The organism is Natronococcus amylolyticus DSM 10524, assembly GCF_000337675.1.
GTDB classification, from domain to species: Archaea; Halobacteriota; Halobacteria; order Halobacteriales; family Natrialbaceae; genus Natronococcus; species Natronococcus amylolyticus.
On the sequence record NZ_AOIB01000037.1, the window covers coordinates 101,319 to 149,656 of the forward strand.

Sequence of the window (48,338 nt, forward strand, 5' to 3'; positions counted from 1 at the left end):
GCCAGCCCGCTCAGAGATGTGTATAAGAGACAGGTCGTGCCCCGGCAGGACCACGCCGAGGACGCGACCGTGACCGTCGGCGTCACCGAGGACGCCGACATCCCCGGCGAGCTGACCGAGATCCCGCAGGCTTCGGAGACAAACAAGTACGTCGCCTCGATGTACTCGGAGTGGGCGGGGTTCCCGCCGCCGCTGACCAACGGCGGGCTCAACGAACACGGCGTCGCCGCCCGCGATATCTGGTCGCCCTCGCGGGCCGAACTCGTCGAGCTAGCCGAGGAGGAGGCACCTCAGACTGGCCCCCAGTACTCCGACCTCGCGAAGGCGGCGATGGAGCGGGCCTCGAGCGCCCGGGAGGCCGTCGAGGTCGTCGGCGGGCTGATGGACGAGCACGGCTACTCGACCTACGGCGGAAACTCTCACCTGTTCGCCGACGAGGACGAGGGGTGGGTGTTCATCAACTTCGCCCACCCAGACGGCGATCTCTGGGCGGCCGAACGGCTCGGCGCCGACGAGGTCCGGGTGTCGTACTTCGGGTATATCCGCGAGTTCCCCGTCGACCACGAGGACGACCCCGACTTCGTGGGTTCGGATCGGCTGGTCGAGTTCGCGGAGGAACAGGGGTGGTGGGACGGCGAGGGCGACACCCTCGATCTGTTCGAAGTCTACGGCCTCGGGGAGTTCCCCGCCGAGGCCGACGAGTACGACGCGCCGGAGTTCTACCAGGACGCGCGCTATCCGCCCGCCCGCGAGGAGGAACTCCGGGAGCTGGCCCCGGTCAGCCTCGAGGACATGCTCGCGCTGGTGCGGGACCCCCGCTGGGCGACCGACCACGCGGGCTACGGTCAGGTCGCCCACCTGCGGCCCGACACTCGAGAGGAACTCCAGACGCTGTGGACCGCCGTTACGAGCGCCGCGACGACGCCGTACGTCCCGATTCCCGTCGGCGTCGAGGAGGTCCCCCCGGAGTTCCGCCAACACCGGTATCTCACCACGAACTCGGCCGCGAACTTCCTCGACGAGGAGTGGAAGCTCCAGGAGGCCACCCGGTACGCGACCCGGGAGTTCAAACGCCTGCTGTACTTCACCTCGGCCGACCCCGAGGCGTTCTACGCCGACGTTGTGGGCGCCATCGAGGGCTTCGAGCAAGAGGTGCTCGAGGAGCGCGACGACGTCGAGGCCAACGCTCGTGAGCTGTTCGAGGCCGGCGAGGAGCGGGCGGCCTGCGAGTACCTCACGGAGGACACCTCGAGACGACTGCTCGAGAGCCTGCGACTCGGAACGACGCTGGCGATGGACGTCGAGGCCGACCTCCGCGAGCGCATCGAGATCCCGAAACCCGAGGGCCGACCCGAGCCGGGCGAGACGACGCCGCCGACCAGCCAGTCGATGGACGAGGGGCCCGACACCGAGAAGGTCCACGTCTACAGCGCGGATCTCCACGCCGATTACCCGCGGGAACACGGCGTCTACACCAACGAGGCCGACGGCGTTCGGGACGGGCGCTCGAAGCCGGCGCCAACACTCGAGGACGAGTAGCTCGGCGCTTCGGACGAGATTTTCGAACACCACCTCGAGCAGCGGTGCAGGTTCCGCCTCTCGATCGGCGATCGAACGACCTGCAGTGGCCGGAGTTCCGTACGATCACGCCTACGAGTTCCAGCCTCAGACCGGAGACGTTCGCTCGAGGTCCTGTTCGAGGACCGCATTGACGACCGCTCCGAGGAGAAGAAGAGTACTGGCGAAGTACAACCACGTGAGAAACAGCAAGACGCCGCCGATGACACCGTACGCCTCGAACCCGGCAGCATAGCTGCTGTACAGCTGGAATCCGGCCTGGAGAAACAGCCACCCGACGGAAACGACGAGCGTTCCCGGCAGCGCTGCGGCGAGACTCATCTGCTGGGGTGGCATGACGTAATACACCGGGAGAAACACGATCGTGAGTCCAACCACCAGAACGGTCCAGCCGACGAGATCGACGTACGGAAGCTCGACGATGGTCGGACGACTGATGAACGTTCCAGCGCCGACCATGAGACTCACGCCGACGCCGACCAGCCCCAGCACTACGATTCCGTCGAGAATTTGGCGCGTGAACGGCGTTTCCACGTCCGCCGCGTAGACCTCGTCGAACGCCATATCGATCGCTCGAACGACTTTGACCGCCGACCACGCTAAGCCGAGCACGCCGACGATCGACGCGCCGACTTGCCCCGACTGGTTCTCGAGCGTCTGATTTACGATCTCGCGGCCGGACGCCGAGAGATGCTCTTCGACCGCAGCGATGATTCGCTCGGCGAACGCTTCCTCGCCGACGAACGATCCGATCGCCAGCGTTAGCAGTAGCAACGGGATGATCGAAAAGAACGCGTAGTACGCGATGCTGGAAGCGTAGAAGGTGATGTGTTCGTCGCTCGCTCGCGACGCGATCGTTCGGATACTGTCAAGACGGCTCATAGAGGGCGTACAGGGGGGTCGAAAAAGTCGCTGAGCGTGGACGTTGCAAGGCAGCGCACCGAAGGGGGACGGAGGTGGCCTCTTCGGCCTCCCAGGACCCGCGTTCCCAGCTACTACTCTCTCAAAACTACCGACGCGATCCGCAGCTATCGGAATGGACCGTTACGGCGCTACTCCTTCCGGCGGGCCTCGAGCACCAGTTCGGCGATTCGTTCGGGCTCCTCGGTCGCCAGCCGGAGCACCGCGTCGTGGATCTCGCGGGTTTCCTCGTCGACGACGTCCTCGCGAGCCAGCGTCGGCGTGATCGTCGTCCGCAGCTTCTTCTCGAAGGCGTCCCAGGTCTCGCCGCGGGCGTACAGCGGGCGCTGGCGGACCGCGTCGTACTCGAAGGCGGGGCCACTCTCGGCGGGCGTCGACTCGACCGAACCCGCGTCCTTAGCATCCTCGGATTCGACCGACTCCTCGTCGACGAACGCGGTCTCGACTGTCTCCTCGTCGTCTTCGACGTTCGGCGACTCGGCGGTCTCGGCCTCGAGGTCGTCGAACGGGTTGCTCACCGTCGAACACCTCCCTGGGCGACGACCTCAGCGAGTTCCTCGTAGGCGGCGATCTGGTCGGAATCGGGCGCATAGTCCTGCAGGGGTTGTTCGTGGCTCAGCGATCGGGAGAGCGCCGCCCGGTGGCGAATGCCCGGCTTCGGGGCCTCGAGCTCGCCGGCGTCGATGCGCTCGAACTCGTCGGCGGTAATCCGGGCGAACTCGGGGACGACCTCCGGTAGCGGCTGACCGGGGTTGACCTCGTGTTCGGCCGTGTTCAGGCTCTCGAGCAGTTCTCGGGCCTCGGTGCGTTGATCGATACGGTCCTCGAGTTTGTTCGGGACGATCGCGAGGACCTCGACGTCGATGTACTCGCGGGCGGGCTCGATCAGCCGCTCCATCGTCCGCTTGTAGCCGCCGATGGCGCTCGAGCCGGGCTCGATCGGGATCACGACGTTGCCCGTCGCGACCAGGGCGTTGTTGTTGAGCATCCCGGGGTAGGCCGGACAGTCGAAGACGACGTAGTCGTAGGCCTCGCCCAGCAGGGGATCGACGATCTTGGACTTGACGCGGGCCGAGCCCTGCATCGCGCCCGCCAGTTCGGTCTCGACGTCCTCGAGGGAGTCCGAGGAGGGCAGCAGGTCGAACCCGTACCCCGTCTGCCGGATGATGTCGTGGGGCGTAGCGTCGCCCTCCAGAATGACGTTTCCGAGATCCGTCTCGCTGTGGTAGGCCTCCTCGAACCCGAGGCCGTTCGTCGCGTGTCCGTTCGGGTCCAGATCGACGAACAGCGTCGATCCGCGTTCCGCGAGCTGCCGTGCGAGGTTGATCGAGGTTGTCGACTTTCCGACACCGCCTTTCAAGATGACTACGCTTACCGCGCGTGGCTCGTCTGTCATGGTGTATTCCCATCCACTGAATGAGAGCTCCCTACTCGTCCGTGAACGTCACTCTCAGCGGATACTGGACACAGCTGATGAGAGGCACATAACCCTGCCGACTTCGCTACAATAGCTCACATAGCTTCAATAGGTGCAGTAGCTAAGCTACCTATTATACTGTGGAGCGCTGACTCGAGCCGTCTCCGACGTGTCGTTCGCGTGATCGCATCGGAGACCCGCAAACCCTTTTGGTAGCAGATGGCCTAGGTCCGATCATGTACGTCCGAGACGCCAAAAACAGGGAGGAGGTCTGGCTGCTCGACCACATCGAGTCGATGGGGCTCGACGATACGGCGTTTCGCTCCCGCGACTACGTGGTCGCCGTCGACGAGGTCTCCGGCCAGAAGGCGGGGTTCGGACGGATTCGGATCCACAGGACCGACCCCGAGGAGGAGGGACCGAACGAGGTCTGCGAGCTGACCAGCATCGGCGTCCTCGAGGGATGGCGCGACCAGGGCGTCGGCGCCCACGTCGTCGAACGGCTGCTCGAGTACGCCGGCGACGAGGGGTTCGACACCGTCTACGCGCTGACCGGCGAGAGCGCCTACCTTGCCCGGTTCGGCTTCCGCCGGATCGACGCCGAGCAGCTTCCGGCACCGCTCGAGAAGCGCCACGACGAAAAACGCGAGCGGATCGATCCCGAAGCGGTGCCGTTAGCGATCGAGGTCGAGCGGTTCCGGATGCCGGAGCGACTCCGAGAGGCGTTCAAGCAAGCGACGGAACAGCCCGAAGAGGAGGACGACGACGAGAGCGCCGAGGACTTCGGTATCGACCCGGAGACGGCGACGTACAAGTACGATACGGGTCGGTGAGGCTTAGGCTCGCGTGTCCTCGACCGCCGGCGTCCCGTCCTCGACGCCCTCGTACTTGTCCTCGAACTCCTGGATGAGCTGGCCCATCTTCGCGTACCAGTCGTTCAACATCCGCTGCATGTCGTTTGCAATCTGGGTCGGGTCGGTCGGGTAGTAGACGTGGTAGTAGCCGCCCTGGTCGTAGTTGACCTGTTCCTTCTGGATGAACCCGCTCTGGAGCAGCCGCTGGATCGCTCGGTACGCCGTCGAGCGCTCGCGGTCGACTCGCTCGGCGACTTCGTCGATCGTCAGCGGCTCCTCGCTCTCGACGAGCGCCCGGAAGCAGTCCTTGTCGAGCTGTTTGAGACCGTGGATGCACTCGAGCAGCCCCTCGCACTGCATGTCCTGCTGGAGTTGTTCCGCCATCGAGTTTGCCATTGTTGACTCGAGGTAGGATCCCCGTCGGTATAAGGGTTGTGCGAATATTGTACAAAGTCGAGGAACCACTTCGTGTGCCGTTGAGTTTGCCGTTTCGAGCGCTAGCGTCTTTGTCGAAACCGCTCGACGGCGTTCCGAAAGGTTACCCGTTAGAATTGTGGGACTCGATCAAGAGTTACCCTCCGACGCCCGGAATCCCACGGCTTTCAGCTCGTATCGGTCGTGGGTAAGGGCTGCGGTCGTAAGCGCTTCCCGAGCGTGATTCGCCGCAGAGTGGACTCGAGGGAACGCCAATCTCCCGGATCAGGAACCGGCTCACCGAGGCGATTGAACTGACGGCCGCGGGTGGCAACTCGCCGGCTACCGCGGCGAACCGCCCAGCGCGCGATCCGTCCTCCGGGAGTTCGAGGAGCGATCCGGGAGGAATGGGCTCGAGGCGATCGTTCGAACGGAGAGCCCGCTTCGAGGGGCTGCAACCGCCCGATAGAGAGCGATCGTAGCGCGCCGACAGCCCTCTCAGCCGTCGAACCGGAGCAGCCGCAACCCGATCAGGCTGACCAGCACGGTCGATCCCTCGTGGCCGACCACCGCGACCGGCAGCGGGATCCCCGCCGTGAGGATCGCCACGATCATGATCGCGATCGCGCCGAACGCGATGGCGAAGTTGATGTACAGCGTTCGCCGCGTCTCCTTGCTGAGCGCGAACGCGTACGGCAGCCGGTCGAGCCTGTCCGACATGAGCACGATGTCGGCCGTCTCGAGGGCGACGTCGGTTCCGGCCCCACCCATCCCGATGCTGATGTCCGCCGTCGCGAGCGCGGGGGCGTCGTTCACCCCATCGCCGACCATCGCGACGGCCTCGTGGCGCCCCTGGAGCGCCTCGATGTGGTCGACTTTTTCCTCGGGAAGGAGCTCCGCGTACACCTCGTCGATGCCGAGTTCCTCGGCGATATACTGGGCAACCCGTTCGTTGTCACCCGTGAGCATGACGATCTGTTCGACGCCGCGCTCGCGGAGCCGTTCGATGGTCTCGGCCGCGTCGGCCCGGATCGTATCGCTAAAGGCGAGCCAGCCGAGCACCCGCAGGCGATCGTCGGTTTCCTCGACGACGAGGACGCTCGTCTTTCCGCCGCGCTCGAGGTCGCGGACGGCATCGAGACCGGCCTCGAGCCCGTCGACCGATCGTCCCTCGAGTTCGGTCCGGACGTATCGGGGGTTGCCGATGTGAATTGTCCGCCCCTCGACGGTCGCGTGAACGCCCTTGCCGACGACCGCCTCGAACCCGGTCGCCGCGGGGATCTCGAGGCCGCGCTCTCGGGCGGCCTCGACGGTCGCTTCGGCGAGGTGGTGCTCGGACCGGGACTGCACCGCGGCCGCGATGGCGAGCAGCTGCTCGTCGGTTAGTGACTCCCCGGCGACCAGTTCGCCGCGGACCGATCCACCGTCGCCGGAGACGGCGCCTCGAGCGCTCACGTCGGTCAGCCGGGTGTTGCCCTCCGTCAGAGTCCCGGTCTTGTCGAAGGCGACGGCGTCGACGTTGCCCGCCGTCTCGATGTGTTCGCCGCCCTTGAACAGGACACCCTGTCGGCCGCCGGCCGAGATCGCCGAGAGCACCGCCGCCGGCGTCGAGATGATGACCGCACAGGGCGACGCCGCGACCATGAGCGTCATCGCGCGGTAGAACGTCGGTTCGAACGAGTGGTTCAGCACCGTTATCGGGAGCGCGACCGCAACCGCCGTCATCGCGAGGACGCTCATCACGTAGGGCTGCTCGAAGCGGTCGATGAGTTGCTGGGTCGGCGCCCGCTTCTCCTGGGCCCGCTCGACCATGTTGATGAGCCGGGAGATCGCCGACTCCTCCGCTTTGCGGGTGACCCGCACCTCGAGACTGCCCGTCTCGTTGATCGTCCCGCTGAACACCTCGTCGCCGGGTTCTTTCGTCACCGGCACCGACTCGCCGGTGAGCGAGGACTGGTCGACCGTGCTCTCGCCGGACTCGACGACGCCGTCCAGCGGCAGCCGATCGCCGGGACGAACGACGAACACGTCGCCGACCTCGACGTCGTCGATCGGCGTCGTCGTTTCCACCCCGTCGCGGAGGATTCGGGCCGACTCCGGGCGCATCTCGATGAGCGACCTGATCGCGGTTCTCGATCGGCCGATCGCATACTCCTCCAGGACGCCCGACAGCGAGAACAGAAACAGCAACATCGCGCCCTCGAACGGGGCGCCGATAAATAGCGCGCCGAGCGCCGCGAGGATCATCAGCAGGTCGATCTCCACTGCGGGCTCTCGGATGGCCCTGATGCTCTCTTTGAGTCCGTACCAGCCGCCGAAAACGTAGGCGACCGCGTAGCTGCCCCACACGACCGACTCCGGAGCGCCGAACCACCCGCCGAGCAGCCCGCCCACCATCCCGAGAAAGGTGAGCACGACGAACGCCGCCTGCCGCCGGACGATCGGTCGCTCCGTCGGTGTCGGCGACCGGTCGGACCCGATCGAAGCCGCGTTCGAGGACGTCTGCATACTACTACTCGTACCGTCGATCGAATAAGTATTCGTCAGCGGACGACGCACGGCGACGTCCTCGGGATGGGACGGCGGTGGCTTCGATCGTCGTCACTCCCCGTCCCTCCGGAGCGTCCGTTGCCGTCGCTCGAACTCCCCCTCGGCGATGTCTCCGCAAGCGTCGCGTTCGCGGAGTTCCTCGAGCGCCCGACTCGAGGTCCCGGTTCGGTCGCGTGCGGTCGAGCCCCCGTCGCGGCTCGCGGCCCAGGCGGCTGCGATCGCGAGCAGACCGATCGCCAGCAGCGGCCAGAACAGCCAGCCCCAGCTTCCCCAGCCCCCCATCGTTCCGCCGTGGCCCTGCGCGACGGCGGTTCCCGTCATGCCGACGAGGATGGCAACGGTCGCCACGAGCGCTGATACGTCCCGTCCGAACCGCTCGCGTGCGGTCGTCATGGCTTGATCACGTTCGAACATACGATATTGTGGTGTATAGGCATAGTCGTACGTTCCCAGCGAGCCGGAAGTATCGAAGAAACCTCTTGAGGAGTGCTGATTACGGTGGTTCGAGAAGTCATTGACAGCCGAAAGTCGGTTACGAACTCCATGTATTGCTCCACACATACAGATCTGTTATGTCCGACGAGCGCGTACCGTCGTTCGACGATGAGCGACACTGCCGACGACGAGCGAGCGCAGATCCGCGAACGGAAGAAACGGGAACTGCAGCGTCGCCTCGAGAACGGCGGCGACCCGAGCGAGGACGGAGCGGAGACGCCGGCCGAGCCGATCGCGATCGAGGGGCAGGGACACCTCCAGGACGTCGTCGACAGCCACGACGTCGTCCTCGTCGACTGCTACGCCGACTGGTGTGGTCCCTGCAAGATGCTCGAGCCGACGATCGAGTCGCTGGCTGCAGAGACGGACGCCGCCGTCGCGAAAGTCGACGTCGACGCCCACCAGCGGCTGGCCCAACAACTCGGCGCTCGGAGCATCCCGACCCTGGTGCTGTACGTCGACGGCGAACCGGTCGAGCGACTGCTCGGGGCGCAAGACCGGGCGACGCTCGAATCGCTGATCGAGCGACACGGTTAGCTATAGTAGGCACTGAACGTCAGTGCGCGCCCGATCGCACGATGGCTGTGTGGTCGGTGTGCAAACAGTTTCAGTTGCTACTATAGTACCGGAGCGAGCGACCGCGTGACAGCGTCGGCCGCGTGACGATACACCGAAAAGGCTCCGCTCGAAAGGACGGATAATGAAGGTCGGTATCGTCGGAGCTGGGATCTCGGGTCTCTCGCTCGTTCACGCGCTCGAGAAGCGAGACATCGACGTGACGGCGTTCGAGGCGCGCGAGGAGCCCGGCGGGGTCGTACGAAGCCGACGCGTGGGTGACCACGTCGTCGAGCTGGGGCCACAGCGGCTCCGGCTGACGCCGGGGCTCGAGTCGATGGTCGACGACCTCGGTCTCCGCGATCGCCTGGAGTTCGGCGACGACGACCAGCCGATCTACGTCTACCACGACGGCGAGCTGAAGGTGGCGCCGCTATCGGTCCGGGAGGCGCTGACGACCGACCTCCTCTCTCCCGCAGGAAAGCTCCGGATGCTTCTCGAGCCCCTGATGGGACCGCCGCGGCCGAACGATACCGTCGACGAGTATCTGGTTCGAGCGTTCGGGACGCAGGCGGCGCGACGGTACCTCGGACCGCTGTACAGCGGCCTCTACGGAACCGACCCCCGAGATATGCTCGTGGAGTACTCGCTCGGACGCGTCCTCGAGAAGGCCGGCATCGATCGAAGTGTCCTCCTGTGGGTCGCCGGGAAGCTGCTCGAGGATCGCGAGACGCCGCCGATGTGTACCTTCGAGGACGGGCTGGGCGAGCTGACGAACGGCCTGTACGAGGCCCACGCCGACTCGATCCACCTCGAGACGCCCGTCGACTCGATCCGCGAGCGAGCCGACGGGTACGAGCTCCACACCGCCGACGGAAGCGAGCGCGTCGACGAGGTCGTCCTGACGGCGCCCGCCGAGATCTGCGCCGAGTTGCTCGCGCCGGTCGATTCCCAACTGGAGGCGACGCTGCGCCGGTTCAACTACAACCCGATCGGGATGGTCTTTCTCGAGTCGCCGTTCGACGGCACCGGAATCGGGACGCTCGTCCCGCCGGGATCGGACGTCCGGATCAGCGGGCTGACCTGGAACTCGAGTTTCCTCGACCGTGACGGGCTCTTTACGTGCTACATCGATCCGCTGAGCTACCCGGCGCTCGCCGAGGCAGACGACGAGGAGCTGGGACGAGTCGGCGCCGCAGAGTTCGAGCGCATCACCGATGCTCCGGCGACACCGATCCACGTCCACCGCTGGGAGCCCGGAATGCCGGCGTACGACCGCTCGTGGACGGCGACGGACGATCTCGAGCTTCCCAAGGGTCTCCATCTCTGTACGAACTTCGTCGGCCGGCCCGGGATCCCGGGACGTATTCGAACCGCCACGGCGATCGCCGACGAGCTTGACGGCGAGGCGACACCCGCCAAATGAGGGGGCAAGCCGGTCGTGATGGGTGCCAGCGGGAACGGAGTCGGGTTCCGCCTTCGAAGTATCTATACCGGCACCGTCCTAACGGCCGGCTATGACAACCGGCGTCGTCCTGTTGAACTTCGGCGAACCGGCCGTACCGGACCGCGACACGGTGCTCGAGTACCTTTCCCGGATCTTCTTCGACAACGCCGATCTCGAGGAGGCCGACTCCGAGGAGGCCGCCTGGGAGCGCTCGCGGGAGCTGGCCGAGCGACGGCTGCCGAGCCTGATGGAGGAGTACGAGGAGATCGGCGGCTCGCCGCTCCAGGAGCAGGCGGGCGCCCAGGCCGACGCCCTCGAGGACGCCCTGACCGAGCGCGGCCACGAGGTCGAGCTCTACCACGCGATGCAGTTCATGGAGCCGCTGATCACCGACCTCCCGGCGACGCTGGCCGACGACGGGATCGACTCGGTCGTCGCCGTCCCGATCTACCCGCTGTGTGGCCCCTCGACGACGGTCTCCGCCATCGACTCGCTGGAGTCCTCGATCGAGAGCCACGAGGGGTACGAGCCCGAGTTTACGGCCATCACCGGCTGGCACCGGGTGCCCGCCTACAACCGACTCCGGGCTGAGGGGATCCGCGGATTCGTCGAGGAGGAGGGCGTCGACCTCCAGGACCCCGACACCGCGTTCGTCTTCTCCGCACACGGAACCCCGAAAAAGTACCTCGCGGAGGGCAGCCGGTACGACCAGTACGTCGAGGAACACGCGTCGGCGATCGCCAGCATCCTCGGGATCGAGGACTACGAGATCGGCTACCAGAACCACGCCAACCGCGGGATCGAGTGGACCGAGCCCGAGACCGAGGCCGTCGTCGAGGGCTTCGAGGGCGAGGCCGAACGCGTCGTCGTCGAGCCGATGAGCTTCATGCACGAACAGTCCGAGACGCTGGTCGAACTCGACGTCGACCTCCGCGAAGACGCCGCCGACGTCGGCCTCGAGCTCCACCGGGTCCCGGTCCCCCACGACGACCCGCGGTTCGCGACGCTGCTCGCCGACACCGTCGAGCCGTTCCTCTCGGGCTTCGAGCCGTCGTACTACCAGCTCCGCCAGTGCGAGTGTCGGCCCGAGCCGGGCACGTACTGCTACAACGCGGGGCTGCCGCCGCGGTAGCGCATAATTGATAGGCTCGTTTCGCTAGCATTTTTGAGCCCGTTATTTCGGAGTTCGGTACCAGTAGATAGTAACGCGGTTTGTTTATTCAGAACCTCATGTGAAAATGGTGTTGCGTACAGGGGAACGATGTATCAGTCCGGTCCGAACTATCTTTCTGCGGTGGCGCGCGCTGTCGACCGTTCGAACGCCAGTGAGGGCGGTCGACGACACGGTGCGAGGGATGAGCGAACGACCGTAGGGAGTGAGCGAATCGGCTGGGGAGGAGGTGGAGATCCACTGTTTTCGTGCGAGCAAGACCTGATTCCACCGGAATTACCTCGAAAGGGACTGGCTCGCTCGAGGGCTGCGGCTCGCTGCGCGCCTCCTTCGCTCCGCCCGGTGGTGCTTACTTCGCCTCGCTCCTCGAGCGAGCCAGCCCCTTTCAGTCCCACCCAGCGGTGTGTAAGTCGGCACTGCAGGCTCAGCGCTGGACGCTCCCCTCGCATCTGCACGTAATGAATCGGCCAGTTCAGGTTCACGATCTGAGCTGAGTAGATAAATTGTACTACTGACTGTTGGTAGATTAGCCAATGAATAGCGATTAGAGGCTTTTGTACACCGATGGCAGGTTAGATGTGTTGGTGTATAACTTGAGGCAGGTAGCCGAGTGATCGCCCCTTCTTATATTTATGACGGTTCAAAGAATAATAATATGTGGGAAATACATGACTATCGCCTCCTCGCAAAGATGATTTGTTCTAGAGGAAGTTGATATATTGAGTATGTCGGGGAACCTTAGAGATACTCCGCTTGACAGACCTCTGTCATCCTGAGGTGGAAGGTGGCAGGTGCTATTACTGAGAATGTCGGATACATATTAGCGATGATTTCCTTTCTGATATTAGGTGCCGGAACTTATCTTTTTGAGGAAAACGCTGGTCTGCCGGTTTTGCTATCTGGATTGTTGATCTCTTTCTTAGGTACGGCAGTCATGGCCATTCCATCAGTTTCATTTCTTCGTTCTTTTTCAGTCAGGCATAAATTCAACAGATGCATTGAACCAGCGCTTACAAAATTAAAGAACGGAGAGAGTATCGATGAGGGCACCACTGGCTTCCACTTGATTGTATATTATCTCGAGTCAGCATTAGAGAGTGAATTAGGGTGCCCTGATCAAATCAGCCCTACTGGCCGTTATCTGATTACGAATCTCTGGGTTGATGATAACAATGTACCGCCTGAGTCAGTCGACTTAATAGCCGGAGCCTGTGCTCAATCTAACAACAAAAAACTCCAGTACGGATATCGAACCCTCCTCAAAGGGTTTGATTTGGAAAAAGGCCAGCATGGGTTTTCGGAAATTGTTGGTATACTCGAAGAAGCATCTGGTAAGGAATTTGACAGTCCCGAAGTGATACGTGTACATGGGGAATGGCTCATCACTGGGTTGGCGATTGATGAAAGAGTGGTTACTGGTGATCTGGAGTCTGTTGATCTAACTATGGAAAATCTCACTGAGGAGTTAGAAGTCACGTGCCAAACGACAGGTTTGAAAATACTTTGTGCCGGTTTCTTTGTGCAAATTATGGGGACACTTATTATGAATGTGACTGTTACCAATGTGTTTTGAGATTCTGTAATGAAGAAAGTCGTGAGTAGTAGTTGTCCGAGTGAGGGTGGAACTTATTCGTCTCTCGAAACTGACTTCGCCGCCTCGAAGAACGCCTCGACGTTCTCGACGGGGACGTTACGGTCGACGCCGTGGCCCAGGTTCAGAATGTGTCCCGCATCGCCCGCGGCCGCGATAACGTCTCGAGTCCGCTCCCGAACGGTGTCGGGATCGCCGTACAACAGGGCGGGATCGAGGTTCCCCTGGATCGCCACGTCGCCGAGTTCCTCGCGGGCCTCCTCGAGTTCGACCGTCCAGTCGAGGCTAACCACGTCCGCGCCGGTGTCCTCGAGCAGGTCGAGGTTGCCGCTGACGTTGCGGACGAAGGCGATCGTGGGGACATCGACCGCGTCGACGATCTCCTGATGGAGGGGGAGGAGGAATCGACGGTAGTCCGCGGGCGAGAGCAGGCCGCCGTAGGTGTCGAACAGCTGGATCGCGTCGGCGCCCGCCTCGACCTGGAATTGGACGTAGTCGACGATGATGTCGGTAAACGCCCGGAGCAGGCGCTCGAACGCCTCCGGGTGCTCCGCGCGCAATCGGCGGACGTCCATGAACGACCGCGAGGGAGTTCCCTCGCAGACGTAGGCCGCGAGGGTGAACGGCCCTCCAGTAAAGCCCAGCACCGCCGCTTGCTCGCCGAGTTCGTCGCTCAGTCGCTCGAGGAGCTCGCCGACGTACCATAGTTCCTCCTCGACGTCGCCCCGCTCTCTGTGGGTGTCGTCCGGGGACTCGACGGGGTTCTCGACGACCGGGCCGACGCCGGACTCGAGGTGATACGAGAAACCCAGGGGCTCGAGCACGGTGAGAATGTCCGAGTACATGACGATGCCGTCGGGCCGAAACCGCTCCCAGGGCTGGAGGGTGATCTCGGTTGCGATCTCTGGCGTCGAGATCGCCTCGAGAAACGAGTAGTCCTCGCGTAGCTCGCGATACTCCGGGAGATACCGACCTGCCTGTCGCATCATCCACACCGGCGGGCGTTCGGTCCGCTCGCCACGTGCCGCCCGGAGGAATAGCTCTTCCATGACTGGAAGTTGGGTTCTCGAGCGCCTAATAGTTGCGAAACAGGGCGATGGCGCCCCTTCGAGACGCGTCGCTCGGCAGTCGCGTGTCGTCGAGCGAGGGGCGGTCAGTCGGCGCCCGCGGAGGTGGTTCCGGAGGCGGCACGCTGGCTGCGCCAGACACCCTGAACGTAGGCGCCGACGAACATTCCGGCGATCGCCCACAGAATCGTGACGTTGCCGACCCCGAGGCTGGCGTAGGCCGCACCGGGACAGATCCCCGAGAGGCCCCAGCCGACGCCGAAGATCCCACCACCGATCAGCACGTTGCGGTCGAACGACTTCAGCCGACGGCCGTAGGCGGCTCCGGTCAGCGGCGCCCGCTCGCGCAGTCGCGGCACGAGCGCGAACGCCAGGCCGGAGACGACCGCCGCGCCGCCCATCACGAACAGCAGCCCGAAGTCCTCGAACTGCAGGAAGTTCAGGACCACCTCGGGGCGGGCCATGTGGCTGAAGCCGAGCCCGAAGCCGAAGATCAGGCCGCCGAGGAAGATCAGCGGCATGAACAGGGGGTGTCTTTGCTGACTCATACTATGGTGTCACCCCCAGTGCCATCACGACCTGTGCCGTTCCGATCGCGACCGTCAGGAACGTGATCACGCCCACGATCGAGGTCTTCGAGGCCGAGCCGACGCCGCAGACGCCGTGGCCCGAGGTACAGCCCTTGCCGATCCGGGTGCCGATTCCGACGAGGATCCCGCCGAGGAACAGCCGCCAGGGCTGGACGTCGGTGAGCCAGATCGTGAATCCGCCGACCTCACGGAGCTCGCCGGTCGTCCCGGACTGGTAGAGCCCGCTCGAGACAAGCCCGGACTGGAACGTCAGCGCGTAGATCGCCGCGCCGACGACGATCCCCAGGGTGAAGACGACCCGCCAGTCCCGCGAAGCGCGATAGCGCTGGAACCGCGACTGGTCCGAGACGTACGACAGCGTCGACTCGAGGAACGTGCTCGCGCCGGCGGCGATGCCAGTGCCGAGGTAGATGACGACGGCGCCGAGGCCGACGAGCAGCCCGCCGACGGCGTAGCGACTGACTCCGGCGGGAAAGAGGGTCTCGTACAGCGCGGGTGCGATGAGTTCAGGAGCCATGCAGCCGGTCGAGTAAGTCAGTCATCCGCCAGCGAATCCCGGCTGGCGGCGCAGTTGTTCGGGCCGAGCTCGAGTTCGAACGCCTCGTCGTCGGGGGTCTCCTGCTGCCCGAGGTTCGTCGCGATGATCTCCTCGTGGTTCGCGGGACGGGGCGGCATGTCCGAGAGGATCAGCTCGACGAACTCGTCTTCGTTCATCGACAGCGCGGCCATCTTCTCTCGAAGCTCACCGATCGGCGCGGTGTAGGTGCCGTCCTCGGCGGGAAGTGCCGCGTCGCTGAAGTGGGCACCGCCGATCAGGGTTTCGTCGGGCAGCGAGAGGATACGCTCATGGAGCGTCTCGTGGAGCTGTCTCGCGGCGTCCTCGGCGCCCTCGTCCCCCTCCTCGAGGTCGGGGCGGGCGACGCTCTCGACGAACAGCGTGTCGCCCGTCGCGAGCAACTCGCCGTCGATCAGGTAGGCGGTCATCCCGGAGGTGTGGCCAGGCGTGTAGACCGCCTCGATCGTCACGTCACCGACCTGGAACTCGTCGCCGTCCTCGGCCAGCGTCATTTCGTCAGCGTAGGTGACGCCGCGCTCGGCCGACGCCGCAGGGATAACGCCCTCGACGCCCTTCTCGACGAGTTCACGGACGCCCGAGACGTGGTCTGCGTGGACGTGCGTGTCGATGGCATACTCGAGGTCGACGCCGAGTTCGGCCGCATCCTGTCGAGCCTGCGAGACAGGGCTCGCGGAACTCAGTTCCGCGGCGTCCTCGAGATAGCGGTCGGTGAACGCGCGCAGCGGGTCGATGACCGCGGCCTCGCCGTCGTCGTAGACGAGGTACCCGAGACAGCCCGTCGAGGGACGCTGATACTGCAGCAGCGTTCCGCTTCCCTCGTAGCGCTCGACCTCGACGGCCTCGTAGAGCCGCGCCCAGCCGTTCATCCCCTCCTCGAGGTGATTCACGTCGTAGCCGCGGTCCTTTAGCGCGCCCGCGACGAACTCGCTGGCGCCGCCTTTCGCACAGAGGACCGTCACCTCGCGGTCGTCGGGGATCTTCGCGAGGACGTCGTCGTCGATCTCCTCGTCGAGGAACTCGAAGTAGGGAACGTTGACCGACTCGACGGTGTCGCCGTCGATGTGCCACTCCTCGTACTCCGAGCGCATTCGCGAATCGAGAAGCGTCACCGCCCCGCCGGCGTCGACGCGAGCCTTCAGCTCGCTCGCCGTGACCGACTCGACTGACGAATCCGGCGTTGGAAAGTCCATGTCGTCCATACTCTACTCCGAAGTACCGGCCGAACCCATATAAGGTTTTGCGTAATATTTCCCATAATACACAATATAGCTGGCCCAGGGTACAAACGGTACATCTGTTTTCTACGCGTGTAGGCGACTGATGGGGCGACTGTGCGGTCAGTTTCGACCACAGAGATATTCGAGAGTTGTACAATTACCGGTACACTTTTATGCTCGTAGCAGGTATTGTGTGATAGCTCCAATATAGAGCACAAGGATTACTATGAGTTCTACACCCACCGCAACCGAGACCCTCGACGTGAAAGGACAGTCCTGTCCGATGCCCATCGTCAAGACCAAACAGGCGATCGACGACCTCGAGGCGGGCGACGTCCTCGAAGTCGTCGCGACCGACTCGGGCAGCATGAGCGACATCCAAGGCTGGGCCGAGGGGACCGACGGCGTCGAGCTCCTCGAGCAGGTCGAGGACGAGGACCTGTACATCCACTACGTGGAGAAGACGGCCTGAGATGAGCACGGAGACCCAAACACCGACCGGCGACGGCGAGTCGATGAGCGAGGCCGAGCTCGAGGCCCGGATCGCGGAGCTCGAGGAGAAGATCGCTGGCCTCGAGACCGAACTCGGTGACGATCGCAAGAAGATGACGATCGTCGCGACGAAGGGGTCACTCGATATGGCGTACCCGCCGCTGATCCTCGCGAGCACGGCGGCCGCCTTCGGCTGGGAGGTCATCGTCTTCCACACGTTCTGGGGACTCGACATCCTCCACGAGGAGAAATCGAAGAAGCTCAAGCTGAGCGCGCTCGGCAACCCCAACATGCCGATGCCGAACGCCCTCGCGGCGCTGCCGGGGATGGACTCGATGGCGACCCGGATGATGCGAAAGCGGATCGACGACAACGGAACGGCGACGATCGAGGAGCTGATCGACGTCTCCCTCGAGAGCGGCGTCGAACTGCAGGCCTGCCAGATGACCGTCGAGCTGATGGAGTACGACGAGGACGACTTCTACGAGGGCGTGACGACCGGCGTCGGCGCGGCGACGGCGCTGCAACACATGGCCGAGTCGGACGTCCAGCTGTTGATCTGACGTGTCCGGATCGACACACTCCTCGCCGGGAAGTTCCAGCCTGCGCGTCGTCAAGGCCGTCGCGAACGCGGAAGGGGTCGACCCCGTCGAGCTCGAGCCCCCGCTGTACGACGCCGTGGATCCGACCGCGATCGACGAACTCTTTGCCCCGACGACCCCGAACGCGTCGCGAAACGGCCGACTGTGCTTCCGGTACCGAGGCTACGACGTGACGGTTCAATCGGATAGGGCCGTCTTCCTCGAGTAGAACTCTCCTACGGCGGCGTCTCCTCCTTTCGTGCTCGCGAGCGACGACGGTCGTTCGTCCAGGTTCGACGACTGTTCAGCTACTCCTATATCCACGTCCTCTGTACCGTTCGGCATGGCTGTGATCGAACTCGAGGGGCTCACCAAGGACTACGGCGAGGTCGTCGCAAACGACTCGCTTGAGTTCACCGTCGAGCGCGGCGAGATATTCGGCTTTCTCGGACCGAACGGCGCGGGGAAGACGACGACGATCAGGATGCTTCTCGGATTCATCTCGCCGACGTCGGGAACGGCCCGCGTGCTCGGCGAGGACGTTCGCGAGGAGCGCTCGCTGCTCGAGGCCAAACGGCGGATCGGCTACCTCTCGGACGAACCCGGGTTCGACGAACAACAGACCGGTACCGACGTCCTCGACCTCCACGCCTCGATCAAGGGCGACAGCAGACGGGAGGAACTGCTCGAGCTGTTCGATCCGCCGGTCGAGCGCCGGATTCGGGAGTACTCGCAGGGAAACGCCCGGAAGCTCGGGATCGTGACGGCGTTTATGCACGACCCCGACCTGGTGATCCTGGACGAGCCGACCAACGGCCTGGATCCGCTGATGCGCCAGCGCTTCGCCGACTTCCTCCGGGCCGAACGTCAGCGGGGCGTAACGGTGTTTTTCTCCTCGCACAACCTGAGCGAGGTCCGGCGGCTCTGCGATCGGGTCGGGATCATCCGCGAGGGGAAACTCGTCACGATCGAACCCGTCGACGCGCTGTTGCGGCGCAGCGGGAAGGTGATCCGGATCCGCAGCGTCGATCCGATCCCGATCGACGCCCTCGACCTCGAGGGCGTTCACGACCTCGAGACGAGCGTCTCCGACGGCCACGAGGGGACCGATCCGTCGACAGCGTTCACCGAGTGCGTCTTCACCTTCACCGGCGACATCAACGCCCTGCTCCCCCGGCTCGCCGACGACGAGCTGATCGACCTCGCGATCGAGGAGGCGCCCCTCGAGGACGTCTTCATGCGGTTCTACGGGGGTGAGGACGATGTTTGAGATCACGCGTTACGAGGGGCGCAACCGGCTCAAAGGCAGCGTCTATCTCTCGATCGGGATGGCGCTGCTGGCGGCGCTGGTCATCTGGGTCTACCCCTCGTTCAGCGACGCTCTCGGCGGAGACGAACTCCTCGAGGCCTACCCCCAGGAGATGCTTCAGCTGTTCCGCATCGAGACGATGGCCTCCCTCGAGGGGTTTCTCGCCTTCGAACTCTACACGTTCGGCTGGATCATCCTGCTCGGACTGTACGTCGCCTACTCGGCCGCGGGCGTAATCGCCGACGACGTCGATCGGGGACGGATGGACACCCTGCTGGCGATGCCGATCTCCCGCGCCCGGCTCGTCGCCGAGAAGTTCGCCGCCCTCTCGGTTCCGATCCTCGTGGTCAACCTCCTCACGCCGCCCGCCATCCTCCTCGGCGCCTGGCTGATCGACGAGCCGCTATCGATCGCCGACGTCCTCGCGGCGCACCTGCTGTCGGTTCCGTACCTCTTCGCCTGCGCCGGGATCGGGCTGCTGTGCTCGGTCGTCTTCGACCGCGTCGGGATCGCCCAGCGGGTCGCCCTGGGCGTCACGTTCGCGCTGTTTCTCGTCGAGTCGCTGCTGGTCGGAACCGACTACGAGGAGCTCGGCGCGATCGCGCCGATGCGGTACTACGACCCCAACGAGATCCTGCTCGAGGGAAGCTACGACCTCGTCGGCGTCGCAGTCCTCGTCGCGATGACGGTCGTGTTGCTCGGCGTCAGCCAGCTGGTGTTTCGCCGCTCGGATCTGTAGGGCAGGCCAGCGAGGATCGGTTCGTCGCCGTCGGTGCGAGTTGTGGGGTTCCCCCTATCGCTCCCGCTCCTTGGCTCCGTTCCTTCTCGGGGTGCTCCCTCGAGTGAACGTTCTCGAGGTCGGACGCTGCCGGGGCTGGGTTCAGAGAGTCCGCCGCTGGCGGCCCCCTCGTGGAGCTTCGAACGAGTTGCCCCGTCGGTTGAGCTCACAGTTTCTATCGAGAGAACCCTTTTGCCAGTGGTTGACTAGACTACCCTATGTCCACGGCTCCACCAGCGCCCGAGGACGTGCTGGAAGCGGTCGACGCTCTCGGCCCACCCAGCACGCCGGTTACGACGCCGGAGGTCGCCGAGGGGTTCGACTGTACGCAGCGCACGATCTACAACAGACTCGATTCACTCGTCGACGCCGCCGTCTTGGAAACGAAGAAAGTCGGGGCCAACAGCCGCGTGTGGTGGCGCCCCATCGACGGTATCATCCAGCAGAACGGCGGTACTTTCGACCACCGTGCTCCAGCCCCGCTCCGAAATGGACGGACACTCCCGGACAGCGAGATGACTGAGCGCATCCTCGAGTTCGACTGGGCCGAGACGTCGCTCGGTCCGATCGAGGAGTGGCCCCCAGCGTTACGAACGGCAGTCGATGTCATGCTCGGTGCGAACGAAGCGATCGGCATCTACTGGGGAGACGACCTCCGGTTACTGTACAACGATCTCGCGCGGGACCTCATCGGCGAAAAACACCCGGAAGCCCTCGGCAAGCCCGGCCGGGACGTCTTCCCGGAGGCCTGGGACACGCTCGGTCCGCTCCACGAGCAGGTACTGGCGGGAGAGGGTGCGACCCGGCTCGACGAGTTCCTGCTCCCGATCGAACGGACCGGTGAGATCGAGGACGTCTGGTGGGATACGAGTTACAACCCGATTCCACTCGCGGACGGCTCGATCGGTGGCGTGTTCAACGTCACGGTCGACGTGACCGAGCGCGTCCAGGCCAAACGGGAGCTCTGCGAATTCAAACGGAAGAGCGAGGCGAGGTACCGAACGCTGTTCGAGTCGATCGACGAGGGCTTCTGTATCATCGAGATGCTGTTCGACGAGGACGAACAGCCGGTCGATTACCGGTTCCTCGAGACGAATCCGAGGTTCGAAGCGATAACCGATCTGGCGGACGCGGAGGGGAAACGAATGCGGGCTCTGGAGCCAGCCCACGAAAAACACTGGTTCGAGATCTACGGGACGGTCGCGAGGACGGGCGAACCCGTGCGATTCATGGAGCAAGCTGAGCACCTTGGCGGCCGGTGGTACGACGTCTACGCGTTCCGAATCGGCGACCCCGACGAGCGCCAGGTCGCCATCCTCTTCGAGGACATCACCGAGCGCAAGCAGACCGAGAAGGCACTGCGCGAGAACGAGGCACGGCTCGACGCGTTCGTGGCGGCGACCTCAGAGGTCGTCTATCGGATGAGTCCCGACTGGTCGGGGATGTACGAACTCGAGGGCAAGGGATTCATCCCCGATACCGAAGAACCCCAGCGCACGTGGCTCGACGAGTACATCCCCGACGAGCAAGAGCGCGTTGAGGCTGCGATAACCGAGGCCATCGAGACCAAGAGCACCTTCGAGCTAGAACACCAGGTCCTGCAGGTAGACGGAACGAGGGGCTGGACGCACTCACGAGCCGTCCCACTCCTGGATGAGGACGGCGACATCATCGAGTGGTTCGGGACGGCCACGGACATTACCGAGCGCAAACAACGCCAAAAAGCACTCCGAAAGAGCGAACAGCGCCTCACCGCTGCGACGAACGCCGCGGAGATCGGCATCTGGGAACTCGACCTTCAAACTGACGAGGGTCTCTACACGTCGCCACGCTACGCCGAAATCCTGGGATACGACGAGATGCCCGACGACTGGAATCTGGAACGCGCCCTCGAGCATTATCATCCGGACGATCGCGAGCGATTGGCAACGTATCTCGAGGAGGGACTCGGCAAGCGGACGTTCGAAGGTCGGATCGTTCGTCCCGATGGCGAACAGTGCTGGATCTCGGTCGAGAGCACGGTGTACGAAGACGGTGACGGAACGCCGGTACGCGCCGTCGGTACCATACTGGATATCACCGAACGAAAGAAGCGCGAGCGGAAACAAGCGTATCAGCTCAAAGTGAACGACGCGCTCCGCCCGCTCACCGATCCGGCCGCGATCCAGAAGGAAGCGTGTCGCGTCCTGGGCGAGCACCTGGACGTCAAACGGTCACAGTACGGCAAACTCGACCTCGATCGGGAGCTCATCGATATCACCCGGGACTACTACCGCGGCGAAAACGTCGACGAGCTGCCGAGCCTCGTGGGGGAATACAGCTTCGACGACTTCCCGGCCCACGCGGAGGCGTGGCTCGAACAACGCTCGCTCGTCGTGAACGACGCGGAACGCGATGCGGCGTTGAGCGAGGTTAAACGGGCAGGCATGAAGCAACGCGAGGTTCGAGCCACCCTGTCGACGCCACTGGTCAAGAATGGTGTGCCGGTGGTCGTCATGGCCGTGACCAGCTCCGTGCCCCGGCAGTGGACGGAGGAAGATATCGCGTTGCTCGAGGAAACGGCCGAGCGCACCTGGGACGCAGTCCAGCGGGCACAGGCAGAACAGGATCTGCGCGAGTCCGAGGCGCGATTCCGGAACGTGTTCGAGAACGACATGGTTCCGATGGCCCAGTGGATGCAGGATGGCCAAGTCACTGACGCGAACGAGGCGTTTCTCGATTTGCTCGGGTACACACACGAGGAACTCGAAGCCGGCGAACTCGACTGGGCGGACCGGACACCGGACGAATATCACGAGCGTGACCGGGCGGCGATCGCGGAAGTCGAGGAACTTGGATCGTGCGAACCGTACGAGAAGGAGTTCATACACAAGGACGGGCATCGAATACCCATCTTCATCGGCGGCGGGGAGTTCGACCAGCGTTCGGACGAAAATATCCTATTCGCCATCGACATCACCGAGCGCAAGGAGATCGAGGAGGCGCTTCGCGAGAGCGAGGCACGACTCACTGCCGAACTCGAGGCCATCGAGCGACTGCAGGACGTCAGCACACAGAGTATCGAGGAACACGAGGGTGACGTGCTGTACGGTTCAGTCCTCGAGACCGCCATGGACCTCCTGGATGCCGGCTTCGGGACGATACAACGACTCGACCCCCAGCCGTACGAACTCGATATGTTATCATACCGCGGATTCACGGCGGAGACAATTTCCCGATGGGATCGGGTCGACGTCGAGACGTCGAACAGCTGTGGGAAAGCCCTGCAGACGGAGGAGCGCGTCATTATTCCGGACGTCGAGACGTGCGAGTTCATCGAAGCGGGTGACGACCTCGAGGCGTTCACCCGGGTCGGGATCCGATCGATGCAGTCCACGCCGCTGGTCTCTCGAAGCGGAGAGCTACTCGGCATGCTATCGACGCACTGGACGGACCCGCACGAGCCATCCGAGCGTGACCTCCATCTGCTGGACGTGATTGCCCGGCAGGTTGCCGACCTCATGGAGCAGCGGGCGGCCTACGAGACCGTCTCCGAGAGCGAAGCGTCCCTCCAACGGCTCAACGCCGCGACCCAGGAGTTGATCGACGCCGAGCCGGCGACGATCGCCACCCGTGTCGCGCCGCTCGTGCGCGAGGTTCTCGATGTCGAGTACGCTGCCCTCTGGCAGTACAATACCCAGCGTGGCGACCTCGAAGCGCGCGCTGCCGACGTCTCTCCGGCTGTGGACGGTGACGCGCTCGAGTCCTCCACTGAGATCGCCGAACAAGCCTGGGAGACGTTCGTCGGGACCGACATCGTTGTGGCAAACGACCTCGACGCATCCCCGGACGCGACCTCGATATTGCGAAGCCGCGCGTTCGTCTCGCTGGGTCGCCATGGTGTCGTCTGTCTCGGTTCGGCGGGGGTCGACACCTTCGACGAGCGAACGATCGACCTCGTGGAAACGGTCGCCTCGACCGTCGAAACCGCGTGGGACCGTGCCGAGAGCGAGGCACAACTGGAGCAGCGAAACGAGGAGTTGACCCGACTCGACCGACTCAACTCGCTCATCCGGGAGATCGATACGAGTCTCGTCGAAGCCGAGACCGTCGACGCGATCGACGACGCGGTCTGTGAGCGCCTGGTTGCATCGCCGCGCTACGAGGTCGCCTGGGTCGGCGAGTTCGACGCCGAGGCAGACGCCGTCCAACCGCGGTCGTGGGCGGGTACCGAGGCCAGTACCATCGAGGAACTCGCCGCCGGGAGCGACGACCCAGCCATCGCTCCGGACCCCTTCGTGAGCGCGATACGGACCGGCGAGATGCAAGTCATCGAGGATATCGCCACTGACGCACGAAGCGGATCGTGGCGGGAAGTCGCACTCAAACGCGGGGCACGTTCGTGTTTCAGTATCCCGCTCACGTACGACAAGTCCGTCTACGGCGTGCTCGTCGTGTACGGCAACTCGCCCGCTCGGAACTTGGATCCCGACGTCCTCGTCGAATTCGGCCGGACGATCGCTCACACGATCAACGCCGTCGAAACGAGGGATACGTTCCAGGCCGACAGTATCGTCGAACTCACGCTTCGCTCGACGGAAGCGGACACGCCGCTGTGTCGCCTGGCACGGGGCATCGACCACGAACTCGAGTTCGAGGGGCTCGTTCCGGGAACCGACGACGCGGCAACGGTCTTCTTCAGCGTGCCGGACGTGGCGCCCGAGCGGGTGATGGCCGCCGGTGAGGACGTACTCGGAATCGAAGACGTAGTCTCTCTCGCAGAGCACGCCGACAGCTCCCTCTTCAAAGCGCGACTGAGCGAGTCGGGGCTTGCCGCGCTCGTCCTCGAGCAGAACGCCACGGTCCGGTCGCTTCGGATCGATGCAGGAACCGCCACCGTCGTGGTTGACCTTCCCGGATCGACGAGCGTCCGTACGTTCGTCGACGCTCTTACGCGGGAGGCACCGGATCTCGAGTTGCTCTCGCGGCGGACTCGAACGCGTGAACCAGGGACGACGCTTCAGACCGCCGTCCTCGAGCAGTTGACGCCACGTCAGCAGGAGGTCTTGCAGCTGGCCTATCGGAGCGGGTACTTCGAAATGCCGCGCGTTCGGACGGGCAAAGAGCTGGCCGACGCGTTGAATATCGTCCCATCGACGTTCGCCAGACACATTCGGAGCGCCGAACGGAACCTGCTCGACGTGCTCTTCGCCAACGGAAACGAGTCGTCGGAGGAAGGGGCGCAGTAGTTTCATCGTCCTGAAACGCGGCACAAACTCGTTTCCAGTTCAGGATGTCCCACCGTAGCGTCGAACGTAGCGTCTGGGTGTTCGTCGTGCTGCTCGAGCACAGTTCCCGGAACGATCGCGAGCCACAAATTCCGACGGATTCAACCTCGAATCGAATGAGGCCGAATCGAGTCTCGGCCGGGTATCGAGGGTCGGCGTGTCGTCCGGACGGTTGCTCGATGGCTCGCCGCGGTATCGGCGGACTCGATCTCCGGGCCGCTCTCGAGAGGACGCCCCTCGCCGCTGGCCGAAACGTTCGCTGTGGGAGGTGAGCTAAGGTCACCCGAGTCGTACCGTACCCATGTTCAGGAGCTTCAGGATCGGCTCGCTGCTGGGGATCCCGATCAAGCTGGACGTCACCTTCCTGTTGATCCTGCCGGCGTTCGCGTGGCTCATCGCGATCCAGGTCGGCGATCTCGTGCCCGTCCTCAACGGGCTACTCGGCACGGCGATCGACGGCGAGGCGGTCACGACGGGTGCGACGCCGTGGCTGCTCGGCGCGACCGCCGCGATCGGTCTCTTCGCCAGCGTCCTGTTGCACGAACTGGGTCACTCGGTCGTCGCGATCCGCTACGGGTTCCCGATCGACTCGATTACGCTCTGGCTGCTCGGCGGCGTCGCACAGCTCTCCGAGCAGCCGACGAACTGGCGCCAGGAGCTGGCGATCGCGATCGCCGGGCCGATCGTCAGCGTCGGCCTCGGGATCGGGTTCTACGCGCTCGTCCTCGTCGTTCCGGCGACCCTCGAGACCGCGCAGTTCGTCTTCGCGTATCTGGCGGTGATCAACGTCGTCCTCGCGGCGTTCAACATGCTGCCGGGGTTTCCGATGGACGGCGGACGGGTCCTCCGGGCGATCCTGGGACGGAATCGCCCGTTCGCCGTCGCGACGGCACAGGCCGCACAGGTCGGAAAGACGTTCGCCCTCCTGCTGGGGCTGTTCGGCCTGCTCGCGTTCAACATCTTCCTGATCGCGATCGCCTTCTTCATCTACATCGCGGCGACCGGAGAGGCCCGTCAGACCGCGATTCAGGCCGCCATCGAGGGGATCACTGTCGCGGACGTGATGACACCGGTCGACGAGCTCGACACCGTCTCCCCGGAGACGACGATCGCCGAACTGCTCGACGCGATGATGGAGCACCGTCACACGGGGTTTCCGGTCGTCGAGAACGACTCGATCGCCGGCGTCGTCACCCTCGAGGACGTCCGGGCGGTCCCGCCGAGCGAGCGCGACTCGCGGACGGTTCGAGCGGTGATGGCGACCGACCTCGAGACGCTCTCGCCGACCGAGGAGGCCTGGGAGGCGCTCGTCTCGCTGCAGCGAAACGACATCGGCCGTCTCGTCGTTCTCGACGACCGCGAGCGACTCGCGGGGCTGGTTACGCGAACCGACCTGATCACGGCGCTCAACGTCGGCGCGGTTCGCTCGGCTGGAGGGACGGTTGATCGGCCGTCGGCGGAACGTCCGGACGACGCGCCACAGCCGATCGAAAAACCCCGTTGGTAAGGGGTGCCGATTCATACCCTGTCCGCGCGTAGGATCGACTATGTCCCTCGATCGGATTGGGTACGTGTACACGTTCGGGATGGACGAGGCCGAACTCCTCGAGGCCCTCGAGACAACCGACACCGGCGTGCTCGCGCTGGCGAGCCAGGGATCGGCCTACGCGATCCCAGTCGGCTGTTACTACGACGACGGGGCGCTGTACGTCCGACTCACCGACGACGGCGCGAGTACGAAGCTGTCCTATCTCGAGGCGACGACCGAGGCCTGCCTCCTGCTGTACGCCGTCGAACCGCCCGACGGCTCCTGGAGCATCGTCGCACTCGGGCCGATACGGGAGCTGACCGACCGGGAGAGCGAGGCGTTCGACGAGGCGACGATGATCGAGCGGTTCGGAAAGCCACGGATCTTCGACGAGGATCTGGACGCCCTCGAGTGGTCGGTGTACGAACTCGAAATCGCGGAGCTCACCGGTCGCAAGACGGGCGGACGGACCCTTTCGTAGTTCGGTCCCGTCGGGAAACGCGCTGCTCGGCGACGACTCGCACGCGACAGGACCGGTGACTACCGATCGCTCGCGACTATCATCGCCGTCGTGAACGGAGTTTACTACACCCTTCGGTGTAGCGACGATCCGATGACTGAGACCGCACGGAGGGACCTGTTACGACTCGCGGGCGCGTCGACCGTCGCGTTCCTCGCGGGCTGTGGAAACGACGGCGAGGAGGAGCCGACCGATGATGAGAACGCAGAACCGGAGGAGGAGACGGCCGACGAGGACTGGGGGGACGTCGACGAGTTCGCCTTCGAGGGACGGGTCGAGGCCTGGACCGGGCTCGAGCCGGAGTTCATCGGCGGCGAGGACAACCCGACGATCACCCTCGTCGAGGGCCAGGAGTACGACTTCAGGTGGGTCAACGCCGACGGGATCCTCCACAACCTGGAGATTCGAGACGAGGACGGCGAGATCGTCGACGACTACCAGAGCGACGACGTCGAAGAGGAGGGCGAGGAGACGACACTCGAGGGCGTCACTGCAACCGAGGAGATGACGACGTACATCTGTGCGTACCACGAATCGACGCAGGTCGGCGACATCGAGATCGAAACGGAGTAGCCGACGTCGCCTCGAGCCGATCGACGGCGGTCTCGAGGGGGACCGAAACTTGACTTCCCGTTCCCGCCCGATGAGAACCTATAGTGACTGTTATCACCTAGCATCCCGTTTCCCTAGACGAGGTGAGCACCGATGGCCGACTATTACGACGAACTCCTCGGCAGCATCGTCGTCTGTCTGGTGGGCGGCGTACTGGTCGGTCTGCTCACCCCGATCGCGTTCCATTTTGGAGTGTTGTTCGGGGCGCTGACCGCGATGGCGTTCGTCTGCGACGCGCTCTTCGTCCACCCGCCGCTTTCCGAGACCGATCCGCGCCGACGACCAGCCGATCAGCCGATCGGTAGCCAACGGGACGATACCGTTCGGTTACCGGTTCGAGCAATCGATCCGGATATCCGTCGCTAACCGCGGCGACTAACCGGAATCCGATAGGCGATCCTTACACACATATGTATGTAACATATCCCATACTGAATTGACCGATTACCGACTGGTTGCGTCGGATTTCGTCGTACGTTCACCCTCACCGTTCGCGGTCCTCGATCTTTCGTTCCGTCTGCCGCCTGAGGCGCTCGAGCCCGTCGCTGATCCGGACCTCGTAGGCGTCGGGCTCGGAGACCCGACGGTGGCGCTCGGGGAGACGCTCGAGTTGACTCCGGGTTCGCTCGCGGACGTCGGAGAGGGTGGGCAGGTTGGCGACGAGCGAGCCGTCCTCGACGACCGTCTCGAGCAGCGGCCGACCGTCGATCGACTCCCCGCGTGTCGCGAGGACGTCCCGAACGAACGAGCCGTCTCGTTCGACGCGATAGGTCTGCTTCTGTCCCGGGTAGGTCACCTTCCCCGGCGAGAGCTTCATGCTCGGCTCGAGTTCGCCGTCCCGTTCGACCGCGGTGAGCTTGTAGACGACGCCGCTGCTGGGGGCGTCCCCGCTCGTCGTCAGCGCCGTCCCGGGACCGAACGCGGTCGCGACGCCGCCCGCGTCGAAAAACTCCCGGAGAAAGAACTCGTCGACGCTCGAGGAAACGACGATGCCGGCGTCGCCGACGACGTCGTCGACCGCCTTCGAGAGCGCGATCAGATTTCCCGAGTCGAGGCGGACGCCGCCCAGCCGGACGCCGCGCTCGTCGGCGACGGCGACCGCGCGTTCGGCTCCCCGGACCGTGTCGTAGGTGTCGACGAGGTAGATCGCGTCGTCGCCGTAGCTGTCGGCGAACGCCTCGAACGACGCCCGTTCGGTCTCGAAACTCTGGACCCACGAGTGGGCCATCGTTCCGTAGGTCGGCACCCCGAACCGTTCGCCGGCCAGCAGGTTCGAACTGCCGTCGAACCCGCCGACGTAGGCGGCCCTGGCGGCCTTGAGCCCCGCGTCGACGCCGTGGGCCCGCCGGGAGCCGAAGTCGACCAGCGTCTGGCCGTTGCCGTGGCGGGCGACGACGTCGGCCATCCGCGCGGCCTTCGTCGCCACGAGCGTCTGGTAGCCGACCTGATTGAGCACCAGCGTCTCGAGCAGTTGGGCCTCGAGGATCGGCGCCGTCACCTCGAGGAGGGATTCGTTCGGGAAGACGAGCGTCCCCTCCGGAACCGCGCGGAGCTCGCCGCTGAACGAGAACGACTCCAGTTCGGCGAGGAACGCGTCGTCGAACCCCTGATCGGCGAGAAACGCCAGCGCGTCGGCGTCGAACTCGAGCGACTCGAGGGCCGCCAGCACCTGCTCGAGTCCCGCGGCGACGGCGTAGCCGCGATCCGGCGGCAGCGATCGGAAGTACACCGAGAACGTCGCGAGCCGGTCGTGGTTCGCATCGTGGTACCCCTGCATCATGGTCAGCTCGTACCGATCGGTAAACAGCGCGAGGTCTCGAGAGCCGACGTGGCCGAACCTGGGAGCGGTCATGACTGCGGGTACTGACGCGGCCGCGAAGCAAATAGTCCGGGGCGGAACGCCCGTCGCTCGCTCGGCAACCTTTCTTGTGGGTCGATCGCGTACCCTGCGACGATCCAGATGTACTCGACAATACTCCTCCCGATCGACGACGGTGGCGACGCCGACGGTGTAATCGACCGCACGCTCGAGTTCGCTCGACGGTTCGACGCGACGGTCCACGTCCTCTCGGTCGTCGAAACCGGCGCCGAACCCGTGGGCCTCGACCAGCAAGCGCGCGACGAACTCCGGGGGCGGGCCGAGAAGCGCGGGCGGCAGGCAACCGCGCGCGTTCAGGAACGCGCGGCGGAGCTCGACGTCGAGACGACGCGGGCCGTCCGGGAGGGAACTCCCCACGAACTCGTCCTCGAGTACGCCGAGAACGAGGGGGTCGACCTGATCGTGATGGGAACCCGCACTCGAGACGGTCCGTCCGTCGGGCTCGGGAGCACGACCGAGCGCGTGGTCGCCCGGGCCGATCGTCCCGTGATCGCGGTTCGACTCGAGAACGACACACCGGGCGTCGACGAGATCTCGTACGACCGGGTCGTGATCCCCACCGACGGCAGCGACGCCGCCGAACGCGCCGCCGAGCGCGGCCTCGAGTTCGCCGAGGCCTGTGGCGCGTCCGTGTACGTTCCCTACGTGGTCGACACGACGAGCTACGACCTCGAGGAGACCTCCCGGAGTATGGTCGGCCTGCTGAAACAGGGCGGGCAAAACGCCGTCGAGGGGGTCGCCGAGGACGCCCGCGAGCGCGGCCTGTCGGTGAAGACCGACGTCCTCCGAGGGGTTCCCGACGAGGAACTCCTCGAGTACGCCGACGGGCTCGAGGGCGATCTGATCGCGATGGGAACGCGGGGACGAGGCGGAGCCACGGGCGACCTGCTGGGAAGCACCACCGATCGCGTCCTGCGACGTGCGCACTGTCCGGTGTTGACCGTGCGTTGACGCGGTGGGTGTTTCAAGACGCTGGTCGTGGTACCGCGACCCATGTACGACGACGTCCTCATCGCGACCGACGGGAGCGACGTGGCGGCGACGGCAGGAACGGTCGGTATCTCGCTCGCCCGCGCGCTCGAGGCGTCGGTCCACGTGCTGGCGGTGGCCGAACGGAAACGCGGCGGCACGGCCGAGCGCGACCATCGCGAAGCGGATGTAGAGGCGCTCGCGGGCAAAGCGCGCGGGGCCGGCTGCGAGGCCGAGCCCGTCGTCCGGACCGGCCGTCCGGCGAGCGAGATCTCGACGTACGCCGACGAGATCGACGCGGATCTGGTCGTCGTCGGGACTCACGGACGGACGGGCGTCCGTCAGGTAGTTCTCGGAAGCGTCGCACTCGAGGTGATCCGCGAGGTCCAACGGCCCGTCCTCTCGGTCGGGCCGACGGCGTCGTGGAACGGGAGCTCGGAGTCGATCGAGGACGTGCTGCTTGCGACCGATGGCTGGTCGGGGTCGACGGCTGCAACCGAACACGCCCTAGCGCTGGCCGAGGCCTGCGACGCCAGGCTCCACGCGCTGTACGCTGTCGACCTCGATGCAGAGGTGCCGGAGCTCCGTCAGGGGTTCGAGGAACACGGTGAGAAGACGACGGCAGCCGTCGCGGAACGAGCCACAGAACGCGGCGTCGAGGCGACCCGAACGGTCGCCCAGGGACCTGCCCACGAGGTCGTCCTCGAGCACACGGGCACCGACAGCGTCGACCTGCTCGTGATGGGAACCGAGAGCAAATCGAACCTCGAGCGACTGGTCGTCGGCAGCGTCTCCCAGCGCGTGGTTCCGTCCGCGGACGTGCCGGTGTTGACCGTGCGAACGGTCGACGATCAGGACTCCTCGTAGAACGACTCGTGGGGATCGATCCCCGCGACCGTCGGCGGCGAGGGGTGACGAACGACGAACACGTCGTAGGCGTCCTCGGCCGCGAGGTGGACGCCGACGCTCGTCAGCGGCGTCACGACGCGGCCGACGTTGTCGCTGCCGAGGAAGACGACGCTCGGGTCGTGCTCGAGGACCAGCCGCTCGATGTAGGTGGCCAGTCGATCCTCGGGCGGGAACTCCCGAATTCGCTCGGCGTCGAACGATGCCTCCGGGGCCAGCTCGCGGACGTGGTCTCGCAGGGTTGCGACGATCCGCTCAGGATCGAACGGCTCCTCGTCGGCGATCCACCCCTTCTCCCTGGCGTAGCGGTTGCGCTCGGGGACGACGCTGACCGCGACGACGTCCTCCTCCAGGGCACGTCCGTACTCGAGTGCACGGACGAGCGCGGCCGCCGCGAGCTCGGAACCGTCGAACGGGACGACGAACGTCATACCCGTCACACCACCGCACGGGTATTAATGCTCGAGGGCGCGTTCTCGTTGCCAATACAGTCACCATTTCCGGAGCGAGGTGTTTTGCGGCCTCGAGCCGTTCGTCGGAGTATGCGCGACTCACGCTGGCACCAGCTGAGCGGGTCGGAACTCGAGGCGTTCCTCGGGCGGGGCGGAACGGGCGTCATCTCCTTCGCTACCGGCACCGACACCGGCACCGCACCGCCGTCGATACCCGTCTCCTACGGGTACAACGCGGACGTCGAGGCGTTCTACTTCCGGCTCTCGCTGCCGCCGGAGAGTCGGAAAGCGGAGCTCGTCGACTGCCCGGTGTCGTTCGTCACCTACGGGGAAACCGACGACGGCTGGAAAAGCGCCGTCGCGACGGGCCGGCTCGAGCCAGTCGAGGAGGCGTCGTACGACTCGCCGACCGTCCAGGGGATGTGGGGGATCAAGATTCCCGAGGTCGACGTGTTCGAGCAACCCCGCGAGGAGCTGACGTTCCGGGACTTCCAGCTCGCACCCGAGACGCTGTCGGGGCGCACGGAGGTCCCGTCGGAGCCGTAACTGTCCGGGCTGGAACGAACCGAAGCGAACCGCTCGCCGTTACTTTTCGGGACGGACGATCGTTACCGAGACGGGCGCCCGCCTCGAGACGGTTTCGGCGACGCTCCCGAGCAGCACACGGCCGATCCCGGAACGACCCTGGCTCCCGATGACGACGTGATCGGCGTCGAGGTCGTCGACGGCGCCGACGATCGCCCGTGCAGGTGAGCCGCGGGCGAGTTCCGTCCTGACGGGGACGTCGAACTCGGCCGCGAACTCGGCGTACTCCTCGAGTAACGCCTCGGCCTCGCGTTCGCGATCGTCCATGTACTCGCGGTTCCAGACCGCCTCCTCGGTCGTCGAGGCGGCGCGGAAGGGATCGAGTACGTGCAAAACGACGATCTCGTTCGTCTCGAACGCGGTCGCCGCAACCTGTAGCGCGCGCCGGGAGTGTTCGGAGCCGTCCACTGGAACAAGGATCCTGTCGAACATCGTCGCATCTACACCGAAAAGACATATAATGGTAATTCGTCAGCGGAAGAGAATCTCGACATCGAACACGTAGGGACAGGCGAACGAAGCGCTTTCCGGCCCCGACTCGGGGAACCGTCGTCGGACGTTTCGCGTCGCCGAGAACGATCACGGAACGCTTTATATCCGGATCGCATTGCCCCCCGCATGGTACGACACATCCTGGTCCCGCTGGACGGATCGGAGCCCTCGTGGGCCGCCCTCGAGCACGCCGCCGAGAACTACGAAGGGGGTCGGATCACCGCCCTGCACGTCGTCGATCCCTCGGCGGGATCGTACGCGGGCGCCGAGGGCGGCTACTACGATCCAGTGGCGTTCGACCGCGCACGCGAACGCGGCGAGGAGATCTGCGAGGAGGCCCGCGAGCGGCTCCGCGAAGCGGGCGTTCTGGAGACGACCGAGCTCGAGACCGCCGTCGAGACCGGCGGCGCCTCCCGGACGATCCTCGAGTACACGGAGGCCGAGGACGTCGACCACGTCGTCATCGGCAGCCACGGTCGCTCGGGCATCTCGCGGATCCTCATCGGCAGCGTCGCCGAGACAGTGACACGTCGGGCACCCGTCCCCGTAACGATCGTTCGGTGAGTCACTCGTGACGATGCCTGACCACACCACGGACGTCGGCGGAACCCTGCTCGTCCCGGTCGCGAACGCCGAAGCTGCGGACCGCCAGCTCGACACCGCGATCGACATCGCTACCGACCACTCCGCTCGCATCCTGCTAGTGTACGTCCTCGAGGTCCCCCCGCAGCTGTCGCTACAGGACGGACGCCGATACCTCCTCGAGGACGAGACCGAAGCGATGCTCGAGGAGGCCGCGGCGTCCGTTGCCTCTCGGGGCATCCCCGTCGACAGGCGCATCCGGATGGCCCGCGGCGTGGCTACGGGGATCGTCGGCGCGGCCGACGAGCACGACGTCGACGCGGTCCTGCTGGGGTGGCGCGGTCGACCGCCCCGACAGGACGTCATTCTAGGTTCTCACCTCGACAGGGTCCTCCGGGACGCCGGCTGCGACGTCCTCGTCAAGCGGATCAAGACGCCGACCGACGACGTCGAGTCGGTGCTCGTCCCGATCGTCGGCGGCCCCCATGACGAGTTCGCAGCCGAGGCTGCCGCCTCGGTCGCCCGCGCGAACGACGCCGACGCGACGCTGTTACACGTTCTCGAGTCGGACGAACCCGAACTCACTCGGGAGGCCGCTCGAGCCGTCCTCGCCGAGACTGCGGGGGTCTTCGAGGGCGTGTCGTCGGTCGAACGCGAACTGCTCGAGGCCGACGACGTCGCGGGGACGATCACCGACCGAACGACCGAACACGATCTCACCGTGCTCGGCGTCTCCCGGGGCGGGCTCGTCCAGCGCAAACTCCTGGGAACGATCTCCGAGGCGGTCGGTCGCCACGCGGCCGGGACGGTCGTGCTCGCGAAACGCCACGATCCCGTCCCCTCCCGGCTGCGCCGGCTCGGGTCGCGTCTCGGACGCTGATCGACGATCGGCGACTCGTTCCGTGGTCGGGTTTGGGATCCTGAGGACAGGAGATACAATTATACGGATCGTCGGAATACCTCCGATATGAGCGATCGTATTCTCGTCCCGTACGACGGCTCCGAGCCCGCGGACTACGCTCTCGAGTTCGCCTTCGAGACGTTCGCCGACGCCGACGTCACCGCGCTCCACGTCATCCAGATCCCGGAGGGGTACTGGGGCGCCTTCGAGGGTCCCGACATCAGTCCGCCCGTCACCGAGAAGGCCCGCGAGTACGCCGAGGAGCTCCTTGAGCCCGCACGGGAACTCGCGGCCGACCGCGATCGGGATCTCGAGACCGAGATTCTCTCCGGAAAGCCCGACGATCAAATCGTCGCCTACGCGGAGGAGGAGGGGTACGACGCCATCGTCGTGGGCAGTCACGGCCGCGAGGGGATCTCGAGAGTGCTGCTCGGCAGCGTTGCAGAGAACGTCGTCCGTCGGTCACCGACCCCCGTCGTCGTCGCTCGCGACCCCGACGTCAAGTGAGCGCTACAGCGTCTCGAGCAGTTTGTCGATCTCGTCTCGCGTGTTGAACGCGTGAACCGAGATCCGAATCGCGTCGGGGTACGGCAGCGAGCGGACGACGATATCCTCGCTGGCGAGCCGTTCGACGGTCGCCTCGGGGTCGTCGACGTCGACGGTGACTAGTCCCGACTCGAACGATCGCGGGCTCAGCAGGCGCTCGTCGGAGAGCCCGTCCTTGAGGCGATCGGTCAGCGTCTCGATGCGCGACTCGATGGCGTCGGCGCCGAGTTCCTGATGGAGGTCGATGGCCTGCCGGAGTCCGGCGTCGGTCGCGGGACTCGTCGTCCCGACCTCGAATCGGCCAGCGCCGGGCGCGTACTCGTAGTCGGGTGCGTTCGGGTCGACGACGCTGCGGTAGCCGATCGCGCTCGGCGCGTAGTCGGCTTCGACGCCCTCCCGAACGTAGAGGAAGCCGGCGCCGAAGGGACCCAGCAGCCACTTGTGGCCCGCACCGACGACGAAGTCGGCGCCCCACTCGCTGACGTCGACGGGGGTCTGGCCGGGCGACTGGACGGCGTCGAGCAACACCGCGGCACCGGCGTCGTGGGCGATGTCGACCAGTTCGCGGACCGGGAGCCGGGTGCCGTGGGTCCAGGTGATCGAGCTGAACTCGAACAGCGTCGCGCCCTCGAGGGCGGTCTTGACGTCGTCGAGGTCGACCCGTCCGTTCTCGGTCTCGAGGACGTGCACCTCGACGCCGTACTCGCGCTCGAGGCGGCGCCAGGGGAGGATTCCCGCGGCGTGCTCGAGGTCCGTGCGGACGACGACGTCGTCGGCGTCCCAGTCGAGGGCGCCGGCGACGCGGTTGATCCCATCCGTTGTGCTCTGAGTGAGCGCGACCTCGGCCTCGCTCGCCCCCAGCAGGTCGGCGACCGCGGGCTTTGTCTCGTCGTGGCTCTCGCCCGCGGCGACGTACATCCCCTCCTCGACGGGCGCCTCGTACTCGTGAGACTGGAGTGCCGACTCGGCGGCCTCGACGACCCGCCGCGGGCTGGGGCCGCCCGCGCCCGTGTTGAAGTAGCTGGCGCGCTCGAGGGCCGGAATTTCGTCCCTGAGCCGTTCGTAATCCATATGCCGAATCGTCGGGTCGACGGCTCCTAAGCGTTCGGCTCGGCGGCCGAGCGAGAGAGATGAGGGGGTCTCGCGGCTCGCCCTCGAGTGACCGTGGATAGCGGTAGCCGGTAGTGCGATTTCGTTGTTCAGCTCGGGCCGTAATCCGAATCGCCGGTCCGTCAGGTAGCGAGTGCGAACGGAGCGCTGGTACATCGATTAGCTACCGATGGTGTTGAGACAGTCCCGCTGCAGAGACAGCGCTCACTCATCAGTTTAGCAATACAGAGTACGGTGCGCAAAAGTACAATCCTGCACCCGCCGGTAGCTCACTTCAGTCACAGCCAGTCGTCGGGAAGTTCGTTAGCATGGTTCTCCATCAGCTCCAGCAGCGGCCGGATCTCGTCGAATCGAGGGCCCGTTCGAATCGTATTGGTATCTCGGTCCCATTCGATCAATTCTGCCTTCTCCAGCTTTGGAAGGTGCGTGTGTGTCATGTGGATCCTGAGCGTCTCTAGATCCTCGTCTGTGAAGGTGAGGGCCGCAGGGATCTGTGGGTCGTCGTCTTGTGGATTGTGCTCTAGCAACGCGACGAGCAGACGCCGACGATACCTGTTCGACAGAATGTCCAGGGTTGCATCCAGCGATACCGAGTGCTTCGGGCCGTCGGCAGTCATGGTCCGGTATCCTCGTCGTTTCGTTCCGCACTTTTTACGACGCCGTCGGTCGCGGGTAGTGCCTGCTCTTCGGCGATGCGTGTCGCGAGCCGTTCGACCGGGAGCTCCTCGTCTTGCTGGAGGAGGTGAGACAGGATGCGACGGTTGGTCCGGTGACGCAACACACTGAGCGCTTCGGGGAGATTGGTTGGCTCGGGCGCGCCAGGAGACGAGACCGCCGATTCGTATTCGTCCGAACCGTCCTCTTCGCTGTTCCACGCGTTCGTACCTTCCGTCGGGCGGATAGCGACGAAAAGTCGGCTGCGGAATATTGCGACGTTCCCGATGTGGCGTCGAATCATTTCGATACTCGCGGAGAACGATCGCTCGTTCTCTTCCGCCGTCGCGTCCATCAACCTCGAGTTCGCCGTCTACCGACGGGTGAGACGAAATTACAGGTGATCGGGATAGTATGACTCAATCGAAATACTGAGACGCGTGGTAGTCGAAACGCGCCGACGCGACTCAGACGCTATCGAACACCGCTTCGAAGACGCGACGTTCTGCAGCCCTGAGATGATGGTTGAACGTCGACTGGGAGAGGTCCAGCGCCTCGGAGAGGTCTTGGCCCGTCTGCACGCGGGGTGACTCGAAGTATCCGCTCCGGTAGGCCAGTTGAAGGGTTTCCCGCTGACGAGGCGTCAGGCGGTCCTCGAACGCCGTCTGGAGCTGCTGTGCTATGTCGGGCGACGGTTGCCGTGATCGACGAGCGAGGAGATCGAGGTCGGGAAGATCCTGCTTAAATTCCTCGATGAACCCGCGGACGTCCGTCGATCCCGGCGCCGCTACGACGGCGGTCGCCGTTCCCGCATCCATGGTCAGCGACCTGATCGACGCGCCCGCTTCGAGGAATCCTGCGGCGAGCGATTCGTCGGTTACCTGTGCCTTGAATCGATGCCCCTCATCGCGTTCGACCAGCGGTATCAGTTCCTCGAATGCGAGTGACCGCTCGGCGGCGGCGGCCACCTCGTCGGGGTCGACGTCTTGCGCGGTGAAGAAGATGGTCGTCTCACCGTCTGCGCCCGGCACCAGGCCCTCGAACTCGAGCACGCAGTCCAGCGCCTGTGCGAGGCGAACGAGTGGGGTGTCAGCCGTCGTGGTCTGGAGGGTGAGTTCGACGACGCTCTCCGTCCGGGACGTCCGTCTGGTCTCGACGGCGTGTATCGCGTGGCCGACCGTTCGTCCGAGTTCCGAGAGGACGTCGAGGTCACGCTCGTCGGGTTGTGGCTGTCCTCCGTAGACGACGACAACCCCGTAGACGGAGTCGTCGTATGCGAGCGGGATGGCGAGACACGAGCGCGCCCCGAGGCCGAGCGCGGCCTCGCGCCACGGGGCCGCCCGCGCGTCCGTAGCGATGTCGGCGACGACCTGCATCTCGCCGCTCCGCACCGCGGCGGCGAACGGGCTCGTCTGCGAAGGTGACCCGTTGGGTGCGACGGTGAGGTCTTCTACCGAGACGCTGTCGACACCCGCCCACGCTCGCGGGAGTACGTCGTCGGCATCCGCATCGTACTCGCCGAGCCACGCAAACTCGTAGAGCGCCGAGTCGGCGAGGCGCCCACAGACCATCTCGTCGATCCTCTCGACGGTCTCGGCGTCGACGAGTCCCTGGTCGGTCCGCCGGATGAGGATATTCAGCCGGTCGAGACGGGTCAGTTCTTCGTTGCGCTGTTCCAGTGCTCGCTCACTCTCGGCGCGGTCCCACGCGGTCTCGACGGTCGAGGCGACCATCTCGAGGAGATCGAGGCGCCACTCGTCGAACGCCTCTGCGTGACCGGAGCCAACGAAGACGACGCCGTGGCGACCCAGCGGAACGAACGCTCGACTCCCCAGTCGGGACGGCCACGATCCGTCGTCGGCGATGTCGATCGCGACGTCGACGTCGATTTCGTCGCCGATGAACGTCTCCCAGACGCGCTCGTGGGATACTTCCGAGGGACCAATCCCATCGAGGTCCGTCTCGGATTCTGCGTGTTCGGACACCACGTCGAGCGTGCCAGTCTGCTCGTCGTACTGCCAGAGCGCCGCGTACTCGACGTCGAGGACGTCGACGGTGAGTTCGGCCATGCGGTCGATGATCGCCTCCGGGTCGGCATCTATCAGCTTGCGGCCCACGTCGTTGAGTCGCTCGAGCGACTCGTTGGACGTTTTCAGCGCCTGTTCGGCGCGGGCGCGCTCCACCGCCGTCCAGGTGCGGTCTGCTGTTTCTTCGACCAGCGAGAGTTCGAACTCCGTCCAGTCGTGCGGGTCGCTGTACACCGCGTACAACGCCAAGTCGACGTTCTCCCCCCGAATCGGCGCACCGATCCAGGCACCGAAATCGAGCTCGAGGAGCGCCTGCCGTTCCGCCTCGTGGAGCGACGAATCGTTCGCAACGTCGTCGTAGACGGGCGTTTCAGTCTGGATCTGCTGGACCGCGTCCGGGAAGGACGAAAACGGATACAGTCCACTCACCGGCTCGAGGCCGTCGCTGTGATACTCCGGCCCGACCAGTGCCTCTTCCGCCTCGGAATCGAACCGCACGAGATAGGCTCTGTCGAGCCCCATCTCCTCGGCGAGCAGCTCCGTACACACCTCTCCGACCGCCTCTTCGTCTGTGAGGGTGCGTATCTCGTCGTTGAGGTCGAGCATGAACTGATCGCGTCGCTCTCGTTGCTTGCGCTCGGTGACGTCATCGAATACAAGTGCTACACGGTCGTGGTGAGTATCGATCTGCGAGACGAAAACGTTGTACCATCGCTGCGTCGGCTCGTGATAGCGCTCGAAACGAGTTGCGACGCCAGTCCGAGCCACCTCTCCGTATTTCTCGAACCAGTTCCGGTCGGTTTCGAGGCCCAGATCGGCGTGAGTCTTTCCGACCGCATCGTCCAGACCGGTCTGGCGCTCGAAAGCGTCATTGTGCTCGAGATACCGCATATCGACCGGACGATCGTTTTCGTCGCGAACTATCTCCACGACGCAAAAGCCCTCGTCGATCGATTCGAACAGGGTGCGGTACTTTTCCTCGCTCTCGCGCAGCGCTTGTTCGGCCTGTGCCCGCTGGACTGCGTTCCAGGTACGATCCGCCGTTTCTTCGAGCAACGCGATATCTTCCTCCGTCCACTTCCGGGGCACAGAACTGGTCACCGCCATGACCACCATCGGCTCGTTGTTCTTGACCAGCGGCGTCGACAGCGTGGCGCGAACCTCGCGTTGGTGCATGCCGGCGCGTTCACTCTCGCTCAACGCGGGATCGCGTTCCGCGTCGTTTACCGCGAGCGAGCGACGGTCGAGCCACGCCTCTGCGTGAGCCGGAAAGTCGTCGAAGTCGAATTCCCCCACGAGACTTGGGAGCTCGTTGACGTCTTGTCCGCCCCGATAGTAGTCTCGCGTGATATCGATGAGCTCTCGGTCGAGATCGAGTTTGCCGTACTGCGCCCGTTTGACGTCGAGGTGTTCGCCTAGAACGCGACACGCCTCCTCCTGAATTGCAGCCGGATCGGTGAGCGGGCGGAGCGCGTCGTTCAGTTCGAGCAGATAGGCCTGACGCTCCTCGGCCTGCTTGTGTTCGGTGATCTCCATCGTTACCCCGACATGACCCTGATAGCCACCGTCGGTACCGAAGAGCGGTTGGGCGTGGTTGTCGAACCAGCGCCACTCGCCGTCATGGCGTCGGAGGCGGTTTTGGTTGGACCACGCCCGCTGCTCGGCAACTGCCGCCTGATAGTCGGCCACATACGCGTCCCGTTCGTCCGGGTGCACGAGCGTGTGCCACCCCTCGCCGCGAATCGCTTCCTCGCTCATGCCGGTGAAATCCAGAAACTCTTGATTAACGAATTGATTTTCGCCGTGCTCGTCATTTTGCCAGATCAGTGCCGGCGCGGTCTCGGCCAGGGTGCGAAACTTTTTCTCGCTCTCGCGGATTTTCTCCTCGGTCCTGGCCCGTTCGACGGCCTGCCATGTCCTCTCGGCGGCGTCCTCCAGTAATATCCGCTCGCTGTCGGTCCATTGGCGTGGCGTAGCCGTGGTGCCCGTGAGCGCCCAGATGACGTCGCGTTCTCCCTCCCGTAGCGGAACGGACAGCAGGGCGACGATGTTCAGCCCGGCCAGCAACTCGTTCTCCGAATCCGAAAAGCGCGGGTCGTCAGCCACGTTCGCGATCTGAATCGTCTGCGTAGCGAGCTGTCGCATCACCTCCGGGTAGTTCGAAAGTTGGAATATACCGGACATCGGCTGCAGGTCCGAGCGAATCTGCTCCGGGCCGACTCGAGCAACTCCCTCCTCCTCGGATACCTTGCTGATGTAACAGCGGTCAAGATCCAGCTGCTCGGCGATCATCTCGACGGCCTGGTCTTTGATCGACTCGGCATCGGGTTGCGCCCGCAGCGCATCGCTGAACTGGAGCAGGAAATCTTGCCGTTCCTCGCGCTGCTTCTGCTCGGTGATGTCGGAGAAAAGAACTGCCACCGTCCGTTCTTCTGGCTCTCCGATGCGGAACGCGAAGACGTCGAACCATCGGCCGTCCAGGTACCTGGCCTGGTCCGTGAATCGCTCGGGTTCGCCCGTCTGCGCGATACGTCCGTACTTTTCGAACCGTTGTTCGTCGTGTTCGTCGTAGTCGGGCTCGAGGTCCCGCATTCGTTCGCCCTCCACATCGACGTAGCCGGTTATCTCCTCGAACGCCGAATTCGTCTCGAGGAATTGGAAATCGACAGCCTCGTCGTCTTCGTCGAAGATGACGTTCATGGTCATGAACCCCTCGTCGATCGACTCGAACAGCATCCGGTGCTTCTCCTCGCTCTCGCGCAACGCTTGTTCCGCCTGTGCCCGCTGGACTGCGTTCCAGGTGCGGTCTGCCGTCTCTTCGACCATCTCGATCTCGGCGTCGGTCCACTCACGAGGCGTCGATCCGTTGACGACAACGTATGCTGTGCATTGACCCCCTTTGAGTATCGGCGCGATCAGCAACGATCGAATGTCGTATTTCAGATATGAGGTGCGTTGTTCCTCGGTGAACTGTGAATCGGTCCGCAGGTCGTCTACCACCACTGACTCACCTGCTTGGAGCGACTCGAGGAGGTGCTGGCCGAAGTCGTCGAGGTGGTGCTCACCGAGAGCGGCCGGAGTGTCGCCGTGGAGGTATTCGCTGTGAACGATCACCCGGCCATCCTCGGAGAGAACTTCGCAATAGTTTGCTCGCGCGACGTTCAATTGCTCGCCAAGAACGCGGGCTGCCTCCTGCTGAACCGCGACGGGATCGGTGAGTGAGCGAATCGCGTCGGCAAGGTCGATGCGGAAGGCATCCAGTTCGGCTTGTTGCTGGAGTTTTCGCTCAGCCTCTTTACGCTTGGTGATGTCTGTGGCCGTCCCGAACCACTCGGTGATCTCGCCGTCGTCGGAACGCACCGGCACCGCCCGTGAGTGGATCCAGCCACGGCTTCCGTCCACTCGTCGGACCTGGTGTTCGAGGTCGAACTGGCTCTCCGTTTCGATGGCCTCCTCGACGGCCGCCATCACTCGTTCTTTCTCCTCCGGTGGGGTGTACTCCTCCAGCCATCGCTCCCGCGGCTCATCCGTATCGACGATGAAACCCTTGCCATCCAGGTGGTACAGTTCCGACCAGTCTGGACTCTGGCGGTAGACGACCTCCGAGGTCGCAGTCACGAACGAATCCAGTCGCTCCTGGCTCTCGCGAAGCGCGTCTACAGTCTGCTGGCGCTCGATGAGATCGGCAGCCTGCCGTGCCAGGATATCCAGATGCGCCAATTCACGCTCGGACGGCTCGGTTGGCGTCTCCCAGTGCGTCGAGAACATCCCGAGCACCTCCCCGCTCCGTGAGACGAGCGGCGTCGTCTGCATCGACCGAATCCCGGTCTGGCGGTAGTTCTCCAGCTCCTCCGCCTCCGCGATGTCGTTGTCCGTCTCGACGTCAGACAGGATGACGCGCTCGCCGGTCCGGAACGCCTCACCACACGTGGTTCCGTGCTCGGGGGTGACCCTGTTCCACGCCGATTCTGCCTCCTCGGAGAATCCGCGGTTCGCGACGAGCTCGAGATCGTTCCGGTCGGGGTCGTAGAGTTGCACGCTTGCGAAGTCGGCGTCCACGAGTTCGAGCGCGGAGTCGAGCACGCGTTCGGACAGCGCCGCGACGTCGTCCTCGCCGATCAGTTCGGTGCTGAACTCTCCTAGCCTGCGCGTCGCCTCCAGTTCGGCTGCGAGTTTGCTCTCGCTCTCACGCAGTGCGGTTTCCTGCCGCTTTCGCTCGGTGATATCGTCAAAGAGAATACCAACCTCGTTGCTGTCTCCGTCACCGACGGGGAACGCGAAGACGTCGAACCACTTCCCCCAGGCGTCGACGTGCTCTTCGAATCGCATCGACTCGCCGGTGCGGGCGACCTCTCCGTAGCGCTCGTACCAGTACCCCTCGAGCGCTGCCCCCATCTCGTTGATTGTCCGTCCCTCGGCGTCCGTCAGTCCTGTGAACGTCTCGTTGGCTTCGACGATACGATAGTCGACCGGGTCGTCCCCGTCGAAAATTACGTCGACGATACAGAACCCCTCGGTGATCGATTCGAAGAGCTGTCGGTAGCGCTGTCTGGTCTCTTGCTCGCGTTTCCGGAGTTTCCGCTCGGCCTGCAAGCGCTCGGTGACGTCGAACGAGATATTGAAGACCCCACCGACCGAGCCGTCTTCGCCGGGAATCGGGTTGAACGTCGAATCCCACCAGACGTCTTCTATCGTCCCATCGCGCTCTATCGGGAGGTACTGAGCTTCCCTTTGAACGGGTCCCTCGCCCGCCATCACCTGCTCGTGGAACGACCCGAATTCGTCCCAGGCTTCCGGAAACACGTCCCGGGCGGGTTGGCCGAGTGCATCGGGGTGTTTCTCGCCGATCCGCTCGACTGCCGCGTCGTTGTACAGTAACCGGAGGTCGTCTCCCCAGTAGATGCCGATCGCCTCGTTCGCACCGAGCATGATGTCGACGGCGACCCGTAGCTGCGGCGGCCAGTCGACTATCGGACCGACGGGCGTCTCGCCCCAGTCGAACTCCCGGATGCGTTCGGCCATCTCTCCCCTCGAATGGAAAAGCGACGACTGCTCGGCGTGCTGTGATCGTGGATTCGTGGTCGAGCCGCCGTTCTCGGTCACTCGGCGGTCGTCACGGACGGGTTTCCACCACACGCGGCTGTTGGCACCGACCTTCTTCGTCTCGATGGCACCCGCTTCGACGAGCGCGTCGAGTCGGTTGTAGACCGTTCGGTCGGAACAGTCGAACTCCGCGGCGATCTCCGGCGTCGTGAAGGGAGTCCCGGGCGGGCCGAGGTGGTCAAACATCCGCCGGACGGTGTCCGCGGATGGTGTGGACGGGGCCATAGAACTAGCTGGCTCCTGACAGGCAAAAGGATGCGGTCAACAGAAATACCGATACTGCGCTCTCGGCTACTGGGAGAGGGCAGCCCGCTACTCGTCGACTGGAGACTTGACGACCGTCACCGGCCGTTCGGACAGGTTTACGACCCGTTCGGCAACACTTCCGAGCAGCCGTCGGTACTCGCCCGAGCGGTTCTTCGAGCCGACCACCGTGAGGCCGATGTCGGCCTCGTCGCCGTATCGGAGGATCTCCTCGTGGGGGACGCCGTGACGGACGACCTCGGTCGTCTCGAGCCCGGCCGCTTCGGCTTCGTCGGCGATCGCCTCGACGGCGTCGGTGCCGGCCTGCTCGAGGGCGCTCTCTAAGCCCTCGAGTTCGTGGACGTACTCGTCGCCGGGGTAGGAGCTGTAGGCGTCGGTGTCGACGACGTAGAGGACGTGTAGCTCGGCGTCGTACCGTTCGGCCGCGTCGATCGCGTGATCGATCGCGTCCTCGATTCCGGCGCTCATGTCAGTCGGCAACAGGAGTCGATCGTACATACTCGAGGGGAGGCGGGCCGACACCATATTTCCGGCGACGAGTCCCAGTACGCTGGAAGGGACGAAAGCACGAATCCGCGCGGAAGGGGCGGCCGGGTTGCCAGGCCACTGATGTATTTGTAGCCGGACTTCGAAGCCGGCGTATGGACAGGGAGACGGTTGGCAGCGGGACCTCGCTCGAGCGATGATCGGCTACTACCTGCGGTACGCCCAGGTGTTGCTTCGATTCCTTCCCGTCGCGATCGCGCTGCTCAGGGACCAGCGGCGGTTTCTCCTGTTCGGTCCGCCCCGGCGGGTGTCGACGGCCGTCCACCGCGAACGGGCCGAACGGCTCACCGAAACGATGCTCGATCTCGGCCCCGCGTTCATCAAGGTCGGCCAGGTGCTGTCGACGCGTCCGGACGTCGTCCCCCCGACGTACGTCGAGGTCTTTTCGAGCTTGCAGGACGAGGTTCCCGAGAACACGGGCGGGGACCCGATGACCATCCTCGAGGCGGAGCTGGGCGACGACCTCGACCTCGAGACGGTCGAGCCCGTCGCGGGCGGCTCGCTCGCGTTCGTCTACACCGCCGTGTACGAGGGCGAGCGGATCGCGCTGAAGGTCCGCCGACCGGAGCTGGTCTCGATGATCGAGCGCGACCTGCGGGTCATCAGGGGGATCGTGCCGCTGCTCGCGATGTTCGCTGACGAGCGCCAGCGCTACTCGCTCGAGAACGTCGCCGACGACTTCGAGGCGATCATCCTCAAGGAGCTGGATTTCGAGCGCGAGGCCGCGATCATGGACGAGATCGGCGACAACCTCGCCGACGACGATCGGGTCGTCGTTCCCGACACGTACGACGAACTGTGTTCCGAGCGGCTGATTGCCATGGAGTACGTCGAGGGACGGAAGATCACCGACGAGGACGCCCTCGCTGCGGCCGACACCGATCCGACCGAGATGGCCACCCTGATCGCCCGGACCTACCTGAAGATGGGGCTGGTCGACGGCGTGTTCCACGCCGATCCGCACCCCGGAAACCTCGCGATAACCGGCGACGGGCGACTCGTCATCTACGACTACGGGATGAGCCAGCGGCTCACCCCCCAGGAGCAGGAGGACATCGCCAGCCTCTACCGCACGCTCGTCCGACGGGACGTCGACGGCCTGCTGAACACGCTCGTCGCACTCGAGGTGCTCGAGCCGACCGTCGACCGGGTCGCGGTTCGTCGCGTCCTCGAGCTGGTGATCGAGAACCTCGAGGGGCGCTCGGAGATCACCTGGCGGGCGATCATCACGGAGCTGCTGTCGATGCTGCAGGACTTTCCGTTCCGGATCCCGCCGAACGTGATGTTGCTCGTCAGGGTCGGCACCGTCGGCGAGGGGGTCTGTCGGAGCCTCGACCCCGAGTTCGACTTCCTCGGGGCGACGCGGTCGTTTCTCGTCGACCACGGGTTCATCGAGAGCGAACTCGAGGCGCTGCTCGCGGAGACTCGAACCGACCTGCGGGAGTCGGCGCCCGTCCTCGCGCGAGCGCCAGCCCGGTTCGATTCCGTCTTCGGACAGCTCGAGCGGGGCGAACTCGTCGTCAGGACCGACCCCGTCGATCCGCCCAGCGGGAGCGATCCCGCGGTCGGGTACGCCGTCCTCGCGGGCGCGCTGTTCGTCGCGACAGCAGTGTTGACGCTGCACGCCCAACCCTACGAGCTCCCGTCGCTGCTCGCCGCGGTCGCCGCGCTCGTCCAGTACGTTCGGGCACGGCGGTGAGCCCCGGGTCGACGGCTCGCTCGCGGCTCTCGGTGCTCGCCGAGGCCACCCGGACTTATCCAGTCCGCGGGAGAACGGACGGACATGTACGATCGGATTCTGGTTCCCACTGATGGCAGCGAGTACGCCGAGGACGCCGCCGAACGGGCGTTCGACCTCGCAGAGACGACCGACGCCGCAGTCCACGTCGTCTGTGTCGTCGAGCAGGGACCGCTGGGTTCCGTTCGGCTCCCCGGCGACGACGCCAGCGCCGCCGACGCGTTCGCCGAGCGAGCCGAGGAGTTCGTCGGTCGGCTCGCCGAGCGAGCCCGGGAGCGCAGCCTCGAGGTCGAGACCGAGATCCGCGAGGGCGTCCCGGTCCGGGAGCTTCTCGACTACGCCGACGAGGTCGACGCAGAGGTAGCCGTCATGGGCTCTCGGGGTCGGGGCGAGGTTAGCCGGATGATGCTCGGCAGCGTCACCGACGGGGTCGCCAGGGAAGGCGATATCGACGTGCTCGTCGTCGGTGAGAACGGAGACGCCGACTAATTATCCGTTCGCTCGCCGATCGCCCGCGAGCGACGGCCGATCCCCCAGCCGAACAGCGCGAGGCCGAGGAAGATCCCGATCGCCTGGAGGACGTACGCCTCCGGCAGCTGTTCGGGCGAGATCCCCCAGGCCTCGAGACCGAGGCTGAGCAGGAGCAAGACGAGCACGAGCGCGAGGCCGGCGTCGGCGCTGCGCATGCTCGGTAGCGCCTCCGGCGAGGAGAACCCGCGTCCGAGCGCGTAGAAGACGAGCGTGAACGGCACCCAGCCGACGACGACGTACAGTACTGCCTGCGAGCCGTCGCCGCCGAGGACGTCGCTCGGTACCAACACGCCGTAAACGAACGCGACCGCGAGCAGGCTTCCGGCGAGCAAGAGGAGGGCACTCGAGTCGCTCGATGAATCCATCACCGACTGTTCTGCCCCTGAACTGTTCAAACTACCGCTCAGTCTCCGCCGCAGGCTCGAGTGCGACCCGACTAGCCCTCGAGGTGTCCCCGAACTCGCTCGGCGGTGTCGCACAGTAGCGGGACGTCGTCGGTGAAGACCTCGACCGCGACGGTGTCGTCGAACCCCTCAAGTCGATCGGCGACGATCCCGTAGTCGATCTCGCCGGCCCCCAGCGGGAGGTGGGTGTCGCCCCGACTGCGGGCGTCGTGGACGTGCAGGTGGCTGACGAGGTCGCCGTACCCCGAGAGGAAGCGCTTGACTCCGTCGTTGCCGTCCTCCATGTAGGCGTGACCGACGTCGAAACAGACCGCGGTGTCGGTCTCGCGGGCCAGATCGCCGAGCACCGACAGCGGCAGGCCGCGCTTCTGGTGGCCGACGTTCTCGACGACGAGTTCGACGCCCGCGTCGGCGCCGGCGTCTGCGATGGCCGCAAGCTGCTCGGCGAACACCGGCCGGAGGTCCGTGTCGTGTGGGTTCCGGGCCGTCCCGTGGAGAACCGCCTTCTCGGCGCCGACGGATCCCGCCCACTCGAGTAACTCCCGCTGGTAGTCGAGGATCGCGTCGTTGATCCCGTTGACAGGCGTCACGACGACCTGTTTGAACGGCAGGTGGACACAGAGGTCGGCGTCTTCCCGCTCGAGAATCCCCTCGAGGCGGTCGGTGTCGATCGCGTTCGGATCCGCTCCTTCGCCGATCGACAGCTCGAGCAGGTCGAAGCCGTCGATCGTTCGGTCGGCGCGCTCGAGCGAGTCGCCGACGGTGAGGCCGAGCTCCATATCGGATCAGGGACCGCCGGCCCCATAGTTCCGCTGGCGCGGCGACCGTCTCCGACCGTCGTTTTATACCCGCGGACGTGGGAGACGGGCTCCAGCGGGCCCACGCCCGTCTTCACCACTACCATGTCATACGACGTCCTCGTCCCCGTCGACGGATCGGACCGGGGGTTCGCCGGTCTGGAGTACTGCCTCGCATCGTTTCCGGACGCGTCGCCGACCGCGCTGTTCGTCGCCGACCCCGCACACGATCACACGGCGACCGTCGGATCGTCCGAACCGACCGCCGAGCGCGCACAGGAGCGGGGAGAGCAGGTTCTTGAGCGCGCGACCGACCGTGCC

The 48,338-nt window shown here is 64.9% G+C and carries 43 protein-coding genes and 1 pseudogene; 25 read left to right on the plus strand and 19 right to left on the minus strand.

The annotated features are described in order from the left end of the window. Positions 1 to 18 precede the first annotated feature (18 nt). The gene (locus C491_RS19030) at positions 19 to 1,539 is read left to right on the plus strand and encodes a C69 family dipeptidase (RefSeq protein ID WP_241431367.1); all 1,521 of its coding nucleotides are present in this window, start codon (positions 19 to 21) and stop codon (positions 1,537 to 1,539) included. A 126-nt stretch (positions 1,540 to 1,665) separates the two neighbouring features. Here the strand turns inward: C491_RS19030 and C491_RS19035 are convergent, their stop codons facing one another. The 3 genes from C491_RS19035 to C491_RS19045 form a co-directional block, all read right to left on the minus strand. Beyond that, entirely contained in the window at positions 1,666 to 2,460 is a 795-nt protein-coding gene (locus tag C491_RS19035) for a YihY/virulence factor BrkB family protein (protein WP_005559326.1), read from the minus strand. A 170-nt stretch (positions 2,461 to 2,630) separates the two neighbouring features. Beyond that, entirely contained in the window at positions 2,631 to 3,017 is a 387-nt protein-coding gene (locus C491_RS19040) for a hypothetical protein (RefSeq protein WP_005559327.1), read from the minus strand. Continuing rightward, on the minus strand, positions 3,014 to 3,895 hold the full coding sequence (locus tag C491_RS19045) for a ParA family protein (RefSeq protein ID WP_005559328.1): 882 nt from the start codon (positions 3,893 to 3,895) through the stop codon (positions 3,014 to 3,016). Before C491_RS19045 ends, C491_RS19040 begins: the two co-directional genes overlap by 4 nt. Positions 3,896 to 4,152: 257 nt before the next feature. Here C491_RS19045 and C491_RS19050 point away from each other — a divergent pair, with 257 nt between their 5' ends. After that, positions 4,153 to 4,749 (plus strand): GNAT family N-acetyltransferase, encoded by a 597-nt coding sequence (locus C491_RS19050; protein ID WP_005559329.1) that lies wholly within the window; start codon positions 4,153 to 4,155, stop codon positions 4,747 to 4,749. Positions 4,750 to 4,752: 3 nt separating this feature from the next. Here C491_RS19050 and C491_RS19055 read toward each other — a convergent pair whose 3' ends face one another. The 3 genes from C491_RS19055 to C491_RS19065 all read right to left on the minus strand — a co-directional run bounded on the left by C491_RS19055 (position 4,753) and on the right by C491_RS19065 (position 8,127). Further along, complete coding sequence (locus C491_RS19055) at positions 4,753 to 5,166, minus strand: helix-turn-helix domain-containing protein (RefSeq protein ID WP_005559330.1); 414 nt, start codon at positions 5,164 to 5,166, stop codon at positions 4,753 to 4,755. Positions 5,167 to 5,682: 516 nt separating this feature from the next. Continuing rightward, positions 5,683 to 7,692 (minus strand): heavy metal translocating P-type ATPase, encoded by a 2,010-nt coding sequence (locus tag C491_RS19060; protein ID WP_005559331.1) that lies wholly within the window; start codon positions 7,690 to 7,692, stop codon positions 5,683 to 5,685. A 93-nt stretch (positions 7,693 to 7,785) separates the two neighbouring features. Continuing rightward, positions 7,786 to 8,127: an SHOCT domain-containing protein gene (locus C491_RS19065; protein WP_005559333.1), complete on the minus strand. Its 342-nt coding sequence runs from the start codon at positions 8,125 to 8,127 to the stop codon at positions 7,786 to 7,788. 210 nt (positions 8,128 to 8,337) lie between these two features. Between C491_RS19065 and trxA the strand changes: the two genes are divergently transcribed. The 4 genes from trxA (at position 8,338) to C491_RS22770 (ending at position 12,975) form a co-directional block, all read left to right on the plus strand. Next, entirely contained in the window at positions 8,338 to 8,766 is a 429-nt protein-coding gene (trxA, locus tag C491_RS19070; protein ID WP_005559335.1) for a thioredoxin, read from the plus strand. 163 nt (positions 8,767 to 8,929) lie between these two features. After that, positions 8,930 to 10,210, plus strand: a complete 1,281-nt coding sequence (gene hemG / locus C491_RS19075) for a protoporphyrinogen oxidase (RefSeq protein ID WP_005559337.1) — start codon at positions 8,930 to 8,932, stop codon at positions 10,208 to 10,210. A gap of 91 nt (positions 10,211 to 10,301) precedes the next feature. Further along, entirely contained in the window at positions 10,302 to 11,363 is a 1,062-nt protein-coding gene (hemH, locus tag C491_RS19080; RefSeq protein ID WP_005559339.1) for a ferrochelatase, read from the plus strand. An 823-nt stretch (positions 11,364 to 12,186) separates the two neighbouring features. Continuing rightward, positions 12,187 to 12,975, plus strand: coding sequence for a hypothetical protein (locus C491_RS22770; protein WP_152421388.1), 789 nt, complete (start codon positions 12,187 to 12,189; stop codon positions 12,973 to 12,975). Between the two features lie 53 nt (positions 12,976 to 13,028). Here C491_RS22770 and hemE read toward each other — a convergent pair whose 3' ends face one another. The 4 genes from hemE to C491_RS19100 all read right to left on the minus strand — a co-directional run bounded on the left by hemE (position 13,029) and on the right by C491_RS19100 (position 16,426). Beyond that, complete coding sequence (hemE, locus tag C491_RS19085) at positions 13,029 to 14,042, minus strand: uroporphyrinogen decarboxylase (protein ID WP_005559341.1); 1,014 nt, start codon at positions 14,040 to 14,042, stop codon at positions 13,029 to 13,031. 104 nt (positions 14,043 to 14,146) lie between these two features. Next, entirely contained in the window at positions 14,147 to 14,608 is a 462-nt protein-coding gene (locus C491_RS19090; RefSeq protein WP_193787552.1) for a DUF6691 family protein, read from the minus strand. A 1-nt stretch (position 14,609) separates the two neighbouring features. Beyond that, positions 14,610 to 15,167, minus strand: a complete 558-nt coding sequence (locus C491_RS19095) for a YeeE/YedE family protein (protein WP_005559345.1) — start codon at positions 15,165 to 15,167, stop codon at positions 14,610 to 14,612. A gap of 17 nt (positions 15,168 to 15,184) precedes the next feature. Beyond that, a complete protein-coding gene (locus C491_RS19100) occupies positions 15,185 to 16,426 on the minus strand; it encodes an MBL fold metallo-hydrolase (RefSeq protein ID WP_005559347.1) in 1,242 nt (413 codons plus the stop codon). Between the two features lie 244 nt (positions 16,427 to 16,670). On the opposite strand from C491_RS19100, the gene C491_RS19105 reads away from it, so the two are divergent. The 10 genes from C491_RS19105 (at position 16,671) to C491_RS19150 (ending at position 27,897) form a co-directional block, all read left to right on the plus strand. Then, positions 16,671 to 16,916 carry a sulfurtransferase TusA family protein gene (locus tag C491_RS19105; protein ID WP_005559349.1) on the plus strand — a complete coding sequence of 82 codons (246 nt, stop codon included), beginning with the start codon at positions 16,671 to 16,673 and terminating at the stop codon, positions 16,914 to 16,916. 1 nt (position 16,917) lies between these two features. Continuing rightward, a complete protein-coding gene (locus C491_RS19110; RefSeq protein ID WP_005559351.1) occupies positions 16,918 to 17,499 on the plus strand; it encodes a DsrE/DsrF/DrsH-like family protein in 582 nt (193 codons plus the stop codon). Position 17,500: 1 nt separating this feature from the next. Next, positions 17,501 to 17,746, plus strand: coding sequence for a HalOD1 output domain-containing protein (locus tag C491_RS19115; RefSeq protein ID WP_005559353.1), 246 nt, complete (start codon positions 17,501 to 17,503; stop codon positions 17,744 to 17,746). A 114-nt stretch (positions 17,747 to 17,860) separates the two neighbouring features. Next, entirely contained in the window at positions 17,861 to 18,787 is a 927-nt protein-coding gene (locus C491_RS19120) for an ABC transporter ATP-binding protein (protein ID WP_005559355.1), read from the plus strand. Beyond that, a complete protein-coding gene (locus C491_RS19125) occupies positions 18,780 to 19,565 on the plus strand; it encodes an ABC transporter permease subunit (protein WP_005559357.1) in 786 nt (261 codons plus the stop codon). Before C491_RS19120 ends, C491_RS19125 begins: the two co-directional genes overlap by 8 nt. 257 nt (positions 19,566 to 19,822) lie before the next feature. Beyond that, positions 19,823 to 24,832 (plus strand): PAS domain S-box protein, encoded by a 5,010-nt coding sequence (locus tag C491_RS19130; protein WP_083909393.1) that lies wholly within the window; start codon positions 19,823 to 19,825, stop codon positions 24,830 to 24,832. Between the two features lie 340 nt (positions 24,833 to 25,172). Continuing rightward, entirely contained in the window at positions 25,173 to 26,378 is a 1,206-nt protein-coding gene (locus C491_RS19135) for a CBS domain-containing protein (RefSeq protein WP_005559361.1), read from the plus strand. A gap of 40 nt (positions 26,379 to 26,418) precedes the next feature. Next, entirely contained in the window at positions 26,419 to 26,880 is a 462-nt protein-coding gene (locus tag C491_RS19140; RefSeq protein ID WP_005559364.1) for a pyridoxamine 5'-phosphate oxidase family protein, read from the plus strand. Positions 26,881 to 27,012: 132 nt separating this feature from the next. Continuing rightward, positions 27,013 to 27,492 carry a hypothetical protein gene (locus C491_RS19145; protein WP_005559366.1) on the plus strand — a complete coding sequence of 160 codons (480 nt, stop codon included), beginning with the start codon at positions 27,013 to 27,015 and terminating at the stop codon, positions 27,490 to 27,492. 132 nt (positions 27,493 to 27,624) lie between these two features. Beyond that, the gene (locus C491_RS19150) at positions 27,625 to 27,897 is read left to right on the plus strand and encodes a hypothetical protein (protein ID WP_005559368.1); all 273 of its coding nucleotides are present in this window, start codon (positions 27,625 to 27,627) and stop codon (positions 27,895 to 27,897) included. Between the two features lie 118 nt (positions 27,898 to 28,015). Here C491_RS19150 and C491_RS19155 read toward each other — a convergent pair whose 3' ends face one another. Next, complete coding sequence (locus C491_RS19155) at positions 28,016 to 29,383, minus strand: nicotinate phosphoribosyltransferase (RefSeq protein ID WP_005559370.1); 1,368 nt, start codon at positions 29,381 to 29,383, stop codon at positions 28,016 to 28,018. A 108-nt stretch (positions 29,384 to 29,491) separates the two neighbouring features. On the opposite strand from C491_RS19155, the gene C491_RS19160 reads away from it, so the two are divergent. Both C491_RS19160 and C491_RS19165 read left to right on the plus strand, forming a co-directional pair. After that, positions 29,492 to 30,361 carry a universal stress protein gene (locus C491_RS19160; protein WP_005559372.1) on the plus strand — a complete coding sequence of 290 codons (870 nt, stop codon included), beginning with the start codon at positions 29,492 to 29,494 and terminating at the stop codon, positions 30,359 to 30,361. Positions 30,362 to 30,403: 42 nt separating this feature from the next. Further along, a complete protein-coding gene (locus C491_RS19165) occupies positions 30,404 to 31,246 on the plus strand; it encodes a universal stress protein (RefSeq protein WP_005559373.1) in 843 nt (280 codons plus the stop codon). Here the strand turns inward: C491_RS19165 and C491_RS19170 are convergent. Then, positions 31,231 to 31,716, minus strand: coding sequence for a universal stress protein (locus tag C491_RS19170; protein WP_005559375.1), 486 nt, complete (start codon positions 31,714 to 31,716; stop codon positions 31,231 to 31,233). The two genes, C491_RS19165 and C491_RS19170, sit on opposite strands and share 16 nt — an antisense overlap. Positions 31,717 to 31,827: 111 nt before the next feature. Between C491_RS19170 and C491_RS19175 the strand changes: the two genes are divergently transcribed. Beyond that, complete coding sequence (locus C491_RS19175; protein WP_005559377.1) at positions 31,828 to 32,283, plus strand: pyridoxamine 5'-phosphate oxidase family protein; 456 nt, start codon at positions 31,828 to 31,830, stop codon at positions 32,281 to 32,283. A gap of 39 nt (positions 32,284 to 32,322) precedes the next feature. Here the strand turns inward: C491_RS19175 and C491_RS19180 are convergent, their stop codons facing one another. Next, positions 32,323 to 32,754, minus strand: coding sequence for a universal stress protein (locus C491_RS19180; RefSeq protein WP_049892368.1), 432 nt, complete (start codon positions 32,752 to 32,754; stop codon positions 32,323 to 32,325). A 186-nt stretch (positions 32,755 to 32,940) separates the two neighbouring features. On the opposite strand from C491_RS19180, the gene C491_RS19185 reads away from it, so the two are divergent. The 3 genes from C491_RS19185 (at position 32,941) to C491_RS19195 (ending at position 34,804) form a co-directional block, all read left to right on the plus strand. After that, entirely contained in the window at positions 32,941 to 33,378 is a 438-nt protein-coding gene (locus C491_RS19185) for a universal stress protein (protein ID WP_005559381.1), read from the plus strand. Between the two features lie 13 nt (positions 33,379 to 33,391). Continuing rightward, positions 33,392 to 34,276: a universal stress protein gene (locus C491_RS19190; RefSeq protein ID WP_049892377.1), complete on the plus strand. Its 885-nt coding sequence runs from the start codon at positions 33,392 to 33,394 to the stop codon at positions 34,274 to 34,276. A gap of 87 nt (positions 34,277 to 34,363) precedes the next feature. Further along, complete coding sequence (locus C491_RS19195) at positions 34,364 to 34,804, plus strand: universal stress protein (protein ID WP_005559385.1); 441 nt, start codon at positions 34,364 to 34,366, stop codon at positions 34,802 to 34,804. A 3-nt stretch (positions 34,805 to 34,807) separates the two neighbouring features. Here C491_RS19195 and C491_RS19200 read toward each other — a convergent pair whose 3' ends face one another. The 4 genes from C491_RS19200 to C491_RS19220 all read right to left on the minus strand — a co-directional run bounded on the left by C491_RS19200 (position 34,808) and on the right by C491_RS19220 (position 44,499). Further along, a complete protein-coding gene (locus C491_RS19200) occupies positions 34,808 to 35,914 on the minus strand; it encodes an aminotransferase class V-fold PLP-dependent enzyme (RefSeq protein ID WP_005559387.1) in 1,107 nt (368 codons plus the stop codon). A 317-nt stretch (positions 35,915 to 36,231) separates the two neighbouring features. Beyond that, a complete protein-coding gene (locus tag C491_RS19205) occupies positions 36,232 to 36,570 on the minus strand; it encodes a DUF7344 domain-containing protein (RefSeq protein WP_005559389.1) in 339 nt (112 codons plus the stop codon). A gap of 504 nt (positions 36,571 to 37,074) precedes the next feature. Next, positions 37,075 to 43,962 (minus strand): GAF domain-containing protein, encoded by a 6,888-nt coding sequence (locus tag C491_RS19215; RefSeq protein ID WP_083909394.1) that lies wholly within the window; start codon positions 43,960 to 43,962, stop codon positions 37,075 to 37,077. A gap of 87 nt (positions 43,963 to 44,049) precedes the next feature. Further along, entirely contained in the window at positions 44,050 to 44,499 is a 450-nt protein-coding gene (locus C491_RS19220) for a universal stress protein (protein WP_005559394.1), read from the minus strand. Between the two features lie 184 nt (positions 44,500 to 44,683). On the opposite strand from C491_RS19220, the gene C491_RS19225 reads away from it, so the two are divergent. Both C491_RS19225 and C491_RS19230 read left to right on the plus strand, forming a co-directional pair. Then, positions 44,684 to 46,246, plus strand: coding sequence for an ABC1 kinase family protein (locus C491_RS19225; RefSeq protein ID WP_005559396.1), 1,563 nt, complete (start codon positions 44,684 to 44,686; stop codon positions 46,244 to 46,246). 84 nt (positions 46,247 to 46,330) lie between these two features. Further along, positions 46,331 to 46,774, plus strand: coding sequence for a universal stress protein (locus tag C491_RS19230; protein WP_005559398.1), 444 nt, complete (start codon positions 46,331 to 46,333; stop codon positions 46,772 to 46,774). Here C491_RS19230 and C491_RS19235 read toward each other — a convergent pair. Next, positions 46,771 to 47,181 carry a hypothetical protein gene (locus C491_RS19235; RefSeq protein ID WP_005559400.1) on the minus strand — a complete coding sequence of 137 codons (411 nt, stop codon included), beginning with the start codon at positions 47,179 to 47,181 and terminating at the stop codon, positions 46,771 to 46,773. The two genes, C491_RS19230 and C491_RS19235, sit on opposite strands and share 4 nt — an antisense overlap. A 71-nt stretch (positions 47,182 to 47,252) precedes the next feature. Next, entirely contained in the window at positions 47,253 to 47,999 is a 747-nt protein-coding gene (locus C491_RS19240; protein ID WP_005559402.1) for a sugar phosphate isomerase/epimerase family protein, read from the minus strand. A gap of 123 nt (positions 48,000 to 48,122) precedes the next feature. Between C491_RS19240 and C491_RS23535 the strand changes: the two are divergent. Further along, positions 48,123 to 48,338, plus strand: a pseudogene (locus C491_RS23535) (universal stress protein); the annotation flags it as partial.

Excerpts from the sequence above, each read along its gene's own strand:
- C491_RS19035 (WP_005559326.1), bottom strand. The coding sequence starts at position 2,460 with ATGAGCCGTCTTGACAGTATCCGAACGATCGCGTCGCGAGCGAGCGAC.
- C491_RS19045 (WP_005559328.1), bottom strand. The coding sequence starts at position 3,895 with ATGACAGACGAGCCACGCGCGGTAAGCGTAGTCATCTTGAAAGGCGGT.
- C491_RS19050 (WP_005559329.1), top strand. The coding sequence starts at position 4,153 with ATGTACGTCCGAGACGCCAAAAACAGGGAGGAGGTCTGGCTGCTCGAC.
- C491_RS19055 (WP_005559330.1), bottom strand. The coding sequence starts at position 5,166 with ATGGCAAACTCGATGGCGGAACAACTCCAGCAGGACATGCAGTGCGAG.
- C491_RS19060 (WP_005559331.1), bottom strand. The coding sequence starts at position 7,692 with ATGCAGACGTCCTCGAACGCGGCTTCGATCGGGTCCGACCGGTCGCCG.
- C491_RS19065 (WP_005559333.1), bottom strand. The coding sequence starts at position 8,127 with ATGACGACCGCACGCGAGCGGTTCGGACGGGACGTATCAGCGCTCGTG.
- trxA (WP_005559335.1), top strand. The coding sequence starts at position 8,338 with ATGAGCGACACTGCCGACGACGAGCGAGCGCAGATCCGCGAACGGAAG.
- hemG (WP_005559337.1), top strand. The coding sequence starts at position 8,930 with ATGAAGGTCGGTATCGTCGGAGCTGGGATCTCGGGTCTCTCGCTCGTT.
- hemH (WP_005559339.1), top strand. The coding sequence starts at position 10,302 with ATGACAACCGGCGTCGTCCTGTTGAACTTCGGCGAACCGGCCGTACCG.
- hemE (WP_005559341.1), bottom strand. The coding sequence starts at position 14,042 with ATGGAAGAGCTATTCCTCCGGGCGGCACGTGGCGAGCGGACCGAACGC.
- C491_RS19090 (WP_193787552.1), bottom strand. The coding sequence starts at position 14,608 with ATGAGTCAGCAAAGACACCCCCTGTTCATGCCGCTGATCTTCCTCGGC.
- C491_RS19095 (WP_005559345.1), bottom strand. The coding sequence starts at position 15,167 with ATGGCTCCTGAACTCATCGCACCCGCGCTGTACGAGACCCTCTTTCCC.
- C491_RS19100 (WP_005559347.1), bottom strand. The coding sequence starts at position 16,426 with ATGGACGACATGGACTTTCCAACGCCGGATTCGTCAGTCGAGTCGGTC.
- C491_RS19105 (WP_005559349.1), top strand. The coding sequence starts at position 16,671 with ATGAGTTCTACACCCACCGCAACCGAGACCCTCGACGTGAAAGGACAG.
- C491_RS19110 (WP_005559351.1), top strand. The coding sequence starts at position 16,918 with ATGAGCACGGAGACCCAAACACCGACCGGCGACGGCGAGTCGATGAGC.
- C491_RS19120 (WP_005559355.1), top strand. The coding sequence starts at position 17,861 with ATGGCTGTGATCGAACTCGAGGGGCTCACCAAGGACTACGGCGAGGTC.
- C491_RS19125 (WP_005559357.1), top strand. The coding sequence starts at position 18,780 with ATGTTTGAGATCACGCGTTACGAGGGGCGCAACCGGCTCAAAGGCAGC.
- C491_RS19130 (WP_083909393.1), top strand. The coding sequence starts at position 19,823 with ATGTCCACGGCTCCACCAGCGCCCGAGGACGTGCTGGAAGCGGTCGAC.
- C491_RS19135 (WP_005559361.1), top strand. The coding sequence starts at position 25,173 with ATGTTCAGGAGCTTCAGGATCGGCTCGCTGCTGGGGATCCCGATCAAG.
- C491_RS19140 (WP_005559364.1), top strand. The coding sequence starts at position 26,419 with ATGTCCCTCGATCGGATTGGGTACGTGTACACGTTCGGGATGGACGAG.
- C491_RS19145 (WP_005559366.1), top strand. The coding sequence starts at position 27,013 with ATGACTGAGACCGCACGGAGGGACCTGTTACGACTCGCGGGCGCGTCG.
- C491_RS19150 (WP_005559368.1), top strand. The coding sequence starts at position 27,625 with ATGGCCGACTATTACGACGAACTCCTCGGCAGCATCGTCGTCTGTCTG.
- C491_RS19155 (WP_005559370.1), bottom strand. The coding sequence starts at position 29,383 with ATGACCGCTCCCAGGTTCGGCCACGTCGGCTCTCGAGACCTCGCGCTG.
- C491_RS19160 (WP_005559372.1), top strand. The coding sequence starts at position 29,492 with ATGTACTCGACAATACTCCTCCCGATCGACGACGGTGGCGACGCCGAC.
- C491_RS19165 (WP_005559373.1), top strand. The coding sequence starts at position 30,404 with ATGTACGACGACGTCCTCATCGCGACCGACGGGAGCGACGTGGCGGCG.
- C491_RS19170 (WP_005559375.1), bottom strand. The coding sequence starts at position 31,716 with ATGACGTTCGTCGTCCCGTTCGACGGTTCCGAGCTCGCGGCGGCCGCG.
- C491_RS19175 (WP_005559377.1), top strand. The coding sequence starts at position 31,828 with ATGCGCGACTCACGCTGGCACCAGCTGAGCGGGTCGGAACTCGAGGCG.
- C491_RS19180 (WP_049892368.1), bottom strand. The coding sequence starts at position 32,754 with ATGTTCGACAGGATCCTTGTTCCAGTGGACGGCTCCGAACACTCCCGG.
- C491_RS19185 (WP_005559381.1), top strand. The coding sequence starts at position 32,941 with ATGGTACGACACATCCTGGTCCCGCTGGACGGATCGGAGCCCTCGTGG.
- C491_RS19190 (WP_049892377.1), top strand. The coding sequence starts at position 33,392 with ATGCCTGACCACACCACGGACGTCGGCGGAACCCTGCTCGTCCCGGTC.
- C491_RS19195 (WP_005559385.1), top strand. The coding sequence starts at position 34,364 with ATGAGCGATCGTATTCTCGTCCCGTACGACGGCTCCGAGCCCGCGGAC.
- C491_RS19200 (WP_005559387.1), bottom strand. The coding sequence starts at position 35,914 with ATGGATTACGAACGGCTCAGGGACGAAATTCCGGCCCTCGAGCGCGCC.
- C491_RS19205 (WP_005559389.1), bottom strand. The coding sequence starts at position 36,570 with ATGACTGCCGACGGCCCGAAGCACTCGGTATCGCTGGATGCAACCCTG.
- C491_RS19215 (WP_083909394.1), bottom strand. The coding sequence starts at position 43,962 with ATGGCCCCGTCCACACCATCCGCGGACACCGTCCGGCGGATGTTTGAC.
- C491_RS19220 (WP_005559394.1), bottom strand. The coding sequence starts at position 44,499 with ATGTACGATCGACTCCTGTTGCCGACTGACATGAGCGCCGGAATCGAG.
- C491_RS19225 (WP_005559396.1), top strand. The coding sequence starts at position 44,684 with ATGATCGGCTACTACCTGCGGTACGCCCAGGTGTTGCTTCGATTCCTT.
- C491_RS19230 (WP_005559398.1), top strand. The coding sequence starts at position 46,331 with ATGTACGATCGGATTCTGGTTCCCACTGATGGCAGCGAGTACGCCGAG.
- C491_RS19235 (WP_005559400.1), bottom strand. The coding sequence starts at position 47,181 with ATGGATTCATCGAGCGACTCGAGTGCCCTCCTCTTGCTCGCCGGAAGC.
- C491_RS19240 (WP_005559402.1), bottom strand. The coding sequence starts at position 47,999 with ATGGAGCTCGGCCTCACCGTCGGCGACTCGCTCGAGCGCGCCGACCGA.